The following is a 57,671-nucleotide window of genomic DNA, read 5'->3' on the forward strand; positions in this document are numbered from 1 at the left end:
ATAAAACCGCCATCTTGAGGAGACAACATGACATCGAATGTTGGCGTGATATCTTCAAGCCAGCCATGTGTCGAATCCAGAGACCAATGAAACATGATGTTGTGTTGAACCAAATTGGCGTGCTGATAGCCTTGCGCATAAGAACCTACCAACGAAGATGTCATCGGATTAACCGACAAAGACTCTGCACTTTCTATCGCGCTTTGCCACTCAGAATGACTCCAAGCACGGCTATCAAACCAGTATTCCAGCACCACATTATGGCCCGTGTCATTGGCCCATGTTAATCCTGCTAACGCTTGGTAAGCCTCGCCCTGCTCTTCTAGATAAACCGGTTTATGCAGTGAGTTAGGCTGGCTGTAACCCAAACTTTGTCGCTGATAAACCATCGAACCGTGAAACTCCCACGCGAGATTTAATACCGACACCAAGCTCGCTCCAAGCAAGCCGTGGCGTACATCGTCGTAATAAGCGATCCATTGATATTCGTGGTCGCCAACCAGATTGTAACGACGTATCCCAAAGCCTTGTTGCTGATTCTGCTTTTCGAATTCATTTACGTCTTGGGAAGTCCATGACGAATCACTGTAAAGCAGTGTCCATTCGCCCGTCATATCGAACAGTGACGCTGAAGCCACACCTGCGCCCTCTTCTGCGACAATGCCAACAGCGTTTTGTCGGTAAGGCTTGATAATGTCTAACGGTCGGTAGCCATAACCAACACCCCAATCTAGGCGAACCTTACCGAGTGTCACATCAAGGTAGTGATCACCGAACGCTGAATTAGACAGTTCAACACCACCTTGCCAAAACAGCTCGCGCGCAATGAATTCCGATTCAAAGCTCGCGTCTTGGTCTTGAGGAGTATTAGTCAAAATATCATTGGCTTTCACGGCAAACAGGCCAAGCCAATTGCCATATCCAACTTCAAGATCCAACAAACCATTGAGTGACTGACGATTATCAGATGCAAAAGGGCTAAATGGCGACTCTCGCGATTCAACGGCTTCAGCACTCAGTTGCCAGTCCCACGCTAGGCTCAGATCGTCCGCTTGAGTCGTGTTACTCACACAAGACAATGCAAGAAAGCTAGCGATTAAAGGCTTAATGTGGAATCGACGACTAGAAGCTTTCATGGCACCCACCTAAAGCCCAGACACGCTATTACGTGATAAGTAAGCAGGGTTGTAGTATTTGTCCGCTAAAGCTTGTTCGCTTACCTCGCGGTACTCAATCACGGTTTTCTTACTTGGTTGAATCTTATCGAGCAAAGTCATCGAAACTACACTTGGCAAGCCATCTCGCACGCCTTCAGTAAACCAAGCTTGTTTCGCCAGTTTTCCAGAACGCAGATACAGATCCGCTTTAACAGGAAACGCTCGGTCTGCCGTTAACCACAGATCAATCGATTGATAGCTGGCACCCTTGGTTTTCGCCGTTAGCTTTAGATGATAAGTATCGAGTGTCTCGCCAGTCGACCTCTCAACTTGTTGCTCGGCAACCCACTTACCTTGGTAATCTTCGCTCCAAGTGAGCGTCGAAATGTCCCCTACCGAAGCTTCACCCAAGAGTTTCTGCATTGGTGTGATTCGGATAGGTCGGCGCGATTTCGGCATCAGTAACCAATAGTTGTCCTCTATCATCAGCATCTTTTGACCCGCCTCGACCGCCGACTTGAACACGACCAGCGACTCTCGGTTTGGTCTTGTGTAGACGTTGTATTCGCGGGTTTTGTCTAGTTGCTCGTCTTGATATAGCGCGACCAGAGATACCACTTTTGATGCCTGTTCGCTGTTCAAACGGTAGCTGTCTGCCTTAGCAATCATCTCGGTAACTTGCTGTGAATCGATAGCCCAGCTTGGTGCCGATGCTAGAGCCAACGCAGAACCTAAAATAGTGAGTGAACGAGTAAATTTATACATAAACCAGCGCCTCCGTGATTGGCTTATTTACGCCTTTGCGAGCAGAGAAATAAGCGGCTAGCAAACAGATCGTCAGTACACCCAAGGTGGCGTAACCAACCAATTCCAATGAGAAGTAAATGTTGAGTGGGTAACCCTCGGTTCTGCCGGGAGGTGGTGGCATTTGGATATCCACCACCAGCAATAACACCGACACGAAGCCACTCACTAACGCGCCGATCGCGCTGCCAATCACAGCCAACAATCCCGCCTCTTTTAAGAAACCTGCGACGATTTCAGACGGGTAACTGCCTAGTGCCGACAAGGTGCCAATTTCACGAGTACGCTCGGTCACCGACATGGTCATGGTGTTAAACAACGACACAAACACTACCAATGCCATCACTGCGCCCATGATGCCGAAGATACGGTCGTAAAGGTCTTTAACCTTGGTGTAGAAGAACGCGCGACCTTGCCATGGGGTGAGCTCAATATCTGAGCCCTGTTGACCAACTTGCTTGTCCAAAGCCAATTGGATGCGCTGTTGAACCGTCGAAGTCTTGTTGGTTTCAAAAAGAAAGACCGACAAGGTGCTGACTTTATCTGACGCTAAAAGCTCTTGGGCAGTGGTGATGTGTACGTATAACTGACGCTTATCCAGCTCAGGCACTCCTGTCGAGTAAATACCCTGCACCTTAAAATCAAAAGCGTTCAATGCGCCGTCACTGGTGGTGGCGAGCAGTGTCACCCAATCATCAACCGCAACTTTGAGGTTGCGAGCAAGGTCGGTTCCCAGCATCACTTGTGGCTCTTGGCTGTCGTATCTGGGAGATTTCACATCTGAGAGAGTTTGACCGCTGCGTACGTCAAGGAAAGGTCCTTTCATGTCGAACTCGCGCTCATTAACGCCTGTTCCCATAAAGATGCTCGACTTGCTTCCGTTAGACACCAAACCACTAAAATAGACTCGCGGCTGCACCCCACGCACATTGCTGTCGCCAATAATGCTCTTGGTTAGGGCTTGAACATTGTCTAGACCATTGCTCAGCGGCATGTCTTCATCTTGCTCAAAATATCCCGGCGTACTCAAAGTAAGATGACCAGTATCGCGCGCGATCGATTCACGCAGAGATTCATAGGTATAAAGCCCATAACCTCCAGCCGAGGTCAGCGCAAATACGGCAATTGCGATGATCAATACCGAAAGCAGACTACGGCGACCGTTTCTCAATAAATTAAGCCACGCCAAACGCACCGAGGTAGGAAGCAAAAAAGTGCTCATTCTTTGTGTTAACTTGCCCATGAGATTGCCTCCATTGCTGTGGCTTGTAGTGCCAGTTGACCATCGATAAGTTCAATGACTCGGTCACAACGCTGCGCCATTCTTGGGTCATGCGTTGCGACAATAAAGGTGGTGCCCATTTCGTGGCCGAGCTCTTTCATAATGTCGATCACAAGGTTGGCGGTGTGACTGTCTAAGCTAGCGGTCGGCTCATCGGCAATGACTAAGCTTGGGTTGTGGATTAGCGCTCTGGCTATCGCGACACGTTGCTGCTGGCCGCCTGAAAGATTGTCTGGGCGATGATGTACATATTCGCCTAGCCCAACACGCTCCAACATCTCTTGTGCTCTGGTCTGCTGTTCTTGTTTCGAACATTGGTTCAACATCAATGGGTAGGCCACGTTCTCAAGTGCCGTCATCACTGGAACCAGATTGAAGCGCTGAAATACAAAACCCAACGACTGACGGCGAAAGCGTGCAGCGGCGATTTGCTCTGTCGGATACGGTTGGCCATCAATATTGATCTGTCCTCGATAGCTCATATCCAACAAACCAAGAATATTCAAAAGTGTGCTTTTTCCAGAACCCGACGGGCCACACAACGCCACCATTTCACCGCGCTGGATATGGCCATCGACCCCGTTTAATGCATCAACACGTTGACCGCCTGTGACATATGCTTTGCCGATATCTTTAAATTCAATCATCCCGTTTTCCTCTGATTACTAACCAACTGTTTAACTTCCATGCCCTTTATTTCGCTTTCGCTATTAGGGCCTTCGCAGTCATCGTTTCGATGTTGTCGGCATCGGCCGTTTCCATTTGCTCTAGCCACGCTTGTGCTTGCGTTAGGTCTTCAGCACGAATCGATGCCTCAATCGCATAACGGTAAATCCACGATGTCACAGCGAAATGCTGTTGCTGGAAAGCATCTTCAGCCAATAGCGAGAGGAACAGGTCATAACCACGATCGAAATGATTAAACATGTCTGGCAGAGAGGTGTAAGTAACGGCGGCCATTGCGCGAGTTAGGTAAGAATCTGGCAGCCCTTGAACACGGGGTTGTTCATGAATTGGTTGGTCTTCGTCTTTCAGCAGCACCAGTGATTTATCAATGGTTGATAAGCCTCTCTCCACATACTTCATCTTGTTCCAAGGTAAGAACGCATCACGCCCCATCAGGGTTTCTGTGCTTCCTAAATAAACTAAAGTCAGTGGCGTAGCGCCGTCTTGTTGCAGCGTGTCATTAAGGCGTTCATAAGCCACCTCAACCAAGTCTTCATTGCCTTGCGCCGCTTGGTTGTAGATATCGAGCACGTCTGAACTCGGGTTCGCTAAAGCTAACGACGGTGCAAACGAAACAAGAGCAATCAGCAATGAACGCTTAAGCACAGAAGTTGTAGAGCCTGAATTAAATGAGTGTGAAGTAGTCATGATTTCTAATCCCTTTCAAATGTTGACGTTGAAAGGTTAACTAGAATTTGTCGTGCAGTTTTACCAATGCGACGAATGGTAATTATAAGGAGTGAATGGTTGAGAGGCGGTGTGAGTGGGGTCTCAACCTTATAGGAACTAGACGAACACTATTCGCATAATTAGCCATAGTTACCTCCCCCTCTAACTCCCCCTCAATCTGGGTTCATCAATATCTCTAGATCTTTAGCAGAGGGGGAGAACTTTCTTTAGCACTGAACATATATCGACACTTTTAACGAGCGATGTTCTATTCCTCCCCTCTCCACGATCAGCAAGGGATCTACATATGAATCAAGGGGAGGCTAGGAGGGGATTTATTTTGGATTAACGCACTCGGCAGAGCTCAAACCAAAAAAATAGCCGCTAATCCGCGGCTATTTTTAGTTATCTAAACGAAGTTCCTATTACTTCGATCTTTCTACTTCTTTGTCTCTTCAACCACGGCTTTCATCAATACTGATGTATCCATGCGGCCTTGTCCTTCGGCAGACAGTGCCTTGTAGGCGTTGTTGGTCTTTTCAGTCAGTGGAAGCTGGATGCCTTGGCGCTCAGCTTCATCTAGACAGAAACCTAAGTCTTTGATCATCCAATCAATTGCAAAGCCAAAATCGAACTTGTCTTGTGCCATTGTGGTAGCGCGGTTCTCCATCTGCCATGAGCCAGCAGCGCCGTTTTTAAGGCAATCAACCAGAGTTGGGATATCCAAACCTGATTTTTCAGCAAGCACTAAGCCTTCAGATAAGCCATTCAACACTCCTGCAATGCAGATCTGGTTAACCATTTTCGCGCGTTGGCCTTGGCCGACTTTACCCATAAGAACTGACGACTTACCGTAAGCTTCGAACACAGGTTGAAGGTCGTTGAAAAGCGCTTGTTCGCCACCACACATGATGGTTAGCACGCCATTTTCTGCGCCCGCTTGGCCACCAGATACAGGTGCATCCATAAAGCGAATACCGGCTTGCTTCGCTGCCACTTCAAGCTCTTCAGACAGAACTGCAGACGTTGTAGTGTGATCGACAAGAATCGCGTTTGGCTTCATCGCTGCCAATGCGCCTGTTTCGCTGGTTGTCATGCTGCGTACGTCGTCATCGTTGCCCACACAAACCAATACCACGTCAGCTTCCGCTACACATTCAGCCACAGATTCTGCCGCTTTACCTTGGTGTTTATCAGCCCAGTCTAGCGCTTTACTGTGAGTGCGGTTAAATACCGTTACTTCAAAACCGGCTTTGACTAGATGGCCTGCCATTGGGAAACCCATAACGCCTAGCCCGATAAAACTTACTTTCATTTCTTTCTCCTTTTATTTGACCAAACCATCGCTATGAAAAGATCGAACACTCTCAATCAGTGCATCAATAAGCAGGGTCAAAGCCTTTGGCTGATATTTTCTTTCTTTGTACACTAAATACGCTTGGCGATCACCCCGATGATACTCAGGGAGCACTTGAATCAAATTCATCTCAGGGGATACATGACGAAAAGGCAATGAAGCAAGCCCCAAACCTTTTTGCGCTGCTGCCGCCACCGCATGAATATCGTTGACGATGAACTTAGGTTTAATCGTGATCATCTGCTCTAAGCGGTCGGATTTGTAGAGCGGCATATCAAACACATCATCGACGTTAATCCAATCTTGCAGCTCTAGGTCGTCGGGTTTTTCTATTGTTGCACGCGAATCTAAGTATTCTGGGCTTGCATAAAACCCGTGTTTGGCTTTAAACAGCGGTCGAGCAATCATGCCTTCCATGTCCGAGATCTTAAACGTGATCAGTAAGTCACGATCAGTCTGTGGAATGAGCTGCTGCTGGCTCAGAGTAAGGTCGAGCTGAACGTTTGGATACTGAGTGAGGAATTGCTCTACCGTCGACCCTAGAAAGCCACTGTAGAAGTTATGAGGCACGGCGAGCTTTATCTTGCCTTGGATAGCGTCACGCTCTTCGAGCAAGCTATTAAAGCCATGATGAATCGACTCCATGCCGCTGCTCAGCGCTGCAAACGCCGCCTCACCGTCTTTGGTGGCCACCAGCTCTCGACCTTTCTTTTCTAAAAGTCGGATATTGAGGCGATCTTCCAATGCGGTTAGCCGACGCGACATAGTCGACACAGGGAGTTGCAGCCGTTTCGAAGCCGATAGCAAAGAGCCCTCTTCAACCACTGCACAGAATAAAAACAGATCATCAATGTTTCCAAATATGGAATTCATATTTCTACATGTGCCTATTTTTCTCATTAATGGATAAATGTAACCTTATCTCATCAACATCAGAAAATCACGGGAGAAACATATATGAGCAAAAAACAATTTTGGGTAACCGCGATTTTATCCTCACTCACCATGGCAACCATCATGTCTGGGTTAATTTCTGGCTACAAAATGGGATTCAGCTCCGAGTGGCCGCCAATCTGGATGCAAAGCTTTTTCATCGCTTGGCCGTGTGCCATCACACTCAACCTCACCGTGCTTCCTTTGATCAGAAAATTCTCAGCATGGATTTGTCGCCCAAGAACGCTTTGCGAACCTGACATCACGGAACGATGATCAAGGGCTAATGTTAAGGAGCTATAGTCTAGGTTCTGCGATCAAAAAGATACGGTAAAAAAGCTATGTTCATGGGTAAACGACTGAATTACAGCCATAAAAAAACCGAGCACTAGGCTCGGTTTTTTATTAGCTGTTGTAACTGTAAAAATTACAGCTCAGCGTTGTGGTAAACCTGCTGAACATCATCACAGTCGTCAAGCATGTCTAAGAACTTCTGGAACTTCTCAGAATCTTCTTCCGCTACCGGCGTCATAGTTTGAGGAACGAAAGTGATTTCCTCAACATCTAGAACTAGCTCAGGGAACGCGTTAGTTAGTGCAGTCTTCGTTTTGAAGAACTCAGTTGTTGGAGCGAATACAGTGATTACACCGTCTTCTAGCTCAACGTCTGTTACGTCTACGTCGTCCATCATTAGTGTTTCTAGGATGATCTCGTCGTCTTCACCTTTGAACTGGAATACAGCTTGGTGAGCGAACATGTGAGAAACAGAACCTTCAACACCGATTTTCGCGCCAGTTTTAACGAAACATTGGCGAACGTCTTGGAAAGTACGGTTGCCGTTGTCAGTTAGACAGTCAACGATTACGCTTGTGCCGCCTGGGCCAAAGCCTTCGTAACGAGCTGGAGCGTAGTCTTCACCACCGCCGCCGTTTGCTTTGTCGATCGCTTTGTCGATTACGTGTGCAGGAACTTGGTCTTTCTTCGCTTTAGCAATAAGGTGCTTAAGCGACAGGTTCATGTCTGGATCTGAACCACCATTCTTCGCACACATGTAAATTTCTTTACCGTATTTGGAATAAACTTTAATTTTTGCGCCAGCAGTTTTAGCCATTGAGGCTTTGCGCACTTCAAAACTTCTTCCCATCGGGATCTTCTCTCTGATTCAATTAACGGGGCAAATTCTAGCAAATTACTGTGTCATTTCAATTCTACAGCTTTGCTGAGCAAGGTTTGTCTGCGGTTATGCGACGCCCATTACTCGTTTGTATTTTTCTACAGACTGTTCAAACCACGCCTTTTCATCTGGGTCACCGAGCTTCATTGCTTCTTCAACAATGGCTTCAGGGCCACATTTAGCCTGCTTCAATTTCCATACTAGAAACGATGCCTGCTTATCCAGTTCGATTTTGTTTTTCTCGCTGGGTGGAAGGAGTGAAAGGTTGATAGACATTAGTCGCCTTCGTCTGTAATACACTTGGCCGAGAAATATATCATAGAGCAGCCTCATAAAACCAATACTATGAGTAGTAGAAAGGATTTATGAGACAAGAAACCAAGCAAGTCGCTGATGCAGGTCAAGCTAGGTTTGGAAAGTGCATTTGGGTAAAGAGGCCATTACAATATAAAGAGTAGGGGGGAATGTTATCTTTGTATGGCCAATGGTTCGCATTTTAGAAAGACAGCAGCATAACTAACACGCTTACTCTACATTACTAAAAGCTTGGCAAGGGAGGTCTAAAGGAACTTCAAAAGTTACTCTATGAGCAATGTTTGATTCATCTAAGTTTTTAATACCGCCTCCGATAGAGAAAACTGATAATTTGGCTTTTGCGCTAGCATCAACATCAGTGCTTTCTTTTACTTGGATTGCTATATCAAATTTAATAGTTTGCTTTGGCGGCTTTTCAGGGTGTACATCAAAAGCAGCATCAATAAACGTTGCATGAGGATTAACAGTGCCACCTAACGAAGACACCTCTTGAGCAGCATCATTCACGCCTTTTACTATCTGCACTAACGTTTCTTTAATATACTCATCTAACTGCATAATTTAACTCGAATAATCACGCTTATCAAAGTATCCATAATACCAATATAGAACATCCGCTGCATAACATTATTCTTTTGATATTTATAGATTTTTCACACACGAAATTGAAAGCGGAGCAGAGTTATGTGGTCGCTAATAGGCAGGTCGAACTAGCCCTGAGATGCATCAAAGGCCTAAACCCTACTCAGGCAACAGATAGCGCGTGCTTCTGCCACCAGAACCAGATTTAACTAAGCAGCCATTCTCAGTCAAAGCGCTCAAATGACGTGTTGCTGTGGCACTACTCACCTTCGCTACCTTTTTATATTGACTAGCATTGATACCTTCAGAAAAATCACCATCAAGCATTCTATTAAGCACTTTCACTTGCTCTACAGTAAGCTTAGTTTGATCTACACTTCGCCAATAATTGGTCTTATAAACGGTTTGGTCGACCTCAGAAAAAACTCCTGTAAACGTCTCGTCTAATGTATCTAAGAACCACATCAACCAATCGCTGATATCGAGTCCCCCTTTCTGGGTTCGCTCCAATATCTCGTAATAATGTTTGCGATTAGCAAGTATCCCCACCGACATCGCATAGAAACGTACCGATTGCTTCTCTGCTTGTGCTAACGCCAAGTCGGTCAACAATCGAGTAATACGACCATTACCATCATCTAACGGGTGTAAGGTGATAAACCAAAGGTGAGTTATCGCAGCTCTAAGTAAGGGATCGAGTGTAGCGTCGGTAAGTGAATCATTAAACCATGTGATAAATGTATCTAGCTCAGCATCAAGAATGTCTCGGCTAGGCGCTTCAAAGTGCACGGTTGGGCGGTCAATTCTTCCTGATACCACTTGCATCGGAGCGTCACCTCGTAGCTGACCTCCAACTACAGGGTTAAACATGGTGTAGCCTTGAGGAAACAGTCTATCGTGCCAATGTAAGATCCTATCAGGCGCTAGTGGCTCTGTTAGGTTCTGCACCGCATCCAACATAATTTCAGCTAGGCCATCGGTTTGTTCTGTCGTAGGAAAAGGTCGCTCTTCACTCACGCCAAGTTTGTTGGCTAAAGAAGAACGAACAGAGAAGGCATTCAGCTTTTCTCCTTCTATCGCACTGGAGTGGACAATGTTCGCTAGCAAAGTATCGAGCATTGTTTGCGTTTGGTCTGCAGATTGAGAGGTAATCTTGCCCAATAAAATGCCCTGATTAAGCCGAACTTCTCTTAACCTCACGCCTATTCTCTGATTATCCCAAACAAAGTTTGGCCAATTATCTTGCTGCCAAATCCACATATTACGCCCCATGATGCGAAAATATCACTTATTCAAATCACATTATGAGGTGTTTAAGGTCATTATTCAAATCACAAAGTGAGCCGAATAATGGGGTATTCAAATCATTGAGGCTGGAGAAGTACTTCTCCAGCCCAGAAGGACTATTCACTCACCGAGAACACATCGCAGCGTGAGGCGCAGATGAAGTCATTTTTGTGCAGGCCTTTGATTGAGTGGCTCCACCAAGTGACGGTGACTTTGCCCCACTCTAATAAGATAGAAGGATGATGGAACTCTTCTTCTGCCAACTCTGACACTTTGTTGCTGAATGCCCATGCTTGCTTGTAGTTTTTAAATTTGTACACCTTCTCAAGCTGCGGAATGCCGTCTCTTTCCATGATTTGCCAGTCAGATAACTCCAACAAAAGAGACTGCTGCTCATCTTTACTCAGGGCAATCGCGTCGATACTGCAGGCTTCGCATTTTAATTCATTCAACATGTGTCGGTTCCTTAGGTTCAAAAAGTGGTGGTAGTAACCCCGCTTCAATTGCGAGATCAGCTTGCTGTAACAGGTTTTCTTGACTGATTTGAAATAGCTCAGCCAGATCATTAATCACATAATATTTCGGTTGCATGATGTCGATGCGATAAGGGGTTCTTAGCACCGTTTGTAAATCGAAACGCTCACGAACGGCCATATCTCCTTCCAACGCATAGTTAGTTTCTGCTGGAGAAGAGAGAATGCCGCCGCCGTAGATTTTCAATCTATCGCCCTCTTTTACTAAACCGAACTCAACCGTAAACCAATACAAACGGGCAAGGTAACCTCGCTGTTTAGAGGTGGCTGCTTGGCCTAGCTTTCCATATTGCTCAGTGAAAGCGGCAAAATCAGGGTTAGTGAGCATGGCACAGTGACCAAAAATTTCATGAAAGAAATCTGGTTCTTGTAGGTAATCAAACTCTTCTCGCGTTCTCAAAAATGTTGCTACAGGGAATCGCTTATTGGCTAGCAAATCAAAGAAACGGTCGAAATCGATCAACGCAGGTACGGGCTGTACTTGCCAACCTGTTGTTTCCTTTAGAACTTTGTTTATCTCAGGGAGTTGAGGAACTCTGTCTAATGGCAGATCAAGCAACGTCAATCCATGCAAATAGGCTTCACATGCGCGATCATCAATGACGTCCAGTTGCCTTTTCACCAAGTCGTGCCAAATGGCGTCTTCTTCGAGGCTCCACTCAACCCATCCCTCTTGGCTCACGGGCTTAGAATGATATTGAGTCATTACGTACCTCCTTTCGAATGTCTCCCTTTAAGCCTATCCCCACTCATTGTAAGCACCAAATTTACGCTATTTTTCGAAATAGCCCTTTATGTAACATTTTATTTACATAAATATATCAAAGTCTTATTCCCCTGATCTTTTGACTTTGTAAAACCTTCATACCAGACTGAAATCGTTAAGTTTTTGTTAAAGGTAAAGGAATGTACGAAAGCAACAAGCCAGTTTGGCAGCCAAGTGAGCAGCGTATCGCTGATGCCAACTTAACCCGATTTATCGACAACCTTGATCTGTCTGATTTAAACCTAGATAGAGGCATACAAAGCTACGCCGAACTCCATCAATGGTCGGTGGATCAGCCTGAGTCGTTTTGGCAAAACGTGTGGCAGTTTTGTGGAGTGGTTGGCTCGCAAGGGGATGACATCAAAACGCAAGGTGAGAGCCGCTGGCAGCAACCTAAATCCAATCGTGATGCAGCTTGGTTTCCGAATGCGCAAGTAAACTACGCCGAGAACTTGCTGCGCTTGGCGCAAACCATGCCTGACGAGCACGCAATTTGGTTTGAGAATGAGCGTGGTGAGCAGCAGAGCTACACATGGAAAGCCCTATGTGAGGCTGTGTCCAACGTTCAGCAATGGCTTGTTGATAGCGGCGTAAGGCAAGGTGATGTGGTTGCTGCGTATACGCCCTACCTACCACAAACCGTGATAGCCATGCTCGCCACCACCAGCTTAGGGGCGACTTGGACGTCAACCTCGCCTGATTTTGGCGTTGAGAGTGTGATTGAGCGATTCGGCCAAGTGAAGCCCAAAGTGCTATTCACCTGCGATGGTTACACCTTCAATGGTAAAACGTTCGATATGGCGGGCAAGAACCGTGAAATCATCGAACACTTAAACGAATTAAAACAGGTGTGTGAGATCGGTTATTTGAAACCGAGTAATGACTTAGAGAAGAGCGATTTAGAGAAGAAAAAAGTTGAACATGATGTGTCGATTCTAAGCTGGCACAGAATCATTAATCACTATCAGACAAAACCTCTTCGATTTACTCGTGTCGGCTTCAATGAACCGTTGTTTGTACTCTACTCTTCCGGCACCACAGGCAAACCCAAATGTATAGTGCATTCTGTCGGTGGCACTACCATCAACCACCTAAAAGAGCATCAGCTTCATTGCGATATTAAACCAAGAGATCGCGTGTTCTACTACACCACTTGTGGTTGGATGATGTGGAACTGGCACGTATCTGCGCTCGCCAGCGGTGCTTGTTTGGTTATCTTTGATGGTAGCCCGGTTTACCCGCAACCTAACGTTCTATGGGATTTAGCGCAGCGTGCTGACGTATCGACATTTGGCACCTCAGCCAAGTACATAGAAGCGATTGAGAAAGCCGAACTCTCACCAATCGACAGCCACTCTCTGCCTCAATTAAGAACACTGTGCTCGACGGGTTCTGTGCTTTACCCAGAGCAGTTCGATTACGTTTACAAGCACATCAAGCAAGACCTGCATTTAGCGTCGATTTCTGGCGGCACGGATATTTGTGGCTGCTTTGTTTTGGGTAACCCAATCTCGCCTGTGTATCGCGGAGAGTGCCAACAGGCCGGGCTCGGCGTCGACATCAAGGTGTTCAATTCGTCTGGTCAAAAGGTCGATCACGAACGTGGCGAATTAGTATGCACCAACTCCCTACCCAACTTCCCCGCTGGCTTTTGGAATGACACCGGAGAGCGCTATCACAGCACCTATTGGGATAGGTTCGACAATGTGTGGCATCACGGTGATGAAGTCGCACAGAGCGAACATGGCGGCTACCTGTTCTACGGGCGAGGCGACACCACACTCAACCCCGGTGGCGTGCGAATTGGTACGGCCGAAATCTATCAGCAAGTGAACACCATTGACGGCATCATCGATTCGATAGCAGTCGGTAAAAACATCGACCGCAATGAACAGGTATGGCTGTTTGTTCAGCTGCAGCAAGGTGTGAGTTTAGATGAAAAGTTACTGACAGCCATCAAAAGCAAACTCAAATCCTCTTGTTCGCCAAGACACGTGCCAAGCCAGATATTTGCGATCAGCGATGTGCCAAAAACACGATCTGGCAAACTGGTGGAGTTGGCTGTGAAACAGGTGATCAATGGCAAAAATGTAGAAAACCTCGGGGCTATCGCTAACGCCGAGGTTTTGGAAGAGATAAAGAGTGTTGTTTCGCTTTAAACTTGAAACAAAAAAGCCCTTCACGAATGAACATCGTGGAGGGCTTTCTACTATCAATAACCGTTGGGGCTTAATCTGAGCTATACGTTCGCATCTACCTGATTCTCTGGCATCGCCTCAATAAAAGCAGGTAACTGATTGCACGCTTCGACAATTGAGTTAATCAGCGGATAAGGCGACATATCAACGCCAAAGCGCAGCGCATTATACACCTGTGGCACCAAGCAAATATCGACAATGCATGGTGAATCGGTGAGGCTATAAACTGAATCAGCGTATGTTTGACGATGCTTAGAAAGCTTCTCTTCTAATGCCGAAAAACCTTGGCTCATCCAATAGTGAAGCCAGTCTATTTTCGCCTCTTGCTCACACGACAACTCTCGCTCCAAATACTGCAACACACGCAGGTTATTCAGAGGGTGAATTTCTATCGCAATATCCTGAGCCATTGCCAACGCTTGATAGCGCAATGGTGTTTGCTCTGGAATCAACAAGGAGTCTGGGCTGCTCTCACACAAATAGTTTTCGTCCAAATATTGCAGAATCGTCAGCGACTGATTGAGTTGAACGTCACCATCCACCAGCACTGGCACTAATTCACTGGCATTGAGCTCGCGATATTGTGGATCATGCTGCTCGCCGCCATTACGCACCAAATGGACCGATTTAGACTCATAGTTGAGTTGCTTTAGGTTTAATCCAATACGCACCCGATAGGCAGCCGAAGAGCGCCAGTAACCGTAAAGTATAATGTTCTTGTTCACGATGCTCTCGCTCATACTGAAACCCTATTACGTGGATTATAGCGCTCGATACTGGCTCACTTTTTGGTCTATCGCGCCAAAAATGGAATCACCCGCCGCATCAAGCATCTCAAGCTTGATCGAGTCACCAAACGACATGAATTGAGTCGACGGTTTACCATCACGAATCGTCTCAATCATGCGCACCTCGGCAATGCATGAATAGCCCACGCCGCCCTCGGAAATTGAGGTGCCGTGGTCAGTGCCTTGCTTGTTGGAAACCGTGCCAGAACCAATGATCGCACCCGCCGACAGTGGACGAGTCTTCGCAGCATGGACTACTAGTTCAGCAAAGTTGAAAGTCATATCGACACCGGCATTCGGACAACCAAAAGGCTGGTCGTTGTAGGTCGATATCAACGGTAGATGTACCTTGCTGCCTTTCCACTGCTCACCAAGCTCATCAGGTGTAACGGCGACCGGAGAGAACGCCGAAGACGGTTTAGATTGGAAGAAGCCAAAGCCTTTCGCTAGCTCTGCCGGAATCAAGCCACGCAAAGACACATCGTTCACCAACATCAGTAGACGAATCGAATCGTGCGCTTGCTTAGCACTTACACCCATAGGTACGTCACCGGTGACAATCGCAACCTCTCCTTCGAAATCGATGCCCCACTCGTCACTGGCAAATTCGATATTGTCACGAGGGCCGATAAACGCATCTGAGCCTCCTTGATACATTAATGGATCAACCCAGAAGCTTTCTGGCATTTCAGCACCACGCGCCTTACGCACCAGTTCAACATGGTTTACATAAGCACTGCCATCAGCCCATTGATATGCGCGTGGCAGAGGTGATTCACAATACTGAGATGCAAACACTTCACTGCCAGTCACATGCCCGTTGTTTAACGAGGTGTATAACTCTTCTAACTGAGAAGCCACGCTGTCCCAGTTATCCAAAGCTACCTGCATGGTAGGTGCCAGATGCATCGCGTGGAAGATTTCGGTGGCAGGCACGCACTGTTTGAGATCTTTACTCACGACCATCAACAGACCATCACGAGTACCATTTTTCTTGGTTGCTAATTTCATCCTTGTTGCCCCTTACTTCTCTTGCCAACTGTAGACATATTCTTTGTTCTCAACGCTATCGAGCTCGTCAGAGAACTGCAGCGCGTGGCGAGTATCGATCATCACCGCGACTTCATCAGTGAACTTTTTCTTATACGCTTGCCCTGCCTTAAAGGCTTTTGGGTGAGGCCCATGCGTGAAGCCTGCAGGGTGGAAGGTCACCATGCCCGCTTCAATGTTATCGCGGCTGAAGAAGTCACCAGCGTGATAGAACAGCACTTCATCGTAGTCGTCATTGTTGTGATAGAACGGCACTTTCAACGCACCTGGATCGCTCTCAATCGGGCGTGGCACAAAGGTACACACTACAAAGCCTGCGCCAACAAAGGTCGTATGCGCAGACGGTGGCAAGTGGTAACGATGTGACATCAGCGGTCTGATATCGCGCCAATTCACTTTCACCACAGCCAAATCCCCATGCCAACCAATCGCGTCTAAAGGATTGAACGGATAAGTGATCACACTGACTTTGTCGTGGCGTTTCACCTGAACTTGGGTTTGATCTTCGGAGTACTGAGCGCGGAATTGATCGTTGATCGACGGGATTTCAAGAACCGCTGGATCAAACACCGCGTGATTGCCGACCATGCCCTTCTCAGGCAAGGAATAAGCCGCGTCGGTGTTCTCAATCATCAAGATGAACATCGGCTCACTTGGCTCCAAGCGCCAATTGGTTGAGCGCGGGATCATCACGTAATCCCCTTCACTCACCTCTAAATGACCATAGTCGCAATAGAGATCTGCCCTACCTTGGTGAATGAACAGCAGCTCATCACCGTCAGAATTACGCACCAAGAAATCCATCTTCTCATCCATGCGCCACACACGGATTTTGCAGTCCGCATTGTGCAAAAGATGAGGCACCGCCCAAGGGGTTATCTGGTTAGCTTTCTCCACCAGCGTAAAATCAAAAGCGCGAGGACGTAAATCACCCTCCCACTCCGACCAACCTGTTGGGGCATGCTGGTGATGAAAGTGAGCGGCAGGGCCAAAGAATCCACTTCGGCCCGCTTCTCGCTCATAAATTGCCTCTTCGGGGAAGTCGGCGTGCGCTTGTTTAGAGCACACCCCCTCCCGATGAGGAAACGAGATCCATTTATGCATCGTCTAATACTCCTCGACGAATCTGGTCCTCTTCAATCGATTCAAACAGCGCCTTGAAGTTACCTTCACCAAAGCCTTCGTTGCCTTTACGCTGAATGATTTCAAAGAACACAGGCCCAATTACCGTCTGTGTGAAAATTTGCAGCAAGATGCCGTCTTTGGTCGGCGCGCCATCAATCAGAACCCGTAAATCGCGCAGCAGATCGGTGTCTTCACCGTGGCCCTTCACACGCTCGTCGACTTTCTCGTAATAGGTATCTGGGGTTGGCATAAAGTCCATGCCGCGATCACGCAGGGTTTTCACCGTTTTGTAGATGTCATCCGTTGCGAGCGCGATGTGTTGGATGCCTTCGCCGTTGTATTCGCGGATGAACTCTTCGATTTGTGATTTGTCGTCTGAAGACTCATTGATAGGGATGCGGATTTTGCCACATGGCGAGGTCATGGCTCTGCTCACAAGGCCTGTCAGCTTGCCTTCAATGTCGAAGTAGCGAATCTCGCGGAAGTTACCGATGCGCTCATAAAACCCAGACCAAACATCCATATTGCCTTGTTTCACGTTGTGCGTGAGATGGTCGATTTCATACAAGCCAACATTGGCTTCGGCCATGCGCTTTTCCGCATCGTCATAGAATCGGAAATCGACGTCATAGATGCTCTGCTTGCCATAACGATCCACAAAATAGAGCAGGCTTTCACCGATGCCGTAAATGGCAGGAATACTCAGCTCCATCGGCCCTATTTCTGTTTTGTACTCTTCACCGCCGCCCTTAAACGCTTGTTCCATTGCAGCTGTCGCTTCGTTGACACGAAAAGCCATGCCACACACCGATGGCCCATGCACTTTAGCGAACGCTTCCGCTTGGCTGTGCGATTGTTCATTAACGATGAAGTTGATGTCACCTTGTCGATACAGCCAAGCCTCTTTTGAGCGATGCTTGGCGACCTCAGCAAAACCAAGTGACACAAACAGTGCTTTAAGTTGCTCAATTCCCTTGTGGTCAACGGCCGTGTATTCAACAAACTCGAATCCATCCGTGCCAAGCGGGTTGTATGTATCCACCATGAACTTTCTCCTTGTACCTATTGGTTTTGTATTACGTGTTTTTTGTCCTTAATTAAATTTGGCCCACAAGCGGAAAGATTGGAATGCATCGAAGGAAATGGGCAATAACGCTAAAAACCCGTCAATTTGTAAAATATCTGTTACAGATAAATAACAACGACAAGAAAGTGAGTGCTATCAAGGGATTGAAAGACGGTGGTTTAATTTACAACCAAGCAAGAGATGTTATTAAATTGTTACAGACACACTTTTATCAGTTAAGGTGATAAATCGAACATTAGACTGATGATGCAAAAAAGCCGCTGTAGTCAGCGGCTTAATAAGTTCTAAAACGAATCTAATTAGAATAAAGGATTCGCGTTAATCCCAGTTGAGAATCGACCAATTCGGTTGATCAGCCAGTGCTTTCAAACGCGGACATGGGTTTACCAAATAGGCAAAATCAGCGTGTTCACACAAAGGTAAGTCGTTGATTGAATCTGTATAAAAGTGGATATCTGAGTAATTAGTTTCTTTATTGTCTAACCACTCTTTTAAACGCGTCACTTTACCTTCACGATAACTTGGAACGCCTGAGATCTCAGATGTAAAACGGCCTTGGTTTTCAATCAAATCGATACCAAGTACATTCTCGATACCAATCTTACGCCCCACAGCTTCCACCAAGAAGGTCACGCTGGCAGAGATGATCAACATATCGATGTTGTCGCGCTCTAGCTGCTCAATCAAAGGTTTCGACTGCTTGAACTGTCTAGGCAAAATATACTGTTCAACACACTCTTCCACCAGTGCGGTGACTTGCTCTGTTGGCATTTCCGCGAGTGGCTGCATAGCGAACGTGAGGTAATCTTCCATGTTCAGTTTGCCTTCCGAATACAGACCCATTAAGCGCTTATCTTCTTCAATAAAGTTCGGTGCTGTAGCAATGCCCTTTTCAACCAAGAATTCATTCCAAAGCATCGCCGCATCGGCATTGATCAACGTTTCGTCCATATCAAATACATACAAAGGTTTGAACATCTTAGGCTCTCACAGGTTGAATTTCGTTCAGGTTAAACAGGAGTTCAAGTTGGCTGAATGCTATAGCGAATGTATGACAATTAGAGCGTATTTCTGTGGCAATTATGTTTCGTGAAGATGACAATCAAGTCTACTCCATTTATTCAAAAATGATAAAAGGGTAGAAAGGAATCAACTTACTGAATACATACAAAAACTCCGACTGATTAGGTCGGAGTTTGGGGTTTAACGATTGGATTTAATGACGCCCGAGCTAAACAATCTTCTGCTCATTTTCGTCCGTTAGTTTGCTCTTATCAGACAAGAAACTCGCTACGATCTCTCTCAGTTTGCCTTGGTTAACCGGTTTAGGTAAAAACTCATCCATGCCTACATCGAAGCACAAATGCTTGTCTCGCTGCACGACGTTGGCCGTCAGCGCAATGATTGGAATATGCTTTGCAGCCCCTTCTTCGAGCGCTCGGATCTGCTTGGTCGCTTCGAAGCCATCGAGAACCGGCATCTGACAATCCATAAAAATCATCTCGTATTCGTTGGCTTTGAATTTCTCGACACCAATTTCACCGTTGTCGGCAATATCAACCTCAAAGCCAAGCTTCTTGAGCATCATCTTGGCGACTTGTTGGTTTACTCGCGAGTCTTCAACAACTAAAACTGTACCACTAAATTCTCCGGCAACTGCGACAGGTTTTGACTCTGCTTGAATTGGAGCTTGTTTATCGGCTGGTGTGGCGTTTACAGAGACAATGGGAGCATCTTTAACAACCGCTGCAGGTTTACTTAACGGCACAGGTTCATTGTCTTTAAACGCAACCTCTCCTCTGTTCGGATAGGTAAAGACTGAAGTATCAGCCGCTCTCGCGAGTACCTCACTGATGGTCCATTTAAGCTGATTATCTTGGTAAGGACGCGCAATGTAGGCAACAAAACCGACTTGTTTAGCACGAGCTTCATCTTGCTTTCTAGGGTCAGCAGAGATCATCACTAACTTGGGACACTCGCTACCAAAGCGTTCAACTAAGCTTCTCGCCAGTTGAAAGCCATCAACGGACGGCATTACTTTGTCTATCAGAACGAGATCATAAGGTGATGACTGAGCCACAGACTCTGAAACCAACTCTAACGCTTGGTTTGCCGTTTCACAGCACTCAGACTTAACGCCAAAGGATTGAAGCTGTGTAGACGTTATACGCATGTTCAGCTGGCTATCATCCACAAGCAGAACCGAAACCTTATTGAAATCGATATTGCTTTCATCGGCTTCTAAACACGGGTCAAAGTCAGCCGTAAAATAGAAGGTACTGCCTTTACCTTCAACACTGGTGAGTTCAAGCTTGCTGCCCATCAATGTCACTATCTTCTCGCATATTGTTAGACCAAGCCCTGTGCCTCCATAAATACGTGTGGTACTGCCGTCGGCTTGTTGAAACTTATCGAACACCGATTTCTGTTTGTCTTCTGCAATACCGATACCGCTGTCGACAACCTCGAACCTCACTCTGAGTTTTTGCTCAGGCTCAACCACCTCTTCCAAACGAAGCGAGAGCGTGACGTGGCCATGCTCGGTAAATTTAATCGCGTTGCCTACTAAGTTATTTAGGACTTGTCTTAGTTGAGTACCGTCGCCAATCACCATGGTTGGGATCTTAGGGTCGATCGCTAATTGGAATCGAAGCCCTTTCTGTTCGGCTTTCACTCGAAAGGTTGATTCAACGTCGGCCGCAATGCCCATCATTTTCATCGGCTCTTGCTGAAGCTCTAGTCGCCCCGCTTCGATCTTCGAGTAATCGAGAATGTCGTTGATTAAGTCGAGCAACGTAAGCGAAGAGGTGTTGAGCATGTTGATGTACTCTTTTTGCTCTTTCGGCATATCCATTTCAGAGAGCAAAGACGACAACCCGATAATCCCATTCATTGGTGTACGGATTTCGTGACTCATATTGGCAAGGAATTCACTTTTATTACGGTTGGCCACCTCAGCAACATCTTTAGCTTTTTCCAGCTCTTGATATTGTTGACGAATACGTTCTACCGATCGGTTATAGCTACTCTCTAGAGTCGATATCTCATCTTTGTAAGTAGAGTGAGTTGGCGTTATAAAGCGCGGTTTGTTGTCTTCGACCTGTTGTTGGTTGATTTGGGAAGACATAGTCATCAAACGTTTTACGACAAGACGATAGACGATGGTTAAACATACGAGAGACAACAAGAAGATTTTAACGGCTTCGAAGGCGAGCAACAATAACACTCGTTCTTCAAAGTCATCTAGGATCATGCTCAAGTCTGATTGCACCGTGAGCGTCGCCAACGGGAAGTCTGTGCCGCCCATCTGGTGCACCATTTCCCAAGACTGAGAATAAGATTGGCCTTCGGTCTTTTGACCTAACTCTAGAATTTTTTCATCGGGACTTTCGATAAGAAGGTAACTGACCGAAGGGAGGCGAGAGATGCCTTCGGCTTGCACAAACAATTGCTCTCGATCTTCAACCCACAAACTTGCCGTTAAGCCAGAAAGGTAGCCAGCCTTAACCTGCTCGATCTGAGAGCTGATAAAAGAAACTCGACTTTGGTACTCTACATACAACCCGAGACCTGTCACTATAACTGTGAATAAGGTACTGATCGCTATTATCATCCCGATCAACTGTCGGGAGAGTCCAACGTAGCGTTTTCCTTTTGTCAACATACACAAATTACCATTATTGTTATCCTAGCAAACTACAATTACTCAACTAGTATAATAGTAGTCATTCATCAAATAACTAGGGAAGGTTATGAAAAAACATCTTATCGTTGCATCCATAGTCAGTTTGTTTTCAAGCAGTTATGCTTCTGCAAACGAACCTCTTCACTACTACATTATTGCGAGCCAAGCGCAACCTTTTCAAATCGAAACTGACGGGTCATCTCACAGAGGAATTGTTTCAGATATTGTGGAAGCCGTGTTTGATGACAGCCAATATGAGATCAACTACCACACCTACCCTTTTAATCGAATGATCGACAAGCTCGATGCGAGAGAGAATCCAAACTGGGTTACCTATGGCAGCCCTAGTTGGGGGAATATTCAATCTGCGAACCTATCTGAAGACCCGATTTACAATGTAAAACACGTATTACTCAGCAGCGGTAAAAAGCCATTTGAGTTCAATACAATCGATGATCTCGATGGGAAAGCCGTAGTATTGCTGAAAGGATTTGAGTATCCGAACTTGGAACCTTATATCCAACAGGGCAAGCTTAACGAGATTCGAGTAAAAGATTACACTGCTGCGTTTCGTGTCCTGAACCGAGCACCTGGCGATACCGTGTTTGTGGAAATGGAATCACGAATCAAATACAACCTAAACGAACAAAAACTGAGTATTGATGATTACCAGATGCAAGAGTTTGGTTCTGTCATCAATAACTACCCTATCCATTTGGCGTTTGACCCTGAGATGGATCCTAAACTGCAAAGCTTCATCAACCAACGCCTAGACCAAATGAAAGACGATGGACAGCTTGACGACATCGTACAGAGTTACTTATAGCACCAGCGTAACTTAGAACTTAGCAACGGATAGCTTAGTCACGTACGTTAACTCTCGTTGATGCCTGACTCTCTAAAACCGAAAAGGCCGCCCTGCTTCATACTAGATAGCAGGGCGGCCTTTTAAATGCGTCTAAGGGGTAATCATAAGCATGCCGCTATCTGAATCGACGAATCAGTGCGAAGCAATCAAATGCAGTTGCTGAGTGCGAAGCTGGTGACGCACTGCCATCAGAATCTTACCCAAATGGTTCTCGCCGGTTCCATCGCCGCCATCGCCCCAGAAGTGGTCTTTGTGCGAATGTTCTTTGATCACCGAATCCCCGGTATTGGTAAGAAACAGCGCAAACTGTGGATTCTGTCTGAACTTCTCCGTCACAATAAACTGCATCACTTCAACACGAATGTCATACCAATCTTCGCGAACTTGGTCTTCGTAGTCACGACTTAAAGAGAACGCTTCAGCAGGTGTACTGGCTTCCAAAATGGTATTACGTAGCGCTTCGGAGGCAAACTTCATCGCTTGATAATAATGTTCGCTGGTTGCCCAAACTTGATCACCTACCTTGATAGGACAAGCGGCAAAATTTGACAGGTATCCGTTCGGATCTTCGGGTTCGTAAAACAGCACTTCTTTAACTTGAGCCACAGAATTAGACATAGCCTTCTCCTTACCAACGACATCGCATATTTTTGCTTTAACTTTAAAATTAGTGGCGTTGAATATGACTGTCAAACAACTTAGTTCAAGAGTATGCCATGTGCGTGTTTTTCATCTGAAAAGCGTAATATCACAAGGGATAGGCTAAACGGAACAGTGAGCCAAAGAATCAAGGAGTTGATTAAATCTGGATAGGGAACATGAAAAAACACTTATAAATCAAAGGGTGGCGTTGTGCCACCCTTCTAAATGCAATGGGGATTATTAGTGAATAAGACCTAGCTCCCTCGCTTCTTCCAGACTCAAACCGCTTTCTCTAATTTCTCTTAGAGTCTCGATACGACGACGAGCTTCAGCAGACTTCATTTTCTTTTCTGGTTTGAAAGATACTTCTTCTTCAGCATCCCACTTGTTTGCAATATTTGTCATTTCATCATGGTTGATAGAATTAATGGACATGTTTTCCTCCGAAAAGCACCATGTAATGGACAGGTAATCTGTAGCAAATGCTTTTTCGCTTGTTAAGAAATTCTGTACTGAAGTGTGATGATTCCGACGCTTCACAAAGCTAATTAATAAATGCCTCATTTAAACTTTGCCAAAGCCATTTTCTGCAATTATATTTAAAAGATTCCCCATAAGAAATGTGGTTTGATCCAACTCTCATTTTCCCCTCTTTCAATGCAATCAAATCCGTTAGCTTTCACATAGGCTAAGGCGAGATTTTCGGCTTAGCCGGAGAATCTGGCTGCGGGAAAAGCACCTGCGCACGATTGATGACCAAGGTTTACCCTGCGACAGAGGGAGAGATACTGTTCAAAGGCAGAGACATCTCTACTCTGAAAAGCCGTAAAGATATCTTGGATTATCGCAGCCGTGTGCAAATGGTTTTTCAAGACCCCTTTGGTTCACTCAATCCCACTCACACTATTGATCACCATTTAACGCGCCCACTTAAGATCCATAAACAGGTAGCCACTAAACAGGCTCTCACAGAGCGCCTCAAAGAGTTATTAACGCTGGTGGAGTTACCCATCGAAACGCTAGCCAAATACCCGCACGAGCTCAGTGGGGGCCAAAGACAGAGGGTTAACCTAGCGAGAGCACTGGCCGTTGGCGCTGAGGTTATTCTTGCTGACGAACCCACCTCGATGTTGGACGTTTCGATTCGACTTGGCGTGTTGAACCTGATGCAAAAAATGAAGCAAGAGTTGGGGATTGGCTTTTTGTACATAACCCACGATCTTGCCACGGCACATTACATCGCAGAAGAGACAGCGGTTATGTACAAAGGACAGATCGTCGAATGGGGATCAACCCAGTCGATCTTAACCAATCCACGACACCCGTACACTAAGTTGTTGATCTCTGCCGTACCAGATCCCGATCTGCCATTTGGCGAACTCGTCAAAAATGAGCCAAACTATTCAATAGACGCTGATCGTATTCGAGAGCAGAGCAGTGAAATACAGCATGAAATCAAACAAGTTTCTGATAATCACTTTGTAAAACAGTGGGATAACGTTGCATGAATGAACTAGACACTTGGTTAGAGCGGATCGGAGATTGGTACAAAGACCGAAAGCATGATCAAGTGGACCGGTTAGAACCTTTGATCTTAACGCCTCCAGATGCGCTCTGGGGGCCATTGATCACGGATGAGCAGAGCAAAGGCATCGCATGTTGGCTAGACGGATGCCTGAGAATCTTTACTTTCTATCGCCACCTCGCGGATTCATCGAATCCGGAGTTGGCTTCGCAGGAGGCCAGCAGCTCAAACCATCAAGATAAAGCCTACCAATACCTAATGTTTGCCTACAGTAAGCTGCAAGCGGTGTCATGTGACCCAAAATCAGAAGCAGGATTGCAAGAGTGGTGTACACAGCGGCTACAACACTTGTGTGTATTGGCTTTGGAGTTTACGAACCAACAGCAAGAACCACGTTGGAAAGCAGAGTCTGAAAAATTGATCGAGTCGCATGTACGCTTTATGGCAACCCATCCCCGAAACGATGATCAAGGCATTATTCAACGCCATCTCCACTGATCAAGCCCTTCTCGATCAAGCATCAAATCAGAATCTCACCAGAGCTAGATCCGTAGAAAGCATGATCGAGCCTTGATCATGCTTCGGCGTTTAACTCTGTAAGCTATTGAATTTTAATGATTGACTGAATTTTAGGCAAAAAAAAGCGAGTCCCTTGGGAACTCGCAAAAATCTATTCAGTATGATGTAACAAAATATGAGCCAATCTATTAATCACAAGAAAGGACAAAGGTTGTCTATTCGGGATAAATAATAATCAACTAGATGCGCTACTTTGTCATCACTTTGTCAGCGTTACGTGCGATTTTAATCAGCACCTAATGTGTTCAAAACTATCCATTCAGCGACGGCAAAACAGGCTTATCGCGATAGGATAATGACTAGTGGCCAATCGCCATTTCATCGAGCGCAAGGAACACGTTTTCGTCTAAATGACCTTCATGAACTTGTTTACACACTTTACGACGCACCGCTAAACCAGAGATCAAACGTTCAATGGACAGATGTCGATTGCTGGTGCTATCTCGGTCGTTATATAGCTCAATCAAGCGACTCAGTGTTTCGTATGGGATAACGTCCTCCCCTACTCTCAACCAATCAAGCTTCTCAATGAGCTCTGAGCACTCTTCTTTGATTGAGGCATGTGAGTGCCCTGTCATAGCAGATAAAGCCGTTATGCTGCGTTCTAGAGCCTCTGCAGAGGTATATTTAGAGAGAGTAATCATGATCTCGTCAGCGTTGATCTCAACAGAGTGTTTACGCTGCTTAACTCGACGTCCCAATTTGCCTCTTGGCGACGGTGCTTTACGCTGAATGGGTTCAAACTCACCATCGATAATCTCAGACAGCTCTTCCAGTTTCTGCTTAGACACCATTTCGTTACGAAGTGGGTTCGGCAGCGTTGGTGCCATATTACGCTTACCTGCGTTAGTGGTACGCGCTCTTGAGTAACGTAATACTTCTTCCACATTACATTTGATATCTACCTGATAATCGGTCGTTTTCCCTTTTTCGATCAACGCGGTGATCGTCAAGTGATAACCCCATAGATTAACCAGGAAGGTATCTTCTTGATCCCCGACTTCACCCAATTTTCTGAGCTCGCGGATCAGATCCATCGAGAAACGACGCCAATCGATGTTACGCGCCAATTTCTGGTTGAGCTCACTGAGCAACATGCTATCTGAATGGCGACGTGCCATGCGGCTTCTAAAGTACGAATACACTTGGAAAACCAAGGTATGTTGCTTCAGGATTTCTGGCGGAAATAGGAAGAAATAGTCACGCGTCAGCAGCTCTTCGTAGAACGAAGGTTCCCAAACCAGGATGTATAGGTTCGGTTTAATGCGAATTTCGCCGTCAGAGCCCTCTGTAGGCGCTTCTTCCGATGCTGTAATGGTTCTAGCTAAGAATCGGAAACGATCACTCTTAAAGCCTTCTGGCATGTTCTCACTAAGCCAACGGCCTGTAAGCTCGTGCAGTTGGAAATCCGTGAATTCGATACGATCAATACTATCGCGGATCGAATCACGAGCAGGGCCGCTGTCTTTCTTGCCACGTAAAGACAAAATATCAGTGATGTAGAGTGGTGTTTTGTTCGGCGTGTGTTTCGCGTCTAGATGGTAATCATCTTGGTGGTGATCATGATATTGAACGGTGAGCGTGAATAACGCGAATAACGTCATCAGATCGTCAACGGTCATGATATTTTTAGAAGATCTTGTCTCGATCACAGCGCGAGTGCCAGAGATCGAAACCATGGATTTCTGGTAGCTCTTACGAGTTCTAGGTGGCGCTAACGCTTGATCAATAATCCCCGCCCAATTGGTTGGCGAAACAATGAATTGATCCGCTTCATCTTTCATCGTTGGTGGGGTATTCAACCCATGTTCATTCAGTAAGCGCTTGTTTACTTTGGTTTGAGCTAGGGCTTTAGAGCGCTTTTGCTTTTCATTTTGCTTCACGCTTTCTGTCACTAAGCTGGTGGCACCCAGCACCGATATCAATTGGTTTGGGTTCACAAAGCGATGCAACATGGTTTTACCAGCAAGGCCTTCTTCAAAGCGAACGGGGATTTGTTTGAACAATCCGATATTAACTGCAGCTCTCAGCCTTTGCTGTAAGGCTGCGCGAGTGACTTGACCATCGGTTGATTCAATAATCTCAGTGGTGGAAACGTACCCGTCTTTACTGCTAAACCCACGAAGTGAAATTAGGTTAAGAAGCTCAACTATGCTTTTGGTGACACCTTTGAAGTGTTGATATTGTTCTATCCATTCAACGGCTGTTTCAGATACCTCAAATAAATGACCATCTTTGTGGCTTCGTGCCTTAATTAACAATTTCTCTTCTGGTTTCATTTTTGATCCGTATCACACTAACCGTAATTTCACTATAGTTCCTGAATGATAAAGAAAGAATGATCATAAATAAAGAGAATTTATTGGCTTTTAAAGAACTGATCTTTTTGATTAATATGATCTTAAATGATTAAGTGATCTAATGATCTGGACGTAACTTTGCTTCTAAGTAGCTGAATTTAAAGAATTAAAATAAATCGCCTTGGAAAGCATGATCATAAAGGTTCCGAAACTATGATCATTAAACTTAAGAAAGCATGATCACAGAACATCAGAACGATGATCATTAAGTCATTGTAAGCATGATCATTATTGGTTCGAAAGCATGATCATTATACTTATACAGCTTATCCACAGATCGGAATTCAACATCGGTTTCTAAGTCGCTTTTGACTTGTCTAAGTGGACACTTGTGGTGGCCAATCTATCGGAACAATGATCAAGAGAGCATACTTTTTTATCGTTCCTACCCTATTGAGTGCAAAATTTAGTCTGTATCCGCTGGAAATGGATTGCTTTGATGTATTTAGAGCGGGTGGGTCTTAACTAGGAAGCATGATCATGAAATTGTCATGTTTGTGTATTCTTGGTCTGTGTCGATTGAATTTTCAATCATTGAGCCCTTATAGGCGTTGAATCCCCATTCCAAAAGCATTTGTCCGTAACTTAGTTCATAAATTACATGCTTCCGGAACTATGTTTACTTGATCATTTTTCCGGAGGTTGATCATTTTCAATGTGCAGTTGCTCGGATCAATATTGCTCAGTTTACGCCTTGATCATGCTTCATAATTTGGCGTTATCAATTATCTTACACTGGATGTGCTCCATGATCATTCTTCCGGTTAGGTTCCAATCCTCTGTTGTTTTTTGACACCCCATCTTCTCTTCTGTTTTGAATTTTTTGGTCATTGAGTGTTTTTTAATTTTTATTGGATTGAAAATCTATAAATTCGAATGCAAATCACACCAACCGTAATCTACGGTTGTATTTCAATCGTTCCGAAGGTTTTTCGTTGAAATTCCATTTACATTGTAAATAAGTGATGCTGTAACATTTAAAATGTAGACTAGAAATAGCATGGTTATACATGATAGAAACAGTCATTTTTGTGTTTGTCTAAGGCGATGTTTCATCAAATTGTAAAAACGCGGTCTATTTTATGTGATTTTACTCATAAATGTATGTTCATGTTTTTGTTGTGTTTGTTGTTAATCGCTGTACAATTTGTACTTAGTTAATCATTACGGAAACTGGCAATGAAAAGAGAACAAACGATTGATAAGCTCTATCAGCTAGCCGAACAAACTCAACAAGTTCAGGCTGACCGAATTGAGATTATTTTGGAAGAGCGAAGTGATGAACATTTCCCTCCAATGTCTAAAGCTATGATGGAGACTCGTTCTGGTTTAACGCGTCGTAAGCTCGATGAAGCGATCACTAAACTTGAAGCTGATGGCCATCAGTTCACAAAGAACAACGCTAATCATTACTCGATTTCATTGACAGAAGCTCACATGTTGATGGACGCGGCAGAAGTGCCGAAGTTCCATGAACGTAAGCAGCACGCTGATAATAAGCCATGGATTATCAACGTACAAAACCAGAAGGGTGGTACGGGTAAATCAATGACAGCAGTTCACTTAGCCGCTTGTTTGTCTCTGAATTTGGATAAGCGCTACCGTATCTGTCTGATTGACTTGGACCCACAGGGCTCTTTGCGTCTGTTCCTAAATCCACAAATTAGTGGGGCAGAGCACGACAGCATCTATTCTGCCGTCGATATCATGTTGGACAACGTGCCTGAAGGCCAAGATGTCGATCTAGAGTTTCTTCGTAAGAACGTACTATTGCCAACTCAGTATCCAAACCTGAAGACAATTTCTGCTTTCCCAGAAGATGCGATGTTTAACGCTGAAGCGTGGCAAAGCCTTTCACAAGATCAGTCACTTGATATTGTTCGTCTGTTAAAAGAGAAGCTTATCGACAAAATCGCCGATGACTTCGATGTGATTATGATTGATACCGGCCCGCACGTTGACCCTCTAGTATGGAATGCAATGTACGCGTCGAACGCACTTCTGATTCCATGTGCAGCTAAGCGTTTGGATTGGGCTTCAACGGTTAACTTCTTCCAGCACTTACCAACGGTTTACGAAATGTTCCCGGATGACTGGAAAGGGCTCGAATTTGTTCGTCTAATGCCAACCATGTTTGAAGACGACAACAAGAAACAGGTGTCAGTTCTGACTGAAATGAACTACCTGTTGAATGACCAAGTAATGATGGCAACCATTCCAAGAAGCCGTGCTTTTGAAACCTGTGCCGACACTTACAGCACGGTTTTCGATCTAACGGTGAGCGACTTTGAGGGCGGTAAGAAAACTCTAGCTGTTGCTCAAGACGCAGTACAAAAAAGTGCTCTAGAATTAGAGCGCGTATTACATAGCAACTGGCCTTCACTTAATCAGGGATAACAACAATGGCAATTAAAACATCTGACTTAAATGCAAAGCTATTTGGTAAAGCAAACAAACGTCGCGTAGCAACACCACAAGAAGCGCAAACAGCGGCAAAAGAGCAGGCTCAAGTGATTGAGCTTTCTGTTGCTGGCGAAGATTTGGTTTCATTTGAATTGGTTCGAATTCCTGCGGCTGAAGTGGCTACTCGAACGGTTGTTTTTGAAGAGAACGCTCGTGAGCAATCTTTCTTAAATGAGCACGCGCTTTCTGATGTTCTTACAACATTGAAAGAACGTGGTCAGCAATACCCTGCGGTCGGTCGTAAGAACAAAGACGGTAAGATTGAAGTTCTTGATGGTAGCCGTCGTCGTATGTCATGTATTTTGGCTGACAAAGAGTTCCTAATCTATGTTGCTGAAAACATTAACGGCGAACACGCTAAGTTCCTATCAGACGTAGCTAACGCTCATAAACCGCTTTCTCTTTACGAGAAGGGCAAAGAGATGCAAGCGAAGCTAGATAAAGGCGAAGCTGAAGACCAGAAAGCACTGGCAAAAATGTTCCAGTGCAGTGAAGCTTTGGTGAGTGGTGCATTGAAAGCAGCCGCTTTGCCACTTGAATTGCTACAAGCTTACCCAAATGTGAGCGACCTTGGTCGTCCAACTATTGTTAAACTGCACAAGCAGTTTGGTGGATTGACGAGTGAACAGCAGCAAACACTGCTTACTAAGTGTGATGCTTCTGAAGGTTTTGTATGGCAGCGTAGCGAAGCTCAAGGCGTAACTCGTCTAACCAAAGACGTGACAGAAACTTTGGAAGGTTGGATTCTTGAATTGGCGCCAGCGCCAGCGAAGAAAGCTTCTCCAAAAGTTGAGCTTATTAAGGGCCGCGTATCATACAGCCGCAAGGGTTCAAACTTGGCGTTGAACGTTAAGAAAGTTGATGATGCAACAATGGAAGAAATCCTCGCCTTCGTTCAATCGAAGCTCGACTAAGTCGACGACTTTTCATTACTCCTCTAAAGCCGCTTAATGCGGCTTTTTATTTGGCTGTGATAAACTGTGTTTAGATGAATCTGGACGGTAACTATGACAAACCCAACCAACACTTTTCTGCATACACTTTCTAATATTGCTCAGCATAACGATCACCGTTACGGCGTGGTCTTTGATGGCGATTTTTATTGGCAAAACTCTGCTGTTATTACCTTCCTTCAAGATTCAAACACTCCGAGCATCTTCCAGGTTGGCGGTACGCCATTTGAAGGTGTGATTCATGCTCCAGTAAAAAAAGGCCAACAACTGCTTGGTCGTGAGTGCCAAGTTCTTGTTTGTGATTTTAGAGAGCAGTTCGATGCGAATGGTTTTAGTGCCGCGTTGGGTTCGTTAGTTGGTGGTGGGTTGTTGTTGGTGTTGCCGCAAAAAGTTAATGCCTCTGAAGATAGTGAAAGCTTTGGCCAACGTTGGTTAAAACGTCATTTCGATAAACTGATTTCTGTTTCACAACATAATGAAGCCGGCGATGTAGTTCAAGCAACTCACGCTCTTCCTCAGATGCAAAGCGCCCAAAACGGATTGGATAAATTTGAACAGCAAAACACGGCTGTTGAATTAGTCAAAAAAGTGGTGTCTGGACATCGTAAACGTCCTTTGATTCTCACTGCGGATAGAGGGCGTGGTAAAAGCTCGACATTGGGTATTGCCGCAGCGCAGCTGTTAGTTGAGCGTCACGGTTTTAATATTGTTGTTACTGCACCTTCAGTGAAAGCGGTAGAGCCGGTATTTTCTCATGCTGGCCAAGGGTTAGAATCTTGCGAAGTGGTCAACGCTACTCACATTCGCCATCAAGGGGGAAGTTTGAGATTCGTCGCGCCAGATGAATTACTTAAATCCAAGCCCGATTGTGACCTTCTATTTGTTGACGAAGCGGCTACAATTCCAATTCCGATGCTTAAATCCATGGTCGACATCTATCACCGTATGGTTTTTTCGACCACGGTACACGGTTACGAAGGCAGTGGACGAGGGTTCGGTATTAAGTTTGAGTCTTGGCTTTCTGAGCATCGTCCGGGGTGGAAAGGCTTTAAGCTCGAACAACCGATTCGTTGGAATAGCAACGATCCGCTAGAGGATTGGTTGTTTGATTGCTTTCTACTTGGTAATGACGCATCAGTCACTGAATCGGCGGTTGATGAACTCGATGGCTTTTCTGCTGACGCAATCAAAAAATTAAACTTAGTCGAGTTATCAAAAGCAGAATGCTTGGCTAATCCTGAGCAGCTACAACAATGTTTTTCTCTTCTTGTGGATGCGCACTATCAGACCTCGCCTAATGACTTAATGCAGTTTCTCAACAATCCAGCAATCCGTTTATACGCCGCTTGGCAGCAAGGTGAATGTTTAGGTTGTATGTTGGTGACGGAAGAGGGTGGTTTGGACAGCGAGTTGATTACTCAAATTCAACTTGGAAAACGCAGGCCTCAAGGTCACCTTGCTCCAGTATTACTGGCAAACCAACTTGGCTGTACTCATGCGGCGAGCAGTCGTTGCCTTCGAGTGATGCGCATTGCTGTTTCAGCGCGTCATCAAGGTTTGGGTATTGGCCGTTGGATGTTGGCTCAGTTATCACAGCAAACCAGCCAAGCAGATTATCTGGCGACAAGTTTTGGCGCGACCAGCGAATTGATTTCTTTTTGGCGTGGTAGTGAATTTGAAGCTGTGCACATCGGCCACCAGCGAGATCAGGCCAGTGGCTGTCACTCGGTTCTGATGGTTAAGGCGCTTAACTCAAACTCTCAAGGCTGGATAAACCAAGTTCAAAATCACTTCGAGCGTAGCTACTGTTTTCTTGTTTCAGGTTCTTTGGTTTCACTTGAAACCGATATGGTGCGAGCACTGCTGCCAAAGAGTGTTCACACCGTTAGTGAGTTTGAAACTCAGTTAGTTAGAAATTACGTGAACGGTGGCAACAGTTATGATGCGATCAGCTTCAGCGTACTGAACTTGATTCTACTCAGTAACGATCGAAACATAGGTATTTCTGACTTACTCATCGCAAAGGTTGTTCAGCAGAAAGAGTGGGGGACTTGTGTTGAACAGTTTAATCTTGTTGGTCGTAAACAAGCAGAGATTCAGTTTCGTAAAGATGTCGATGCTCTGTTAGCAAATTTACAGTGTAAATAGGCTAGCCATCATTTAAATAGACTGACCGCAACAAATTAGATTTACAGTGTAAATTAGAATATTGGATTTACACTGTAAACTGAAGCTCCATATTGAAACCCGTTTTTACCCTGATTATCTGTTACATCATTTCTGTTTCATCTCTCCATGACAGCAGATCATAAAATGTGTAAGTCTTATTTATGAGTCATGTTTGCAGAATCGAAAGTAAGTGATGTGACGCTGATTATTCTAATAATGTGATACTCAGCGCAGAATGAATTATATAGACTGAATAACAACTGAGTCATTAGGGATACTCAATTCGAATGTGGGATAACATCGTTACATTGTCGGAAGACAAGCAACAAGTAATGGCATGTCTGCCAACCGGGACTGTGGTTGACGCAAGCTTTGATAGCAAGACGCTGCCACCAACCTTGGAAGCTTTGAATGCATCAAACTATTTTCTTTTCGAAGAAGAGGTGTTGCGTTTCGTTACTCTTGCTAAAGAAGGTAAGGGTGAAGCTTATGAAGGAATCTTGATTGCTGAAGTTCGAAATGCCACTGTTGCGGTCGAACTGTCTGATGATGAGATGTTGGCGAGTCTCGTGGTCACTGGTCCCTACAATGGACACCCACTGCGTGGTAGCGACATCATTCACTGTTTAGCCCAAGCCCAAATAACAAAAGGAATAAATAAGTTAGCGCTCAGAAAAGTTCTGATGATGAGTAGCAAACTTAAGCCCGGGGAAAAGTTTACTCAGCCCGTCGCTAAAGGGACACAACCAGTAAAAGGTAAGGATGCTAAGTTTGCCGCTTTGGTTGAAGACATTACTCGCCAAGTCTTGAAGCCTCGCAGCAAAGACGAAGGCAAGATTGATATGCGAGACTTGGGACAAACCATTACCGTTGGTCAAAATGATCACTTAATGAAACGTACCCCCGCTACCAAAGGTATCGCTGGCTTTACCGTTCAAGGCCGAATTATCCCACCGCTTCCTGGACAAGACAGTTTAATCAAGCCTGGAAAGGGCACTTACATCTCCCCTGAAGATCCCAATTTACTACTCGCCTCACACCCTGGATTGCCCATCATTAAAGACCGAACCATCGAAGTGGATGACGCCTTATGTGTCAGCAACGTCGATGTCTCAACTGGGCACGTTAAATTTAAAGGTAATGTTTTTGTCTCTGGCAACATCGAGCCGGGGATGATCGTCAAGGCGACCGGAAGTGTTACGGTTGGTGGCTTTATCGAATCGGCCGAAGTGCAAGCTCAGGGGGATATCAAAGTCGCGAAAGGCATTATCGGCCACACGACCAAAGAGGGTGAGCCAAAAAGTTGTAAGGTATTCAGTAAAGGCTCTATCACAGCAAGCTACGCACAGAATGCCGAGCTACAAACGGCCAATGACCTTCGACTTGGTGTGCACAGTATGAGTAATGACATTCGCTGTGGTAACAACCTTATCGTGATGGACAGTTTGAAAAAACACGGCACGCTAAGCGGTGGTGAAGCCAAAGTTGGCGGAAAAGTAGAATGTGTCTTCTTAGGTGTTGAGGGAGACACCGCAACTAAGGTACATGGTTTTGCGCGCTACGATGGTTACCGCCAAAAGATAGCCGAGCTGAAGGAAACTTATAAACACACTCAAGAGCAAACCATGGGTGTGATTCGCCAAGAGTTAGAATTTAAGAAGCGCCCGAAAGCAGAGAGAAGCGAAGAGCAAGCCCTAGAAATAGAGCAGCAACGTGAGAAGAATAACCTCGCAATAGAAAACACAAAGTCGCAGCTAGATACACTCGAAGCGGAGTTTGCAACCAACCTTGCTGAATGCACTGTAGAGGTACACGAAAAAGTGTATACCCGAGTGACGATTCAATTTGGTGATGAGACAGTCACAACCAAGCGGACCCACGGCGGAAGTGTTTTCTCATTCAACCAATACGAGATCCAATGTTCGTTTAAGATGGAGCAAGAGGATATTGCTTTGTAGGCTTTGTGTTGAACATAAGTGATGTATGGTTAAGGTGCCGATACTGACAAATAAAAAAGGGGATCTGATGCTCCCCCTTTTGGTTTCTACTGATAATTATTTAGGTGGCTTGAGCGCTCTAACTAACGGCTCTCACTCGGCCTTGTTTAAGGTCTGAAAGAACCTGTGCTTTAGGACCATCTGCAATGATGCAGCCTTTCTCCATTACGATCACTCGATCGACAATGTCCAACATCGACGTTTTGTGTGTAATCAGAATTAACGTCTCGCTTGGTAGCAATTGGTTAAGTTGGTGTTTGATGTGCATCTCTGAACGGTTATCCATAGCACTGGTCGGCTCATCCATCAACAACACTGGCGGACGGCCAAGGAAGGCTCTAGCAATGGCAATTGACTGACGTTGTCCACCAGACAGCAAGGCACCACCTTCACCCACTTGGCGTTCCAAACCTGCAGGATCTTGTTGAGTAAACGCGGTTACCCCTGCACGGTTTGCTGCATCCATCACGTCACGGTCATCCACCAAAGGACGACCTAAAGTAATGTTGTCTCTTACTGAACCGTAGAACAGGTTACTGTCTTGCGGAACACAACCTATATTGCGTCGTACGTCGACATGATGCAGTTGCTCCATATCCGTGTCATCAATACGTACATGGCCTTCTGTGGGCTTGTACAGGCCCATAATCAGACGTTCTAGTGTGGTTTTACCTGAACCAATACGACCAATGATTGCTACTTTCTCACCAGGACTAATATTGAGGGTTAAGTCTCTAATTGAAGCCACTGGTGAATCTGGGTAGTGGAACGTCACTTTATCTAGCGCGATATGGCCCTGAATAATCGGACGGTGAATGTAGCGTTTACCTTCTTCTTGTTCATCAGGCATCGACATCACTTGCTCAATCAGAGTCATTGATGACTTTGCTTGGTTGTAACGAGTCGAAAGCAAAGACAGCTGAACAAGCGGGCCAATCGCTCGGCCGCTCAACATGGTTGCAGCGATCAAGCCACCCATCGTAAGTTCACCTTCTGCAATTAGATACACGCCAAAGATGATCATACCAACGTTAGTACTTTGCTGAACAAAGCCGGCGGTGTTTTGGATGCTGTCAGTGATGCGTCGGCTTTTGATATTCCAATTCGCCATGTGAGCAACAGCTTCTTCCCAACGGAATTGGAATTGGCTTTGCGCGCTGAACAGCTTAACCGTCTCTAACCCTGCCAAACTCTCAATCAAGTTTGCGTACTTCTGCGAAGCAAGACGAGAGCCTTCTTCAATGGTGCGGCGCAGTGGGCCTTGGATTAGCAATGCATAGACGATCAAAATGACCACGCCAGCAACGGGAACGAATACAAGGTTTCCAGCCATTAGCCAAATTAGCGTTAAGAACATCAGTGCGAACGGTAAGTCGATTAACGAGCCAATGGTTGCAGAGGTAAAGAATTCACGAATGGATTCGAACTCTTGCAAGTTTTTAGCGAAAGCACCGACGGAAGCAGGCTTCGCTTCCATACGAATCCCCAGTACTTTACTGAACAGCTTGGAGGAAATGAGAATATCGGATTTCTTACCGGCAACATCAATGAAGTAGCTTCGCATCAATTTGAGCAGCAAATCGAATAGGAACACGACAAAGATACCACTCGCTAGCACCCACAAAGTTTCAAAGGCGAGGTTAGGGACTACTTTGTCGTACACCAAGCGAGTGAACATCGGCGCGGCAATCGCGAAGATGTTGATAAGAATGGAGGCAATCAACACATCTCGGTAGATGTTTTTAGATTCCCAAATCGTGCTCCAAAACCAATGCCCTTTACGTGTTTTTAGAACTTCTGGTGAACGTTCATCATAACGGAACTGTTTCTTTACCAAGAAGTAGCGGCCGATGAATTGTTCTTTCAGCTCTTCGACAGGAATGATGATTGGCACCATTCCGCTTTCCGCTGTAATGATTTCCGCTTCTTGCTTCTCTAAATCGATACTGTTGAGAACGCACGCCTCACCTTGTTTAAGCAGTAAAACGGCAGGCAGAATCAGGTGAGGAATCTTTTCTAAGTCGGAACGGTTTTCTTTCGCCACCAATCCTGCTCGCTCAGCAGAACGTGGGAATAGGAAAGGGGTTAGCTTTCCGTCTGATAGTGGTAGCCCATTGATCAACGCTTCGGGCGAGTTAGCTAACCCGTAATACCGGCTAACGTAGATCAGTGAGTTCAATAGTGGATCTTGCATGTGATATAACCCTTACAACTATTTATCAACAATGAAGCCTTGGAACACTTCTACGTAGTTATCAGACAGAATATCTAGCTGAGTCTGAGTTTCTATTCGAGACGCGATGGTGGTGACGCCTAGGTTGTGAGCGGTTCTAGAGATCGACGTTAAGGTGAACTTCTGTTTTTCGTCATCAAGGTTATGTGTGAACAGATAATCTAGTTTCACATAACTTGGACGGTATTCGTTGATGTAATCCAGTGATTGGAAGTTACGCCCATAGTTATCGACACCAAACACCGCTTCAGCGTTGCGAATGGTGTTACACAAGAGTGCCGTGTAGTGCGGAACGTTGATGAAGCAGTTTTCTGGAATCTCAAAGTGCAATAGGTGAGCGATTGAAGCATTCTGTTCAAGCGTCTTACCGATCCAACGGATGAAGCTTGGTTGAGATATACTGCTTGGCGAGAGATTAATAGCGACTGGGCTGGTTACTTCTTTTGCATTGAGCTTTTCAACCATCTTCTCAATAACGTATTGGTCGAGAATGTGGCTCATTTCAAGCTGTTCTAGCGCGTATAGATACTGGTTAGCACCGTAACGCACGCCATCTTTTTCAATCGCAGAGAACACCTCTTGGTGATACGTTTTACCAAAGGCATTGTTTGCAGCCTGCAAACGGAAGGTAATGAGGTCGTTGATGATCGCTTCTTCAACCAACATACGCCATTGTTGTTTGCCCATCACTGCGCCGTGATCGTCTGCGGTTACGTAGCCGTAAGCAAGTTCTCGATTCGCCTTGGCACTTGAGAGTGCGTTATCCACCAGCGACATGATTTCAGTACTGGTTTTACGCTTGTTGCTGTAGGTCACACCAAGAGCAATATGTGGATTCGCAGTGCCTGTTGGGTCTGAACCTAGGCTCTGGATACAGTTTACGATGCTGCTCGCGACAAGTTTCAGTTCGCTCTCATCAATGTTTGGCATGATGAAACCGAACTCGTCACTAGAAATACGAGCGATGGTGATATCTGGAGATGAAATTGAAGCTTGCAGCTGTTCAGCCAGTTGATGAACCAAGGCATCACCTTCTTGATAGCCCTTTTCATCGTACTCTTCACTGATAAACTCCGCTTTAAGTACCGCTAAACCACCTAAGCTCGACTCCTCTAACCATTGAGTTAACTGAGACATGTAGTAAGCACGGTTACCTAGCTGAGATACAGGGTCGATATATGCTCTTTCACGTAACTTCTGAGCTTCTTTCGCTTGGTTTTTAAATGCCAGTTCAACTTGAGTCGACATGTGGTTGATACCATCGACAACCAAGGTGAGATCTTTTGTCTTTGGACGAGCCAGAGGTTCGCCAAACTGATTCTTGGCGATCTGATCCATCTTGGTAATGATCAACGAGAGCGGGCGTAAAGCGCGCTTAAGGATCCAAGAGATAGACACCAAACCGAGCAAGAAGATCGTGCCAAATATGCTCAGTAAGCGGATGAATGCTTGCCAAAGTTGATCGTAGGCAGGGCCTGGGTGACTTACGATCTCGACCTCGGCCAATTGCATCCAGCCACTGGTGATCACGCGGCGGTCATGAACAGGCTCGAACAGGTTTAGGTTGGTAAACCACTCTGGTACGCCAGTTGGCTTTACAGGGTATGAGCGGAGAATGTCTTCACCGCTATCGAGAAAGATCAATCGAACGACTGAGTAAGAACTGCCATCAAACAGGGCGTTGATAACAGACTCCACTGCCACCTTGTCCTTTTCTTCTAGGTAAGGGGCGAGAGCCAGTCCAACAGTATTAATGGTATTACTTACCTCAGAGCGTTGCTGCTCCTCTAAGTATCCACGGGTGGTATTGAATTCGATCATAAAAACTGACGTCATCAGCAGTATGAACACTGCAACCATCCCGACCACAAGCTGTTTATATAAAGTCATTGTACCTACTCATCGTAATTGATAATGGGTTTGTTTAATTTTAGAGAGCGCTCACGTGAACGTAAGTCGTTCCATAAGCTCAATCTTGAAGATTTCCCTGCCAACTTGCCGCTGCCTGCTGCCGACTTGATCAACCAAAGGTTTTTACCGTTAAAACTGTAAATTGGTCTTAGATCTGGGCGTTTGGAACCGCGTTTAATTTCAGGGTTTAAGTTGTCCAAAATTAATGGCTCTGCACTCGGTGTTGAGTAGTAAGCTAACACCATGTGGAACTGGTTTAGTTCCAGTGCTTTTACGTACACTAATCGTAATTTCTTATCTGGGACGCCCAGTTCAAGCAAAGAGAAGTATTTTGCGATTGTGAAGTCTTCACAATCACCGGCGTTGCTGCCTAAAAATTCCAGTGGTGTTGCCCAGTAATCATTCTTTCCCCATAGTATGTTGTCATCGACAAAGTACATCTGGTTGAAGAACTGGTTTACCGACCTGAGCTTCTCTTTTTCACTTAATCCGTCGTATGACGTCATATTTGAGCGCCATGTCGCCACTCGCTTTCCGGCTCTATCGCCGTAGGTTTTGGTCACTGCATCTATCCACCGTTGGTCGCTCTTGTTGAGCGCCACAGAGGTGAAAGAGGTGAAAGAGGTGAGGACCAGCAGCAATAGCGAAATCCGAGACTTCATAGCCTCTGCTCTTGTCTATTTGCTGTGTATTGAAAGGCGTTATCAAACATCAAACGTCCTTACTCTTTTAGTGCATTGTTTTGAGCGCTTAATAGTGGCTTCAACATGTACTCAAGCACGGTTCTTTTACCCGTGATGATATCGACAGAGGCGGTCATACCTGGAATGATTGGCAACTCTTCGTTCTGTCCAAAATTGTGTTTTTCGGTGCGCACGCGCACGATATAGAAGCTATTGCCTTCTTCATCTTGAGTGGTATCGGCACTGATGTGCTCTAACACGCCTTCTAGACCACCGTACTTAGTGAAGTCATAAGCACTGAATTTAACGATGGCAGTCAATTCTGGGCGTAGGAACGCGATATCTTGCGGGGCGATTTTCGCTTCAACCAATAGAGAGTCTTCTGTTGGTACAATCTCAACGATGTCCATACCCGGTTGGATAACCCCGCCGACAGTATTAATACCCAATGTTTTAACGGTGCCTGTTACAGGAGAAACCACCACGGTACGGTTTACTCTGTCTTCTAGGCCAACGGCAGATTCGGTCATTGCAGAGAGCTTGTCTTGGGCTTGATTGAGTTTTTCTTGTTGTTCGGAGCGGAAGTTCAGTGCGGCGTCAATACGGCTGAGCATGGATTCTTTGATTGCTGAGCGTAAAAGAGGAATTTTTAGCTCGCTCGAAGTCATTTCTCGGCGAGTGTCGTTCACTTGTCTTTGCAGTTTAAGTAATTCAATTCGTGGTACCACCCCTTCATCGGCGAGAGGTTTGGTGATATCCAGTTCTTGGCGAGCAAACTGGTAGCTCTGTTTTAGGTTTCGAACACGCGCTTTAATCTCAACTAGGTCTTGCTGTTTCTGTTCAACTTGTTGATCAAAAACGGAAAGCTGGTTTCTCAGATTATTGAGATCTTGACGGTATTCTGCTTTTTGACGATTAACCAGTTGAGGTTGAAGTTCATAGAATTTAGGTGGGAACGCAAGCTTGCCATAATCGAGAGTGACACTTTTCTTCCATTCTTTTTCAGAGAATTCTTCATTGATGACAACACTGGTCAGGGAAGCGGAAAGCATTAACACGTTGGCGGTCAAGTTCGCGACTTGTTGTTCACGTTCGCGGAAGTCAGAACGGAATCGTGTGTCATCGATTAACAGCAGTTGTTGACCTTTTTGAACGCGTTGGCCTTCTTTAACTAAGATTTCTTTAACCAAGCCACCTTCAAGGTTTTGTACCACTTGGATCTGAGAGGAGGGGATCACTTTGCCTTGGCCAACGGTAACTTTGTCGATCTCTGCCCATGCAGACCACCCAATAGCAGCAATAAAAAACAGAACGATCACCCACAACATAATTCGCGCACTGGTGGGAGTATTGAGGAGTAGTGCCGCTGTTTTATCATCGACATACTCAAGCTCGGTCTCGTTCAATTTGCTGAAATTTTTCTGACTCATAACAGTCCTTGTTCGCTAAATAAAAGTGCAAGCCTATTGAGTGTATTCTTACTTTTGATAAATGTTAAGATTTTGCTCCTTTAAATCTTTGAATTTATATATTTTTTAAGACTTATCGGTTCTTGAAATCTGTTTTATCGAGTTGGTGCTTTCTTAGTTTGTCATACAGTGTTTTTCGCGACACCTGCAGCTCTTGTTGTACCTCTTTTAAACGACCTTGATGGCGATGTAGCGCCTCAATCAAGATAATTTGTTCAAAGCTATCGGTGCGTTGGTTCAACGACTGTTGTTGCTCTTCAATGCTCATATCGAGTTCATTTTGCTCATCAGTATCGCTGTCGAGCGACGGCTGCTTAATTTGAGTCAGCACTCTGAGTTCAGCATGTTGGCGAAGCTGACGAATGTTCTCCGTCCAATGCGTTGCAATGAGTCGTTGAATCTCTTTTTCTGTAATGACGGGTGGCGGCAGTTGATAGCGACTGGCTGCACCACGAGCAAAGTGTTTGAACAAAGAGCCAATATCTTCCGTTCTTTGCGCCAAGGGTAGTAAATTAAATCGGCGCAGTTCACCTGTAATTGTAGTAGGAACTACTGTAGTTGCGATAATGATACAAGTTGCATTGGTCTTGCATGAGTTTTCACGAAGTAGAGTGGGTTTTAGGTTCGCTAACCACAGCCATTGATCCTGAGTTAATGCTTCTGTCTCATGGATATAGAGTGTTCCACCTTGATGCTTCAAAAACAGTTGCAAAACAAATTGATGAAATGTCGCTTCGTCACTGCGAGGCAAATTAAATGCTGCGACAGGGCAAAGCTCCGCAGTTTGATGACTGTGTAGATCATGGGTGTATTGTGCTGTGACCCTTTTCCCCGTTCCTAAATCACCAACAAATAATAAAAGTGGGTTGGTTTTGGTATCTAGGGTGATCAACTCTCGGCGTAATGCCTGCATTGATGGTGATTGACCAATCAGTTTTGGGCCAACTTGATTTTGCATTGCCAACTCTTTACGCAATAGGTTGTTCTCTTCAACCAGTGCGAGTTTATCCGCGGCTTTCTTAACGGCAGTGAGTAGGGCATCGACCACAAATGGCTTTTCCAGAAAGTCATAAGCGCCGGCTTTCATCGCAGATACTGCTGTTTGTACGTCACCATGCCCGGTAAGTACGATGACCTGAAAATGAGGATTTTGGCTCAGTAATTTTTGCGTTAATTGAATGCCATCCATCACCGGCATGTGAATATCGGTGATGACAATTCCGGCTTGCGACGTATCTATTTTCTTTAATGCCTCAATAGCGTTGGGAAAGCAGACGATATCGATGCCTTCAATGAGCATGGCTTGTTCTACTGAGTCGCGAATCGCAGGTTCATCGTCGACAAAATAGAGTTTAGGCATAGAGTGCAAAAGCCGATTCCTTAGCAGTAGGTGAGATTAGCAGTATGTGAGATTCGTTTTCTAATCAATGTTAACAACGGCGCGTTAGCTTTTATCGTTATATAACGGGATGTTTAGCGAGAATAACATGCCTGAAGGCTCTAACCGGTTTACGCTGATCGTGCCGTGATACGCTTCAATAATCCGTTTCGATATTGAAAGCCCTAACCCTAAGCCTTCCGGTTTAGTCGTAAAAAACGGGTCGAACAGCTGTTCTAGTTTGTCATCCTGCATGCCAATTCCGTTGTCCCAAATGATCAGCTGACAAGAGTTATGATGCAGTTGCCATTCGATGCCTATCTGTGGGTTAGCCTGTTGGTCAACGTTTTCCAGGTTTTGTTGCTCCTGCAAGATTTTCTGTTCAAGAACTTGCTGTTGAAGCGCTTGAATCGCGTTGTGAATCAGATTGACCAGTACTTGCTCAAGTTCGGTTGGATGAATCGCAATGTTGATGTCATCGGGCACCGTGCTTAACCTAAGTGTAATGCCTTGCTTGATCATCAGCGCACTGAGAATACTGGTGGCATTGTTGACCGCTTGGTGTAGGTTGGCCACATGATGTTCTTGTTTAGTGACTTTGCGAGTAAAGACTTTGAGTCGCGCGATGATGTCGGTAATGGTGTTGTTGAGGCCAATCATTTTCTCAAGATTGTTCTTCACCAAATCGGTTCGTTCCATCTCAAGTAGTTTTAAGCTGTTCTCACTGTAGGTTCGCAGCGCTGCAAGTGGTTGGTTGATTTCGTGGTTAATGCTGGCTGACAGCTCACCGAGTACCGCTAGTTTCGCGGTTTGTGTCAGCTCTTGTTCTGTCTGTTTCAACTTCAACTGCGACTCTTGGTATTGAAAGATGGTTTGTTGCAGCTGTTGATTGGATTGCTTCAAGTAGTGAGTACGTTTATCAACGGTTTGCTCTAGGTTTTGGTTGAGTCGGGTCAACGCCACTTTCGCGAGATAAGTCTGGCGCCACGACCAAGCGATGAGCATCACCAAGCTGTAAATCACCACGAAGATGACATCGATCTGCAAGACCTTAATAAGCTCAGCTCTGGTCTCTTTTAGGGCGACGACTTGGTACTGGTTGTTGCTGACCGTTGCAGGGTAAAGATTAAAAGTCCCGAGTTTAAATAATTGGTTAGCGGTGAGTTCTTTTCGGATTTCGTTTGATTGAAGGTTGCTAGATCGATTTGTATTAGGTTGATTGGCGTTGCTAGCTTCTGACTGAGAGCTTGAAGAACGAAAGGCTTCGATGATCGAAATTTTGCTCTGACCGTATTGGCGTTGAAGTGCGATATCTGTTTGTTGCTGCTGAGTTAATGGCAACAATGAATGGTAAAGCCACGGAGCTTGGCTTGATAGAAACACCACTTGGTTAGAGTCGAGTACCACGATCTCAAAGTCATCGCTGGTGAGGATGTTTTCAAGGTTCTCTAAGCTTACTTTTACGGTGATCACCCCGACAATATCACTTTCTAGATACAACGGTGACGATAAAAAGTAACCGCGTACATTAGATCGGGCACCCAGCGCGACATAGTGCGTGTTATTGCCTTGAATTGCAGAAGCAAAATAGGGACGAAACGAGAAATTTTGACCAACAAAGGTACGTGGCTTTTGGTAATTACTTGATGCGATCACAGTCCCGCTTGGGTCATGAATATAGATGGTGTCGGCCTGGCTTTGATTCGACCACTCAAACAGCAATTGATTGAGCTGCGCAGCGGAAATTTTGTCTGCTTTTGGTGAGGAGTCAAAATAAGAGAGTAGGCGCGGGTCATGACTGAGTAAATCAGGGATCTGTTTGAATTTATCCAGTTCAGAATCGATTTGTAGATTGGCTTTATTAGCTGCTTCATTGAGTTGCTGAGTGACGATTTTTTCTTGGAATTGACCGGCCAAAAAATGAGTAGCAGTCAGTCCTGCAGCTCCCAATAGCAATGAGAATAAAACAAAGGGAGTCATTAGGTTAGGCAGTATTTTGGTCACTTGGTTCTCAGCTTGTCATCGGTTTGTGTAAAGATTATCAATATGATTGAGAGAGTACCGAGATCTTGTTAACACAGAGCATCTTCAGTGAGACAAAACTATGACTGAGACTTGTGTTTCAAAGGATTACAGCGCAAAATCACAAAAAAATTGAAAGGAGCAACCAAATGGAACTGACAGATATTCGTCGCGAATACGCTAAGGGTGGATTGAGACGCAAAGACTTGGCCGCAGACCCGATTGAGCAATTCAATCTATGGCTAGAGCAAGCCATTGAAGCGAAGTTGACGGACCCTACTGCCATGACAGTTGCTACGGTTGATGAAAATGGTCAGCCATTCCAACGAATTGTTCTGCTGAAGAATGTTGATAAAGACGGTTTCGTTTTTTACACCAACCTAGGTAGCCGTAAAGCGCACCAGCTTCAGCACAACAGCAAAATCAGTTTGCACTTCCCTTGGCATCCACTTGAGCGACAAGTTCATATTACGGGCACGGCTGAAAAGCTGACAGCTATGGAAAATATGAAGTATTTCTCGTCACGTCCAAAAGAGAGCCAGTTGGCCGCGATTGCAAGTAAGCAGAGTAGCCGCATCTCAGCGCGTGGGATTCTAGAAGGTAAGTATCTAGAGCTTAAACAGAAGTTTGCCAAAGGCGAGATTCCTGTGCCTTCTTTCTGGGGTGGCTTTCGCGTACGTGTGGATAGCATTGAGTTTTGGCAGGGTGGCGAACACCGCTTGCACGACCGTTTCTTGTTCTCACGCCAAGACGACAGCTGGGATATTGATCGACTAGCGCCTTAGGTTGCTTGATCGCTTAGCTGCTTAATAGATCCAAAAGTGCCGTTGATGATACTTATCTAATCAACGGCATTTTTTTGTCTGCACTCTTGTCAAACCAATAACCAACTGGCCTTCAATTACTTAACTAGTCACTGTGCAGAACAACGGAGATCTGTTTTTTGAGCAGAGTTTCAGGGATCACTGAGCCTAACCCCGAGTCCAATGCATATTCAATCAATTGGCTTTTACTGCGAGCGTCGAATTTCTGCTTCAATCTCGCGACATGACCTTCGACCGTTTTGATTGAAATGTTTAACGTAGACGCTATGTATTGAGGTTTTTTTCCGTAAAGCAGTAAGAACAGCACTTCTGATTCTCTAGAGGTCAGCCGCTTTTGCAGCTTAGACACACGCGGCTCTGATCCCGCAAGTGATGCTTGATTACCTTTCGCTCCTGTTGCCTGACAAACCCAATGACCGACCTCTAAGATTGCAGTATCAGTGAGCTCTTGCCCATAGAAGATAGTGCCTTGGACATTGTCATTATCATCAAGCCAAGGGGTTTTGGTAAAAATATGGGCATGCCAGCGTCCGTCTGGATAAGGGTGAATATCGAGGATCTTAAGGGTGCTGTGTGTATCCATCACATGTTTGTCTTGGGCTCTGAAATCCTGTGCACATTCAATAGTTTGACTGGGCATATCGAAGTCGGTCAAGCCAGTACAAGTCTCATCGGGTTTTAAGCCAATTAACTGGTTGTAAGCAAGATTGGCGTACACAAAGACCGAGTCAGTATTTTTGCAGCCCCAGCAGCCTGGAAGTTGTTCGAATAAAGAACGATGTATGGAGTTGAGTGGTTCGGGCAATTTTTTATCTCGTAAGCTGAGGTATGATAATGATATCAGTTTCTTATAGTGCTGCAATGGCAATTAGAGTTTGTAGTCCGTGCGAAAAATAAGGGGTGAATGACAGTTAAACGGATTGCTGACGAACTACTTCAATTACGTAGGATGGGTAGGCATAAAGAGTGATAAATAGGCAAAAAAAAGCCAGCCTGAAGAGGGGCTGGCCAAAGACAAGTTATGCCTTGTCGACATGTAGAAGATTTTCAGCTTAATTTACGAGGGTCAGGTAAATTAAGCTGAGGCATCAGTTAGATACCCAGAGTGACTTACTACTCTATCGACGAATTTACTCCTAGGCGTACCTATGCATAAGGGGGGAATTCCCCTATAAACACGATTCAATGCGATAAATGAGAGCCTAGAGTAAATATTTTAAAGTAATGGGCGAGCTATCGAGAGCTTACAGCTCTCGTAACACTCTAAAGCCGAGGTAGTTGGCTGCTGTTGAAGGCGCAACGTATAGCTCGTTAAATGCTTTGGCCTCTTCAGGAGAGAAGCTCCAAGCGCCACCTTTGGCTAGGCCCTTTTGAACGGTTGTCCACTCCCATACATTGCCGACCATGTCGTAGAAGCCTGTTGGCGTTGGCAGGAATGACTTAACTGGAGATGTGCTAACGTTTGACCAAGGTGTACCCGCCCAGCCTGTATTGGCTTTGCCAGAGCGGAATTCGTTGCCCCACCAGAAGTTGGTGTCTTGGCCTGCTCTTGCTGCAGCTTCCCACTCTTGTGGCGTTGGCAAACGGTAAGTAAAGCCTGTGTTTTTAGATAACCAACGAGTATAAGCTTTGGCATCATTTTGGCTAACACAAACGACCGGCGAGTTATCTGCTTGCTTAAAGCCTGGGTTCTGCCAGTCATTGTCTGAAACGGTTGTGATCTCTGCATTGACGAACGTATCGCAGGTGTTCATCAGTTCTGCGTCTGTCTGGTAGCCTGTGCTTTCAACGAATGCTTTAAAATCTTGAACACGAGTCGGAGTTGCGGCTAATGCAAATGGCTGTTTGATGGTCACTTGCTTGGCATTGTTTTCACCCAGCAGGTAGCGACCAGATCCAACCACAATCATTTCAGGGCTCTGAATGTCGTTACCCATAGGGTCGGCAAACTTAGTGCCGACATTCAATGAATTCTGTTTGGCTTGTAGTACGGCTCTTAGGTTGTGATCGCGGGCTATCTTCAGCTCTTGATGGAAAGAAAGGTAGCCTTCTTTTTCGATCGTGACCATGTGCTGGCCTGTTGGCAACATCACTTCAACCGGTGTGCTGCCATAGTTCACGCCGTTGATAGAAACATTGTCGTTGTATTGATTGGAACGCACCACCAAGTTAACCCAAGCGACTTCTTTTTGCTGGTCGTTGGCTTGTTGCTCGCTTTGCGTGAAACAGTTTGATGATTGAATACCAAGCAGACGACAAGGTGTGTTCTTATCTGGGCGTGTTTCTAGGTTCGCCGCAATCACCGCTCGGTAACGGTTATCTTCAGAGAAGCCAGAGGATTTCACTTTGTGTTGCAGAACGTGAATATTCAGCGAAGCAGACGCAAGGTGCTCTTTCACTGTGTTCGATTCAGTCGCGTTATCTACCAGACTATGTTGGAACTGTTTTACCGCTTTTTGCAGTGCCAAGGTCACCGTTTGGTCTGAACATTGCGCCAGTGTCATATCGCTACTGCAACGGTTAGTAAAGCTCACGGTTTGCTCTTCCGTCTGAGTGATCTCGTTTCTTAGTCGTTCTGCTCTTGCTCTTAGCTTGTCTTGATTTAGGGTTGCGATTGAAGCTTCTGCCGTCGCTTTCTCGACTTGAATAGCCTCAAGTTCCATCACCAAGCCTTGTTGCTTCTGCTCAGAGTCTGAAATCGCAAGCTTGCCTTCTTTTACTGTTTTCCACGCGTCTTGGAATAGGCTTTGAGCTGGCGAGATATCGAAATCGGGATCATCAATCATGCGCGTGTAATCTTGCTCTAGGCTGGCTTTTGCCTTTGCGAGTGTTTGCTCTGCTTGAGCTGATAACTCAGCTAGACGTGCCGTTTGCTGCGCCTGATTGTCGACTTCGTTTTGTTTGTCGGCTAATTTCTTTTCAACAGCCGTTAAGTCGGCATGCTTTTCAAAAAGTGAGCTTTCAATGTCGGTGACAGATGACGCGATCGCTGGTGGTGTTGCCTCAGCAAAAACAGCTGGCGTCATTAAGCATGGAGCAAGTGCAAATAATAGAGTAGGAAGACCTTGGCGCATGATGGGCTACTTCAATCGTAATTTAGGTTAATCGAATATTCTAAACGAGAACGCCATTTCGTCTGCAGCTACTGTTTATAACGATAAAACAAGGTTATAACGACCATACAAATTTGTAACGATCATACAGTTTATAACTATCAACAAAATGGCGAGTGTTCATTCAGCTTTGTGAAATAGGCACGGCTATCTGATATCGAGCTAAGCGTTTTGAATTGGCTCAGGCTCTATATACAAAGGGTGTTTAGCTTTCTTTGCTAGGAAGAAGCTTAACCCAAATCGTGTCGCTGCCGTTGATGGTAACTGTGCGGTTGTAAGACTCGTAACCTTGTTTTGAAATGGTTACTTGGTGACGACCACTTGGTAGCGCAACCTCAAGAGGGGTGCTGCCATACTTAATGCCGTTGATGGTTACTGAGTCGTTGTACTGATCAGAACGTACCGTCACGTTAGCCCACTGTTTGTCACTCTTCTTAACGACTGCTGCGTCACTGCCTGTTAAACAGTAGCGAGTCGAAACATTCAATAGGTTACATGCTGCAACTGCTTCAGGTTTTGCTTGAAGTTGAGCTTGCATCTGCATGAAGTAAGAGTTGTTACCAGAGAAGCCGCTCTTGATCGCTTGGCTGTCTTGAACATGGATATTCAGCTGAACACCTTGTAAGTTTTGCTTCGCAAGTGTGCTTTCTGTGAGCTGCTCAAGTAATTGGCTCTTGAACGTTTGCACGGCTTTTTGATTGGTCAGGTGTTTACCCTGTGCAGTACACTCACCAAGTGTCATTGTTGATGAACATGTGGTGGTATAGCTGGTTTCAAGCACCGCACTTTCACGCAGTTCTGTTGCGATACGTTTTACGCGAGCTTCAACTTTTGACTCTCTCAAGTTTGCCAGCTCATTATTCAGGCGAGCTTGCTTTTGCTTGATTTGAGAAAGGTGAATTTCGCTCTCGTTGATCGCTTGTTCGTTATCTAGCTGAGACGATTGATTCTCTTTAACCGCAGCCCAAGCGTCTTGGTAACTTTTCTGGAAAGAGACTAAATCTGTTTCTGGATCTTCAAGCAAGCGACTGTACTGTTTGTCGAGTACAGACTTGGCTCTGTTACGTTTTGCCTTAAGTTCTTCACCTTCGCGCAACAACTTGCTGTTCTTGTTTTGAAGTTGTTTTAGGTTTTCAGTCGCCGATACTTTGGTTGCTGAAATACGCTCAATATCTGAGTTTTTCTCTGTTAGCTTTGCATCGATAGCTGAAACGGGATCGACTTGATTCAGTTCTTCAGCGGATACCGATGCAGATACCCAAAGTGGGGATAGCGCAAGTAAAAGCGCTGAAATTCGAAAGTTAGTCATAGGTCCCTGCAACTTGTAGATTGAAAATTGGCTCGTTAATAAAGTGTCTACTTCCTAGTTGTGAGTCACTAGTTATTAGCAATTAACACAGTACCCGTCTTTATACCGTTTTATTGCTATCCAATCTACTCAAAAGCCAAGTTTCGGTACTTCGGATACACTTTTTACAGGCTTATAGCCAATTATTTGAGCTATATAAGAAAATTTATTCATTATGTTGGCGTGAAAAAGCATTTATTGACCACATGGTTTTTCGTGCTTGTGTGATTGCTGGTGAAGTCCCTAAACTCGCCGGAACGATTGGTTTTACAATGCCCGTAGTTTGTACGCTCTTGATCATCCTTCCGGAGGCATGATCAAGGTGATCGCGATAATGATCTTTTCATTCTCGCGAGCAAATAACTCTCATGAGCATTTACAAATTCATCTTATGCGCATTTAAGAGTATTATTCTTACTATGTTGACCCGAGTATTTTTCTGTCATGTCTAAACCTTTACCCTTTCCTAACCTAGACCTTTCTCCGCTAGGCCTTACTGGCCCTCGTCCTGCTGAGATCATCACTTTGCCATCGCATATGGATTGCCACGATCATCATTATTCTCAGGTGGTGATTGGTTTAAAAGGTCAGGCGGAATTTGAAGTGAGTGGTAAGGGGAATCTTGTTGGCCCAGGACAAGGTTGTGTGGTGACAGCGAGCTCTGATCATGCTTTCGGCGGAGTGGTTGGTCAGTCGGATATTCTCGTGCTCAACATGCCTATGCCAACCGATGATGACCCTCTGATGCTAGAGAAGATTAACCAGTTAGAATCATCGAACGTCTACTTCCAATTAGATGCGCAAATTCAAAAGCTTATCCATATGTTGGTGCAAGAGATGCAGGCCAGTCCTGATGATCTGTTATTAAGCCGTGCGTGCAATGATACGGTGATTGCATTGATGCAAAGGCACATCTCGGCATTTGAAACCTCAATCAAAGATTCACGCTTTGATCTTGAAGCGTTGGATCGCTACATAGAACAGCACTTAGCAAACAAGATCTCCGTCGCGCAGCTTGCGGGTAGTGTGTTCTTGGGTGAAAGCCAGTTCCATATGTTATTCAAAGAGCAAATGGGCATTACCCCTCACCAGTATGTTCTTGGTAAGCGTATCGATCGTTCTCGCCGTTTAATTGAACAGGGTAACCTTAGCCTTGGTCAGGTCGCTGAACTGGCTGGTTTCTCCGGTCAATCTTCCTTTACTCACACCTTTTCACGCCTTCAAGGCATGTCACCATCCCAATACAAAAAGAAAATTTCTGTTAAATAGTGAAACAAAACGGCATATTATTTTAAAGTTTCATATGTGACCTTGTGTTTGTTTTGTTAATAAAGCGAGTTTTTAGCAAAAAACTCGGAGTTTTTGACAAGTAATCCTTATATACTCTAAATACACTGCAGCCATTGTAGAGATCCCGAACTCTTTTCGGGTGTGAGATTAAGGAAAACGCATGTTTACAGCTACTGATGTGTTAAAGCCAGAATTCAATGAGCAGTCGCTTGCTGATCTTTGGACGCTTATCTCACCATTATATATGGTGGATGAAACCCAATGGCTAGAGCAACTTCTGCCGCTAGCTACCCCTTCTGAGTCTGAAAAGCAGCAAATTACAGACAAAACGACGTCGTTGATTGAGTCTATCCGTGCGGATAAAACATCTATTCAGATGATCGACGCCTTGTTGCTTGAATACAGCTTAGATACTCAAGAGGGCATCTTGCTAATGTGTCTGGCGGAAGCCTTGATGCGTATTCCTGATTCGGCAACCGCTGATGCGTTGATTCGCGACAAACTTAGCGTTGCGGATTGGAAATCTCACCTGAAGAATTCTGACTCGGTTTTTGTTAACGCATCAACTTGGGGCCTAATGCTAACAGGCAAGGTGGTTGGACTTTCATCTAAAGAGCAGAGTGCAGGTCAAGCGGTTAACCGTTTAGTGAACAAGCTTTCTGAGCCGGTGATTCGTAAAGCGATGCACCAAGCGATGAAGGTGATGGGTCACCAATTCGTTCTTGGTCGCAGCATTGCTGAAGCGCAGAAGAACGGTAAGTCTATGCGTGACAAAGGTTTTACCTACTCATACGACATGCTAGGTGAAGCGGCACTGACCACTGCTGACGCAAACAAATACTTCAAAGATTACCTAATGGCGATTGAAGCCGTAGGTCGAGACAACTATGTTTCTCCACAATCGAAGGTCTCTTCAAAATCTAGCCCAGCGCCATCTGTGTCTATCAAGCTTTCTGCACTTCATCCTCGTTACGAAGTGGCGAACGAAGACCGCGTACTGACTGAGCTATGCGACACGCTAGAGCAGCTACTACGCCGTGCGATTGAGCTTGATGTTGCGATTACGATTGATGCAGAAGAAGCGGATCGCCTAGAGCTTTCGCTTAAGTTATTCGAAAAACTGTACCGCAGCGAGCTAGTGAAAGGCTGGGGTAAGTTTGGTCTGGTTATTCAAGCGTATTCAAAGCGTGCGTTACCGGTTCTAGTTTGGCTAAACCGCCTAGCAAAAGAGCAGGGTGATTTGATCCCGCTTCGCCTAGTGAAAGGCGCGTACTGGGACAGCGAAATCAAATGGTCACAACAAGCGGGCTTTACTGATTACCCAGTTTACACACGTAAAGAAGCGACAGACGTAGCTTACCTTGCATGTGCACGTTACCTATTGAGCCCAAGCGTTCGTGGCAATATCTTCCCGCAGTTTGCGAGCCACAATGCTCATACGGTTTCTGCTATTGCAGTAATGACCGATCATAAAGACTTTGAATTCCAACGCTTACACGGCATGGGTGACTCGCTTTACAACCATGCGATGGAAGCTTACCAACAGTCAGTACGTATTTACGCACCGGTTGGCAGCCACAAAGATCTACTGCCATACCTAGTACGTCGCTTGCTAGAAAACGGCGCAAACAGCTCGTTTGTACACCGTCTAGTTGATGCACGTTGCCCTGTGGCAGAGCTGACTCAACACCCAGTCGATATGCTTCTGGCGTTCGATACATTAAACAACACTAAGATTCCTCTGCCTCCAGCGGTATTCCCTGAGCGTAAAAATTCATACGGTGTGAACATTGATATCGAAAGCGAAGCGCATCAGTTTGAAGAGCAAGTAAAAGGCTTCTTAAACAATCAATGGACTGCGGGCCCTGTGATCAACGGTGAATCTCTTGCCGAAAGCATGATCAAGGCTGATCAGAACGTTGAACAAGTGACTGCACCTTATGATCGTCGTATTAATGTGGGTCAGGTGGCTTTTGCTAACCTTGATCATGTTTCCGTAGCGATCACTGGCGCAGACGCAGCATTTGCTGATTGGAACGCAACTTCAGTTGAAACCAAAGCGGCAGCGCTTGATAAGCTGGCTGACCTGATGGAAGACAACCTTGCTGAGCTGGTGGCAATTTGTCATCAAGAAGCAGGTAAGACGATTCACGACAGCGTTGATGAAGTGCGTGAAGCGGTCGACTTCTGTCGTTACTACGCAAAACAAGCAGATAACCTACAAGGTTTCGAACTAAAAGGTTTTGATGGTCAAACACGAATCGCTTCTCGACAAGGTCGTGGTGTGTTCGTTTGTATTAGCCCTTGGAACTTCCCTCTAGCGATCTTCCTTGGCCAAATTACAGCAGCTTTGGTTGCGGGTAATACGGTTGTGGCTAAGCCTGCCGAGCAAACAAGCTTAATTGCAGCTCGCGCAGTGGAATTGATGAATGAAGCGGGTTTCCCTGCTGGCACGATTCAGTTACTACCTGGTCGTGGTGCTGAGATCGGCAGTGCACTCACCAGCCATGATGCAATTGCGGGCGTTGCCTTTACGGGGTCAACACCAACAGCACAACGTATCAACGTGTCATTGGCAAGTCGTAACGCTAAGCCTGTTCCGTTTATCGCGGAAACCGGTGGTCAGAATGCGATGATCGTCGACAGTACCGCACTGCCTGAACAGGTAGTCCGTGATGTTATTCGTTCGGCATTCGCTTCAGCAGGTCAACGTTGTTCTGCACTGCGTGTGCTTTACATCCAAGAAGACATTGCAGACCGTGTAATTGCATTGATTCACGGTGCAATGGACGAGCTGAGTGTTGGCATTCCACATCTTCATAAAACGGATGTGGGCCCAGTTATCGACCAAAACGCGAAGCAGAAGTTGATGACGCACCTAGAAAATATGACTAAGACCCAGAAGAAAGTGGCTCAACTTTCTCTAGGAGCGGATTGTGAACATGGTGACTTTGTTCCACCAAGTGCATTTGAAATCGATGACATCAGCTGTTTGAAAGAAGAGCAGTTTGGTCCTGTACTGCATATCGTTCGCTTCAAAGCGAGTGAACTGGCGCAAGTGGTAGACCAAATTAACCAAACCGGTTTTGGCTTAACCATGGGCATCCACAGCCGCAACGAGACAACTTACCGTTGGATCGAAAAACACGTTCGTGTGGGTAACTGTTACATCAACCGTGACCAGGTCGGCGCTGTTGTTGGTGTACAACCATTTGGTGGTCAAGGCTTGTCTGGTACTGGCCCTAAAGCGGGTGGTCCTCACTACCTATACCGCTTTACTGATGTTCATTTCTCTCAATCACAAGACAAGGCATAAGGAGCAGTATCATGGTTCATCAAGTGACAGGTTTTTCTGATGCTTTGTTAGCGTGGGAACAATGGAATCTTACCGATTTTGATCATAAGAGTGCTCAGGTACTTGCATTCAAATCAGAGATCGAAAGCCAATCTGCGCCTTTGGCTGCTGTGGCGACTTATCATCTAGAGCAAGCGTCTGCACTGCTTTCTGAGCATCACCTCATGGCGGGGCCTACGGGCGAAACCAATGAGCTGTATGCTGCAGGTCGTGGCGTGGCTTTGGTGATTGTTGATGATTGCGAAGAGAAAGTGCCAGCACTGCAAACAGCAACCGCGATGATTACCGCAGCACTATTAGCGGGTAACAGCGTGCAACTGTGCAGTGATGACGTGCAGTTCAATACCTTAATTGCTGACGCCGCGAAACAAGCGAATCTACCAACTAACTTGGTACAGGTTGCCTCGTACGACGCTGCTCAACAGCTGCTGTCTTGCGATGTACGAAGTGCGGGTTACGTGGGTAATTCACAAACGGCTCAAGCTATCAATTTACAACTTGCTAAGCGTGACGGTGCAATCGTCGGTTTAGTAGCTGAAACGGATCTAACGGCAATGAATGTTGCTAATGATCCACACCTATCGCTGCGCTTCATTACCGAGCGTACGCGAACTATAAATATAACAGCCGTGGGCGGTAACGCGACCTTGCTCGAACTTGGAAGCGAAGCTCACTAACCTTCAGTAATACTGGCTCTAAACACTTTTGTTTTTTTCCATTTTGGTTTTCTCCATCTTTGGATTTAACTCATAGTGCTTTGGAGCCTGAATACCTAACTCAATGCATTTGCTTGCCTTTACGGTGAGTGCTTTGCATTGAATTAGGCATGGAAGGCTTTCTACAAAATGAGGACTATCAAATGATAGAAAACAGTTTTGCAATAACGACGACGTTCATTGCGTATCTAATTATGATGCTGGCAATCGGTGTTATTGCTTACAAACGTACATCTAACTCAACTGACTACTTCCTAGGTGGTCGTTCGTTAGGTCCATGGCCTGCTGCACTTTCTGCTGGTGCATCAGACATGAGTGGTTGGTTGCTACTTGGCCTACCAGGTTACGCTTACGCTGCTGGCTTTGAAGCATTCTGGCTTGCTGGTGGTCTACTTGTGGGTACTTGGGCTAACTGGTTAATCAGTGCTAAGCGTCTGCGTACTTACAGTATTACAACTGAATCACTGACGTTGCCTGAGTTCCTATCTCGTCGCTTCAATGATAACTCTAAGCTGATCCAAACAATTTCTGCTTTCTTTATCCTTTTATTCTTCCTTTTCTACACAAGTTCAGGCTTGGTAGCGGGTGGTAAATTGTTTGAAACGGTATTTGGCCTAGATTACACAACAGCGGTAATTATCGGCACAGTATGTGTGGTTTCGTACACCCTGTTTGGTGGTTTCCTTGCGGTATCTTGGACTGACTTGGTTCAAGGTCTACTGATGTCTGCTGCGCTATTGATTGTACCAATCGCAGCAATGAACGGTGGCCTTGGCCAACTGTCTACTGACCTACACAACATTAACCCAGAGCTTCTAACGCTATGGAATGATGCGAAAGGTGAACCACTTTCTGCTATCGCGATCATCTCGCTAGCGGCATGGGGTCTAGGTTACTTCGGTCAGCCACACATCTTGGCTCGTTTCAAAGCAACGCGTAGCAACAAAGACCTAACAACCGCGCGTCGTATCGCGGTGGTATGGACTGCACTGTCTATGATTGGTGCAATGCTGGTTGGTCTTGTTGGTCTAATCTACGTGACGAACTCGGGCGCACCTAAGCTAGACGATGGCGAGAAGATCTTCATGCTTCTTGTGAACGCGATGTTCCACCCAGTAATCGCAGGTATCTTACTTGCTGCAATCCTAGCGGCAATCATGAGTACTGCGGATTCACAGCTACTTGTATCTTCATCTGCACTAGCAGAAGATCTGTATAAGCAAGTACTTAAGAAAGATGCGACGTCTGAAGAGATTGTTCGTGTAGGCCGCTTCGCGGTTATCCTAATCTCTTTGATTGCACTTGTACTAGCGATGACGCCAGACAGTTCAGTACTTGGCCTTGTGTCTTACGCATGGGCTGGTTTTGGTGCTGCATTCGGCCCAGCTATCGTATTGAGCCTGTACTGGTCTCGTATGAACCGTAACGGCGCTCTAGCGGGTATCGTGGTTGGTGGTGTTACGATTGTTCTTTGGAAGCAGTTCACGGGCGGTTGGTTCGATGTGTACGAAATCGTACCGGGAATCATCCTATCGACGCTTTCTATCGTTATCGTGAGCCTAATTACTGGCGAGCCTGAAGACGAAGTTAAGAAGCAACACGCTGAGTTCGAGAAGAACCTCGTTGAGCTAGACTAATTTACATTGTAAAACAGATGTGAATTAGCAAAGAACATGAGCTAAAAACAATAGAGTCACTTCGGTGGCTCTATTTTTTTATGTGAGTACGACCTTTGTCTTATTTCAAATTAAGTTTATTCGAGGTTTTCTGATATTGAAATGGGGGTTTACAATGTAAATCGAAGCGGTAGGATCTTGCGTGAGAAGGGAAAGATCAACTTACTCAATGGCGTGTGATGTCAAAAAATAAAACAGAAAAATGGCTATTTTTTGAACTTGGCGCTCACTTTTGTCATTAGCTCGGTGAATTGTGGAACCGAATTGGACATGATGTGTCAATTGTCAGTAACCACTAAAGACCTATAGGACAAAGGTATGCCTGATCTCTATTGCAAAGGATGTAAAAAAACAACACTACATAAGTCTATAATGAAACGTTGTGAATCAGAGCCCGAGACAGCTTCTGGCCGTATGATGCAATGGACGTCAAAACTATTTAGTGGAAACCTGTACTACGATATGGAAACTCAGCACTTCTGCCGCACGTGCAATTGTCGTTGCGAAACAGGAAGTACTGTACCCCAAATTGGTTTAGCTTAACTTACAGTAAGCGCTCACTAACTTAGATCAAAAAAC

The 57,671-nt window shown here is 45.4% G+C and carries 46 protein-coding genes and 1 pseudogene (1 of these 47 only partly in view); 16 read left to right on the forward strand and 31 right to left on the reverse strand.

All coding sequences use genetic code 11. The features are described 5' to 3' along the window. The 7 genes from F0229_RS08775 to F0229_RS08805 form a co-directional block, all read right to left on the reverse strand. Positions 1-1,136, reverse strand: the 5' portion of a protein-coding gene (locus tag F0229_RS08775; RefSeq protein ID WP_171732655.1) for a hypothetical protein. It extends 157 nt beyond the left edge of the window; only the first 1,136 of its 1,293 coding nucleotides appear in the window; its start codon is at positions 1,134-1,136; the stop codon falls past the left edge of the window. Positions 1,137-1,145: 9 nt separating this feature from the next. Next, complete coding sequence (locus tag F0229_RS08780; protein WP_065583958.1) at positions 1,146-1,922, reverse strand: outer membrane lipoprotein-sorting protein; 777 nt, start codon at positions 1,920-1,922, stop codon at positions 1,146-1,148. Continuing rightward, complete coding sequence (locus F0229_RS08785) at positions 1,915-3,204, reverse strand: ABC transporter permease (protein WP_171732656.1); 1,290 nt, start codon at positions 3,202-3,204, stop codon at positions 1,915-1,917. Before F0229_RS08785 ends, F0229_RS08780 begins: the two co-directional genes overlap by 8 nt. Beyond that, the gene (locus F0229_RS08790) at positions 3,192-3,890 is read right to left on the reverse strand and encodes an ABC transporter ATP-binding protein (RefSeq protein ID WP_017067011.1); all 699 of its coding nucleotides are present in this window, start codon (positions 3,888-3,890) and stop codon (positions 3,192-3,194) included. Before F0229_RS08790 ends, F0229_RS08785 begins: the two co-directional genes overlap by 13 nt. Positions 3,891-3,936: 46 nt before the next feature. Next, the gene (locus F0229_RS08795) at positions 3,937-4,617 is read right to left on the reverse strand and encodes a hypothetical protein (RefSeq protein ID WP_017065104.1); all 681 of its coding nucleotides are present in this window, start codon (positions 4,615-4,617) and stop codon (positions 3,937-3,939) included. A 460-nt stretch (positions 4,618-5,077) separates the two neighbouring features. Beyond that, positions 5,078-5,953, reverse strand: a complete 876-nt coding sequence (locus tag F0229_RS08800; protein ID WP_017070192.1) for an NAD(P)-dependent oxidoreductase — start codon at positions 5,951-5,953, stop codon at positions 5,078-5,080. Between the two features lie 12 nt (positions 5,954-5,965). Further along, entirely contained in the window at positions 5,966-6,868 is a 903-nt protein-coding gene (locus F0229_RS08805) for a LysR family transcriptional regulator (protein WP_171732657.1), read from the reverse strand. An 84-nt stretch (positions 6,869-6,952) separates the two neighbouring features. Between F0229_RS08805 and F0229_RS08810 the strand changes: the two genes are divergently transcribed. Continuing rightward, positions 6,953-7,204, forward strand: a complete 252-nt coding sequence (locus tag F0229_RS08810; RefSeq protein ID WP_108166870.1) for a DUF2798 domain-containing protein — start codon at positions 6,953-6,955, stop codon at positions 7,202-7,204. A gap of 151 nt (positions 7,205-7,355) precedes the next feature. Here the strand turns inward: F0229_RS08810 and F0229_RS08815 are convergent, their stop codons facing one another. The 6 genes from F0229_RS08815 to phhA all read right to left on the reverse strand — a co-directional run bounded on the left by F0229_RS08815 (position 7,356) and on the right by phhA (position 11,525). Continuing rightward, positions 7,356-8,072 (reverse strand): YebC/PmpR family DNA-binding transcriptional regulator, encoded by a 717-nt coding sequence (locus F0229_RS08815; protein WP_017072329.1) that lies wholly within the window; start codon positions 8,070-8,072, stop codon positions 7,356-7,358. Positions 8,073-8,168: 96 nt separating this feature from the next. After that, the gene (locus tag F0229_RS08820; RefSeq protein WP_004736949.1) at positions 8,169-8,378 is read right to left on the reverse strand and encodes a DUF3283 family protein; all 210 of its coding nucleotides are present in this window, start codon (positions 8,376-8,378) and stop codon (positions 8,169-8,171) included. A gap of 249 nt (positions 8,379-8,627) precedes the next feature. Next, on the reverse strand, positions 8,628-8,975 hold the full coding sequence (locus F0229_RS08825; RefSeq protein WP_171732658.1) for a hypothetical protein: 348 nt from the start codon (positions 8,973-8,975) through the stop codon (positions 8,628-8,630). A 183-nt stretch (positions 8,976-9,158) separates the two neighbouring features. Further along, on the reverse strand, positions 9,159-10,259 hold the full coding sequence (locus F0229_RS08830) for a Fic family protein (protein ID WP_216606099.1): 1,101 nt from the start codon (positions 10,257-10,259) through the stop codon (positions 9,159-9,161). Between the two features lie 143 nt (positions 10,260-10,402). Further along, entirely contained in the window at positions 10,403-10,741 is a 339-nt protein-coding gene (locus F0229_RS08835) for a 4a-hydroxytetrahydrobiopterin dehydratase (RefSeq protein ID WP_116871108.1), read from the reverse strand. Then, positions 10,731-11,525 (reverse strand): phenylalanine 4-monooxygenase, encoded by a 795-nt coding sequence (gene phhA / locus F0229_RS08840; protein WP_171732660.1) that lies wholly within the window; start codon positions 11,523-11,525, stop codon positions 10,731-10,733. The genes F0229_RS08835 and phhA overlap by 11 nt, the downstream gene beginning before the upstream one ends. Before the next feature lie 200 nt (positions 11,526-11,725). On the opposite strand from phhA, the gene F0229_RS08845 reads away from it, so the two are divergent. Further along, entirely contained in the window at positions 11,726-13,744 is a 2,019-nt protein-coding gene (locus tag F0229_RS08845) for an acetoacetate--CoA ligase (RefSeq protein WP_171732661.1), read from the forward strand. 80 nt (positions 13,745-13,824) lie between these two features. On the opposite strand, the gene maiA is transcribed toward F0229_RS08845, so the two are convergent. The 4 genes from maiA to hppD are packed head-to-tail and all read right to left on the reverse strand — an operon-like array spanning position 13,825 to position 17,791. After that, positions 13,825-14,523, reverse strand: a complete 699-nt coding sequence (maiA, locus tag F0229_RS08850) for a maleylacetoacetate isomerase (protein ID WP_171732662.1) — start codon at positions 14,521-14,523, stop codon at positions 13,825-13,827. Between the two features lie 21 nt (positions 14,524-14,544). Continuing rightward, complete coding sequence (locus F0229_RS08855) at positions 14,545-15,582, reverse strand: fumarylacetoacetate hydrolase family protein (protein WP_171732663.1); 1,038 nt, start codon at positions 15,580-15,582, stop codon at positions 14,545-14,547. A 12-nt stretch (positions 15,583-15,594) separates the two neighbouring features. Then, positions 15,595-16,725, reverse strand: coding sequence for a homogentisate 1,2-dioxygenase (locus F0229_RS08860; RefSeq protein WP_171732664.1), 1,131 nt, complete (start codon positions 16,723-16,725; stop codon positions 15,595-15,597). Beyond that, positions 16,718-17,791: a 4-hydroxyphenylpyruvate dioxygenase gene (gene hppD / locus F0229_RS08865; RefSeq protein ID WP_171732665.1), complete on the reverse strand. Its 1,074-nt coding sequence runs from the start codon at positions 17,789-17,791 to the stop codon at positions 16,718-16,720. The genes F0229_RS08860 and hppD overlap by 8 nt, the downstream gene beginning before the upstream one ends. A gap of 83 nt (positions 17,792-17,874) precedes the next feature. Here hppD and F0229_RS21875 point away from each other — a divergent pair, with 83 nt between their 5' ends. Next, complete coding sequence (locus F0229_RS21875; protein WP_017065124.1) at positions 17,875-18,057, forward strand: hypothetical protein; 183 nt, start codon at positions 17,875-17,877, stop codon at positions 18,055-18,057. Between the two features lie 94 nt (positions 18,058-18,151). Here the strand turns inward: F0229_RS21875 and F0229_RS08870 are convergent, their stop codons facing one another. Then, entirely contained in the window at positions 18,152-18,811 is a 660-nt protein-coding gene (locus F0229_RS08870; protein ID WP_171732666.1) for an HAD family phosphatase, read from the reverse strand. Positions 18,812-19,064: 253 nt separating this feature from the next. Continuing rightward, the gene (locus F0229_RS08875) at positions 19,065-21,497 is read right to left on the reverse strand and encodes a response regulator (RefSeq protein ID WP_171732667.1); all 2,433 of its coding nucleotides are present in this window, start codon (positions 21,495-21,497) and stop codon (positions 19,065-19,067) included. 88 nt (positions 21,498-21,585) lie between these two features. Here F0229_RS08875 and F0229_RS08880 point away from each other — a divergent pair, with 88 nt between their 5' ends. Beyond that, entirely contained in the window at positions 21,586-22,344 is a 759-nt protein-coding gene (locus F0229_RS08880) for an ABC transporter substrate-binding protein (protein WP_017061220.1), read from the forward strand. Positions 22,345-22,518: 174 nt separating this feature from the next. Here the strand turns inward: F0229_RS08880 and F0229_RS08885 are convergent, their stop codons facing one another. Together F0229_RS08885 and F0229_RS08890 are read right to left on the reverse strand one after the other, a co-directional pair. Beyond that, positions 22,519-23,079, reverse strand: a complete 561-nt coding sequence (locus F0229_RS08885; protein ID WP_032547138.1) for an NADAR family protein — start codon at positions 23,077-23,079, stop codon at positions 22,519-22,521. A gap of 189 nt (positions 23,080-23,268) precedes the next feature. Further along, positions 23,269-23,463: a hypothetical protein gene (locus F0229_RS08890; RefSeq protein WP_017061218.1), complete on the reverse strand. Its 195-nt coding sequence runs from the start codon at positions 23,461-23,463 to the stop codon at positions 23,269-23,271. 185 nt (positions 23,464-23,648) lie between these two features. On the opposite strand from F0229_RS08890, the pseudogene F0229_RS08895 reads away from it, so the two are divergent. Together F0229_RS08895 and F0229_RS08900 are read left to right on the forward strand one after the other, a co-directional pair. Continuing rightward, positions 23,649-24,536, forward strand: a pseudogene (locus tag F0229_RS08895) (ABC transporter ATP-binding protein). Then, a complete protein-coding gene (locus F0229_RS08900) occupies positions 24,533-25,051 on the forward strand; it encodes a transcriptional regulator (protein WP_171732668.1) in 519 nt (172 codons plus the stop codon). Before F0229_RS08895 ends, F0229_RS08900 begins: the two are co-directional and overlap by 4 nt. Positions 25,052-25,431: 380 nt before the next feature. On the opposite strand, the gene F0229_RS08905 is transcribed toward F0229_RS08900, so the two are convergent. Beyond that, positions 25,432-27,411, reverse strand: a complete 1,980-nt coding sequence (locus F0229_RS08905) for a replication initiator protein RctB domain-containing protein (protein ID WP_017061215.1) — start codon at positions 27,409-27,411, stop codon at positions 25,432-25,434. A gap of 1,260 nt (positions 27,412-28,671) precedes the next feature. Between F0229_RS08905 and F0229_RS08910 the strand changes: the two genes are divergently transcribed. The 4 genes from F0229_RS08910 (at position 28,672) to F0229_RS08925 (ending at position 35,035) form a co-directional block, all read left to right on the forward strand. Then, on the forward strand, positions 28,672-29,889 hold the full coding sequence (locus F0229_RS08910; RefSeq protein ID WP_017061213.1) for a ParA family protein: 1,218 nt from the start codon (positions 28,672-28,674) through the stop codon (positions 29,887-29,889). Positions 29,890-29,894: 5 nt separating this feature from the next. After that, a complete protein-coding gene (locus F0229_RS08915) occupies positions 29,895-30,869 on the forward strand; it encodes a ParB/RepB/Spo0J family partition protein (RefSeq protein WP_171732669.1) in 975 nt (324 codons plus the stop codon). 93 nt (positions 30,870-30,962) lie between these two features. Then, positions 30,963-33,056: a GNAT family N-acetyltransferase gene (locus F0229_RS08920; protein ID WP_171732670.1), complete on the forward strand. Its 2,094-nt coding sequence runs from the start codon at positions 30,963-30,965 to the stop codon at positions 33,054-33,056. 308 nt (positions 33,057-33,364) lie between these two features. After that, positions 33,365-35,035: a DUF342 domain-containing protein gene (locus F0229_RS08925; protein ID WP_171732671.1), complete on the forward strand. Its 1,671-nt coding sequence runs from the start codon at positions 33,365-33,367 to the stop codon at positions 35,033-35,035. A 118-nt stretch (positions 35,036-35,153) separates the two neighbouring features. Here the strand turns inward: F0229_RS08925 and F0229_RS08930 are convergent, their stop codons facing one another. The 6 genes from F0229_RS08930 to F0229_RS08955 all read right to left on the reverse strand — a co-directional run bounded on the left by F0229_RS08930 (position 35,154) and on the right by F0229_RS08955 (position 44,752). After that, a complete protein-coding gene (locus F0229_RS08930; protein ID WP_171732672.1) occupies positions 35,154-37,268 on the reverse strand; it encodes a type I secretion system permease/ATPase in 2,115 nt (704 codons plus the stop codon). A gap of 18 nt (positions 37,269-37,286) precedes the next feature. Continuing rightward, positions 37,287-39,197, reverse strand: a complete 1,911-nt coding sequence (locus F0229_RS08935) for a LapD/MoxY N-terminal periplasmic domain-containing protein (protein WP_017061208.1) — start codon at positions 39,195-39,197, stop codon at positions 37,287-37,289. A 5-nt stretch (positions 39,198-39,202) separates the two neighbouring features. Continuing rightward, on the reverse strand, positions 39,203-39,880 hold the full coding sequence (locus F0229_RS08940; RefSeq protein ID WP_032549014.1) for a transglutaminase-like cysteine peptidase: 678 nt from the start codon (positions 39,878-39,880) through the stop codon (positions 39,203-39,205). A gap of 59 nt (positions 39,881-39,939) precedes the next feature. Then, the gene (locus tag F0229_RS08945) at positions 39,940-41,331 is read right to left on the reverse strand and encodes an HlyD family type I secretion periplasmic adaptor subunit (protein ID WP_017061206.1); all 1,392 of its coding nucleotides are present in this window, start codon (positions 41,329-41,331) and stop codon (positions 39,940-39,942) included. A 112-nt stretch (positions 41,332-41,443) separates the two neighbouring features. Then, positions 41,444-42,730: a sigma-54 dependent transcriptional regulator gene (locus F0229_RS08950; protein ID WP_171732695.1), complete on the reverse strand. Its 1,287-nt coding sequence runs from the start codon at positions 42,728-42,730 to the stop codon at positions 41,444-41,446. Between the two features lie 84 nt (positions 42,731-42,814). Further along, entirely contained in the window at positions 42,815-44,752 is a 1,938-nt protein-coding gene (locus F0229_RS08955; protein WP_171732673.1) for an ATP-binding protein, read from the reverse strand. Positions 44,753-44,919: 167 nt separating this feature from the next. On the opposite strand from F0229_RS08955, the gene pdxH reads away from it, so the two are divergent. Continuing rightward, the gene (gene pdxH / locus F0229_RS08960; protein WP_061015981.1) at positions 44,920-45,555 is read left to right on the forward strand and encodes a pyridoxamine 5'-phosphate oxidase; all 636 of its coding nucleotides are present in this window, start codon (positions 44,920-44,922) and stop codon (positions 45,553-45,555) included. Positions 45,556-45,679: 124 nt separating this feature from the next. Here the strand turns inward: pdxH and F0229_RS08965 are convergent, their stop codons facing one another. From F0229_RS08965 to F0229_RS08975, 3 genes are all read right to left on the reverse strand, one after another. Next, the gene (locus F0229_RS08965) at positions 45,680-46,462 is read right to left on the reverse strand and encodes a helix-turn-helix transcriptional regulator (protein ID WP_171732674.1); all 783 of its coding nucleotides are present in this window, start codon (positions 46,460-46,462) and stop codon (positions 45,680-45,682) included. 376 nt (positions 46,463-46,838) lie between these two features. Beyond that, positions 46,839-48,668, reverse strand: a complete 1,830-nt coding sequence (locus F0229_RS08970) for a formylglycine-generating enzyme family protein (protein ID WP_171732675.1) — start codon at positions 48,666-48,668, stop codon at positions 46,839-46,841. 244 nt (positions 48,669-48,912) lie between these two features. After that, positions 48,913-50,016, reverse strand: a complete 1,104-nt coding sequence (locus tag F0229_RS08975; RefSeq protein WP_017065149.1) for a PEGA domain-containing protein — start codon at positions 50,014-50,016, stop codon at positions 48,913-48,915. A 483-nt stretch (positions 50,017-50,499) separates the two neighbouring features. On the opposite strand from F0229_RS08975, the gene F0229_RS08980 reads away from it, so the two are divergent. The 5 genes from F0229_RS08980 to F0229_RS21880 all read left to right on the forward strand — a co-directional run bounded on the left by F0229_RS08980 (position 50,500) and on the right by F0229_RS21880 (position 57,635). Next, on the forward strand, positions 50,500-51,324 hold the full coding sequence (locus tag F0229_RS08980; RefSeq protein WP_017065150.1) for an AraC family transcriptional regulator: 825 nt from the start codon (positions 50,500-50,502) through the stop codon (positions 51,322-51,324). A 181-nt stretch (positions 51,325-51,505) separates the two neighbouring features. Continuing rightward, positions 51,506-54,661: a bifunctional proline dehydrogenase/L-glutamate gamma-semialdehyde dehydrogenase PutA gene (gene putA, locus F0229_RS08985; RefSeq protein ID WP_171732676.1), complete on the forward strand. Its 3,156-nt coding sequence runs from the start codon at positions 51,506-51,508 to the stop codon at positions 54,659-54,661. Between the two features lie 11 nt (positions 54,662-54,672). Then, entirely contained in the window at positions 54,673-55,377 is a 705-nt protein-coding gene (locus F0229_RS08990; RefSeq protein WP_171732677.1) for a 1-pyrroline-5-carboxylate dehydrogenase, read from the forward strand. A gap of 149 nt (positions 55,378-55,526) precedes the next feature. Then, positions 55,527-57,053, forward strand: coding sequence for a sodium/proline symporter PutP (putP, locus tag F0229_RS08995; RefSeq protein WP_171732678.1), 1,527 nt, complete (start codon positions 55,527-55,529; stop codon positions 57,051-57,053). A gap of 357 nt (positions 57,054-57,410) precedes the next feature. Continuing rightward, entirely contained in the window at positions 57,411-57,635 is a 225-nt protein-coding gene (locus F0229_RS21880) for a hypothetical protein (RefSeq protein ID WP_080582233.1), read from the forward strand. Positions 57,636-57,671: the final 36 nt, after the last annotated feature.

It is taken from the genome of Vibrio sp. AIC-3 (genome assembly GCF_013114515.1).
In the GTDB taxonomy this organism is placed as follows: Bacteria; Pseudomonadota; Gammaproteobacteria; order Enterobacterales; family Vibrionaceae; genus Vibrio; species Vibrio crassostreae_C.

Bases quoted from the DNA above. Each gene is read 5' to 3' on its own strand.
- F0229_RS08940 (WP_032549014.1), bottom strand. From the start codon at position 39,880: ATGAAGTCTCGGATTTCGCTATTGCTGCTGGTCCTCACCTCTTTCACC.
- F0229_RS08830 (WP_216606099.1), bottom strand. From the start codon at position 10,259: ATGTGGATTTGGCAGCAAGATAATTGGCCAAACTTTGTTTGGGATAAT.
- F0229_RS08910 (WP_017061213.1), top strand. From the start codon at position 28,672: ATGAAAAGAGAACAAACGATTGATAAGCTCTATCAGCTAGCCGAACAA.
- putA (WP_171732676.1), top strand. From the start codon at position 51,506: ATGTTTACAGCTACTGATGTGTTAAAGCCAGAATTCAATGAGCAGTCG.
- F0229_RS08900 (WP_171732668.1), top strand. From the start codon at position 24,533: ATGAATGAACTAGACACTTGGTTAGAGCGGATCGGAGATTGGTACAAA.
- F0229_RS08795 (WP_017065104.1), bottom strand. From the start codon at position 4,617: ATGACTACTTCACACTCATTTAATTCAGGCTCTACAACTTCTGTGCTT.
- F0229_RS08880 (WP_017061220.1), top strand. From the start codon at position 21,586: ATGAAAAAACATCTTATCGTTGCATCCATAGTCAGTTTGTTTTCAAGC.
- F0229_RS08800 (WP_017070192.1), bottom strand. From the start codon at position 5,953: ATGAAAGTAAGTTTTATCGGGCTAGGCGTTATGGGTTTCCCAATGGCA.
- F0229_RS08980 (WP_017065150.1), top strand. From the start codon at position 50,500: ATGTCTAAACCTTTACCCTTTCCTAACCTAGACCTTTCTCCGCTAGGC.
- putP (WP_171732678.1), top strand. From the start codon at position 55,527: ATGGAAGGCTTTCTACAAAATGAGGACTATCAAATGATAGAAAACAGT.
- F0229_RS08915 (WP_171732669.1), top strand. From the start codon at position 29,895: ATGGCAATTAAAACATCTGACTTAAATGCAAAGCTATTTGGTAAAGCA.
- F0229_RS08805 (WP_171732657.1), bottom strand. From the start codon at position 6,868: ATGAATTCCATATTTGGAAACATTGATGATCTGTTTTTATTCTGTGCA.
- F0229_RS08855 (WP_171732663.1), bottom strand. From the start codon at position 15,582: ATGAAATTAGCAACCAAGAAAAATGGTACTCGTGATGGTCTGTTGATG.
- F0229_RS08945 (WP_017061206.1), bottom strand. From the start codon at position 41,331: ATGAGTCAGAAAAATTTCAGCAAATTGAACGAGACCGAGCTTGAGTAT.
- F0229_RS08905 (WP_017061215.1), bottom strand. From the start codon at position 27,411: ATGAAACCAGAAGAGAAATTGTTAATTAAGGCACGAAGCCACAAAGAT.
- F0229_RS08950 (WP_171732695.1), bottom strand. From the start codon at position 42,730: ATGCCTAAACTCTATTTTGTCGACGATGAACCTGCGATTCGCGACTCA.
- F0229_RS08925 (WP_171732671.1), top strand. From the start codon at position 33,365: ATGTGGGATAACATCGTTACATTGTCGGAAGACAAGCAACAAGTAATG.
- F0229_RS08820 (WP_004736949.1), bottom strand. From the start codon at position 8,378: ATGTCTATCAACCTTTCACTCCTTCCACCCAGCGAGAAAAACAAAATC.
- F0229_RS08825 (WP_171732658.1), bottom strand. From the start codon at position 8,975: ATGCAGTTAGATGAGTATATTAAAGAAACGTTAGTGCAGATAGTAAAA.
- F0229_RS08790 (WP_017067011.1), bottom strand. From the start codon at position 3,890: ATGATTGAATTTAAAGATATCGGCAAAGCATATGTCACAGGCGGTCAA.
- maiA (WP_171732662.1), bottom strand. From the start codon at position 14,523: ATGAGCGAGAGCATCGTGAACAAGAACATTATACTTTACGGTTACTGG.
- F0229_RS21880 (WP_080582233.1), top strand. From the start codon at position 57,411: ATGCCTGATCTCTATTGCAAAGGATGTAAAAAAACAACACTACATAAG.
- F0229_RS08935 (WP_017061208.1), bottom strand. From the start codon at position 39,197: ATGACTTTATATAAACAGCTTGTGGTCGGGATGGTTGCAGTGTTCATA.
- F0229_RS08890 (WP_017061218.1), bottom strand. From the start codon at position 23,463: ATGTCCATTAATTCTATCAACCATGATGAAATGACAAATATTGCAAAC.
- F0229_RS21875 (WP_017065124.1), top strand. From the start codon at position 17,875: ATGCATCGAAGGAAATGGGCAATAACGCTAAAAACCCGTCAATTTGTA.
- F0229_RS08860 (WP_171732664.1), bottom strand. From the start codon at position 16,725: ATGCATAAATGGATCTCGTTTCCTCATCGGGAGGGGGTGTGCTCTAAA.
- F0229_RS08835 (WP_116871108.1), bottom strand. From the start codon at position 10,741: ATGTTGAATGAATTAAAATGCGAAGCCTGCAGTATCGACGCGATTGCC.
- F0229_RS08975 (WP_017065149.1), bottom strand. From the start codon at position 50,016: ATGACTAACTTTCGAATTTCAGCGCTTTTACTTGCGCTATCCCCACTT.
- F0229_RS08875 (WP_171732667.1), bottom strand. From the start codon at position 21,497: ATGTTGACAAAAGGAAAACGCTACGTTGGACTCTCCCGACAGTTGATC.
- F0229_RS08970 (WP_171732675.1), bottom strand. From the start codon at position 48,668: ATGCGCCAAGGTCTTCCTACTCTATTATTTGCACTTGCTCCATGCTTA.
- phhA (WP_171732660.1), bottom strand. From the start codon at position 11,525: ATGACTCAATATCATTCTAAGCCCGTGAGCCAAGAGGGATGGGTTGAG.
- pdxH (WP_061015981.1), top strand. From the start codon at position 44,920: ATGGAACTGACAGATATTCGTCGCGAATACGCTAAGGGTGGATTGAGA.
- F0229_RS08815 (WP_017072329.1), bottom strand. From the start codon at position 8,072: ATGGGAAGAAGTTTTGAAGTGCGCAAAGCCTCAATGGCTAAAACTGCT.
- F0229_RS08990 (WP_171732677.1), top strand. From the start codon at position 54,673: ATGGTTCATCAAGTGACAGGTTTTTCTGATGCTTTGTTAGCGTGGGAA.
- F0229_RS08845 (WP_171732661.1), top strand. From the start codon at position 11,726: ATGTACGAAAGCAACAAGCCAGTTTGGCAGCCAAGTGAGCAGCGTATC.
- F0229_RS08930 (WP_171732672.1), bottom strand. From the start codon at position 37,268: ATGCAAGATCCACTATTGAACTCACTGATCTACGTTAGCCGGTATTAC.
- F0229_RS08785 (WP_171732656.1), bottom strand. From the start codon at position 3,204: ATGGGCAAGTTAACACAAAGAATGAGCACTTTTTTGCTTCCTACCTCG.
- hppD (WP_171732665.1), bottom strand. From the start codon at position 17,791: ATGGTGGATACATACAACCCGCTTGGCACGGATGGATTCGAGTTTGTT.
- F0229_RS08920 (WP_171732670.1), top strand. From the start codon at position 30,963: ATGACAAACCCAACCAACACTTTTCTGCATACACTTTCTAATATTGCT.
- F0229_RS08780 (WP_065583958.1), bottom strand. From the start codon at position 1,922: ATGTATAAATTTACTCGTTCACTCACTATTTTAGGTTCTGCGTTGGCT.
- F0229_RS08810 (WP_108166870.1), top strand. From the start codon at position 6,953: ATGAGCAAAAAACAATTTTGGGTAACCGCGATTTTATCCTCACTCACC.
- F0229_RS08870 (WP_171732666.1), bottom strand. From the start codon at position 18,811: ATGTTCAAACCTTTGTATGTATTTGATATGGACGAAACGTTGATCAAT.